Source organism: Chryseobacillus diguaensis (genome assembly GCF_049220665.1).
Taxonomy (GTDB): Bacteria; Bacillota; Bacilli; order Bacillales; family Bacillaceae; genus Metabacillus_B.
In genome coordinates this window covers 287412-343652 of the sequence record NZ_JBMKNV010000002.1, presented here as the reverse complement: position 1 = coordinate 343652, position 56241 = coordinate 287412, and the positions used below count along the sequence as shown (strand labels likewise).

General features: G+C 40.3%; 59 protein-coding genes, 1 pseudogene, 1 riboswitch and 1 other annotated feature (2 of these 62 running past the window's edge). Of the genes and pseudogenes, 19 read left to right on the top strand and 41 right to left on the bottom strand.

The window, feature by feature from the left end; genetic code table 11:
• Window positions 1-495, bottom strand: the 5' portion of a protein-coding gene (yjbM, locus tag ACOT8F_RS04485) for a GTP diphosphokinase (RefSeq protein WP_421650490.1). The gene continues 132 nt to the left of window position 1, outside the view; 495 of the gene's 627 nt are visible here — the first part of the coding sequence; the start codon lies at window positions 493-495; its stop codon lies beyond the left edge, outside the window.
• A 43-nt stretch (window positions 496-538) separates the two neighbouring features.
• A complete protein-coding gene (locus tag ACOT8F_RS04480; RefSeq protein ID WP_421650355.1) occupies window positions 539-910 on the bottom strand; it encodes a UPF0738 family protein in 372 nt (123 codons plus the stop codon).
• 127 nt (window positions 911-1037) lie between these two features.
• Here ACOT8F_RS04480 and ACOT8F_RS04475 point away from each other — a divergent pair, with 127 nt between their 5' ends.
• From ACOT8F_RS04475 to ACOT8F_RS04455, 5 genes are all read left to right on the top strand, one after another.
• Window positions 1038-1613: a CYTH domain-containing protein gene (locus ACOT8F_RS04475; RefSeq protein ID WP_421650354.1), complete on the top strand. Its 576-nt coding sequence runs from the start codon at window positions 1038-1040 to the stop codon at window positions 1611-1613.
• A 72-nt stretch (window positions 1614-1685) separates the two neighbouring features.
• On the top strand, window positions 1686-2321 hold the full coding sequence (locus ACOT8F_RS04470) for a lytic transglycosylase domain-containing protein (RefSeq protein WP_421650353.1): 636 nt from the start codon (window positions 1686-1688) through the stop codon (window positions 2319-2321).
• A gap of 293 nt (window positions 2322-2614) precedes the next feature.
• Entirely contained in the window at window positions 2615-3025 is a 411-nt protein-coding gene (locus ACOT8F_RS04465; protein WP_421650352.1) for a globin domain-containing protein, read from the top strand.
• Window positions 3025-3906: a ClpXP adapter SpxH family protein gene (locus tag ACOT8F_RS04460; RefSeq protein WP_421650489.1), complete on the top strand. Its 882-nt coding sequence runs from the start codon at window positions 3025-3027 to the stop codon at window positions 3904-3906. The genes ACOT8F_RS04465 and ACOT8F_RS04460 overlap by 1 nt, the downstream gene beginning before the upstream one ends.
• Window positions 3907-4218: 312 nt before the next feature.
• A complete protein-coding gene (locus ACOT8F_RS04455) occupies window positions 4219-4392 on the top strand; it encodes a hypothetical protein (protein ID WP_421650351.1) in 174 nt (57 codons plus the stop codon).
• Between the two features lie 40 nt (window positions 4393-4432).
• Here the strand turns inward: ACOT8F_RS04455 and pepF are convergent, their stop codons facing one another.
• The 4 genes from pepF to mecA form a co-directional block, all read right to left on the bottom strand.
• Window positions 4433-6259 (bottom strand): oligoendopeptidase F, encoded by a 1827-nt coding sequence (gene pepF / locus ACOT8F_RS04450; protein ID WP_421650350.1) that lies wholly within the window; start codon window positions 6257-6259, stop codon window positions 4433-4435.
• Between the two features lie 111 nt (window positions 6260-6370).
• Complete coding sequence (locus tag ACOT8F_RS04445; RefSeq protein WP_421650349.1) at window positions 6371-7582, bottom strand: competence protein CoiA family protein; 1212 nt, start codon at window positions 7580-7582, stop codon at window positions 6371-6373.
• A 631-nt stretch (window positions 7583-8213) separates the two neighbouring features.
• Entirely contained in the window at window positions 8214-9725 is a 1512-nt protein-coding gene (cls, locus tag ACOT8F_RS04440) for a cardiolipin synthase (protein ID WP_421650348.1), read from the bottom strand.
• Between the two features lie 110 nt (window positions 9726-9835).
• Window positions 9836-10486 (bottom strand): adaptor protein MecA, encoded by a 651-nt coding sequence (gene mecA / locus ACOT8F_RS04435; RefSeq protein ID WP_421650347.1) that lies wholly within the window; start codon window positions 10484-10486, stop codon window positions 9836-9838.
• Between the two features lie 344 nt (window positions 10487-10830).
• Here mecA and ACOT8F_RS04430 point away from each other — a divergent pair, with 344 nt between their 5' ends.
• Window positions 10831-11499, top strand: a complete 669-nt coding sequence (locus ACOT8F_RS04430; protein WP_421650346.1) for a TerC family protein — start codon at window positions 10831-10833, stop codon at window positions 11497-11499.
• Window positions 11500-11530: 31 nt separating this feature from the next.
• Here ACOT8F_RS04430 and spxA read toward each other — a convergent pair whose 3' ends face one another.
• Window positions 11531-11926 carry a transcriptional regulator SpxA gene (gene spxA, locus ACOT8F_RS04425; RefSeq protein ID WP_421650345.1) on the bottom strand — a complete coding sequence of 132 codons (396 nt, stop codon included), beginning with the start codon at window positions 11924-11926 and terminating at the stop codon, window positions 11531-11533.
• Window positions 11927-12188: 262 nt separating this feature from the next.
• Window positions 12189-12767: a GNAT family N-acetyltransferase gene (locus ACOT8F_RS04420; RefSeq protein WP_421650344.1), complete on the bottom strand. Its 579-nt coding sequence runs from the start codon at window positions 12765-12767 to the stop codon at window positions 12189-12191.
• A gap of 113 nt (window positions 12768-12880) precedes the next feature.
• Between ACOT8F_RS04420 and ACOT8F_RS04415 the strand changes: the two genes are divergently transcribed.
• The gene (locus tag ACOT8F_RS04415) at window positions 12881-13057 is read left to right on the top strand and encodes a hypothetical protein (protein WP_421650343.1); all 177 of its coding nucleotides are present in this window, start codon (window positions 12881-12883) and stop codon (window positions 13055-13057) included.
• 9 nt (window positions 13058-13066) lie between these two features.
• Here ACOT8F_RS04415 and ACOT8F_RS04410 read toward each other — a convergent pair whose 3' ends face one another.
• The 7 genes from ACOT8F_RS04410 to ACOT8F_RS04380 form a co-directional block, all read right to left on the bottom strand.
• Window positions 13067-13375, bottom strand: a complete 309-nt coding sequence (locus tag ACOT8F_RS04410) for a cupin domain-containing protein (protein ID WP_421650342.1) — start codon at window positions 13373-13375, stop codon at window positions 13067-13069.
• A 144-nt stretch (window positions 13376-13519) separates the two neighbouring features.
• Complete coding sequence (locus ACOT8F_RS04405; protein ID WP_421650488.1) at window positions 13520-14701, bottom strand: putative glycoside hydrolase; 1182 nt, start codon at window positions 14699-14701, stop codon at window positions 13520-13522.
• A 543-nt stretch (window positions 14702-15244) separates the two neighbouring features.
• The gene (locus ACOT8F_RS04400) at window positions 15245-16192 is read right to left on the bottom strand and encodes an ABC transporter ATP-binding protein (protein WP_421650341.1); all 948 of its coding nucleotides are present in this window, start codon (window positions 16190-16192) and stop codon (window positions 15245-15247) included.
• Complete coding sequence (locus ACOT8F_RS04395) at window positions 16185-17237, bottom strand: ABC transporter ATP-binding protein (protein ID WP_421650340.1); 1053 nt, start codon at window positions 17235-17237, stop codon at window positions 16185-16187. Before ACOT8F_RS04395 ends, ACOT8F_RS04400 begins: the two co-directional genes overlap by 8 nt.
• A 17-nt stretch (window positions 17238-17254) precedes the next feature.
• Window positions 17255-18286: an oligopeptide ABC transporter permease gene (gene opp3C / locus ACOT8F_RS04390; protein WP_421650339.1), complete on the bottom strand. Its 1032-nt coding sequence runs from the start codon at window positions 18284-18286 to the stop codon at window positions 17255-17257.
• Window positions 18283-19212 carry an oligopeptide ABC transporter permease gene (gene opp3b / locus ACOT8F_RS04385; protein WP_421650338.1) on the bottom strand — a complete coding sequence of 310 codons (930 nt, stop codon included), beginning with the start codon at window positions 19210-19212 and terminating at the stop codon, window positions 18283-18285. The genes opp3C and opp3b overlap by 4 nt, the downstream gene beginning before the upstream one ends.
• A gap of 129 nt (window positions 19213-19341) precedes the next feature.
• Window positions 19342-21045 carry a peptide ABC transporter substrate-binding protein gene (locus ACOT8F_RS04380; RefSeq protein ID WP_421650337.1) on the bottom strand — a complete coding sequence of 568 codons (1704 nt, stop codon included), beginning with the start codon at window positions 21043-21045 and terminating at the stop codon, window positions 19342-19344.
• Between the two features lie 545 nt (window positions 21046-21590).
• Here ACOT8F_RS04380 and ACOT8F_RS04375 point away from each other — a divergent pair.
• Together ACOT8F_RS04375 and trpS are read left to right on the top strand one after the other, a co-directional pair.
• Window positions 21591-21944 carry a DUF3899 domain-containing protein gene (locus ACOT8F_RS04375; protein WP_421650336.1) on the top strand — a complete coding sequence of 118 codons (354 nt, stop codon included), beginning with the start codon at window positions 21591-21593 and terminating at the stop codon, window positions 21942-21944.
• Between the two features lie 58 nt (window positions 21945-22002).
• Window positions 22003-22225 (top strand) — a binding site (T-box leader).
• Window positions 22226-22276: 51 nt separating this feature from the next.
• Complete coding sequence (trpS, locus tag ACOT8F_RS04370) at window positions 22277-23266, top strand: tryptophan--tRNA ligase (protein ID WP_421650335.1); 990 nt, start codon at window positions 22277-22279, stop codon at window positions 23264-23266.
• A 123-nt stretch (window positions 23267-23389) separates the two neighbouring features.
• Here the strand turns inward: trpS and ACOT8F_RS04365 are convergent, their stop codons facing one another.
• The 4 genes from ACOT8F_RS04365 to ACOT8F_RS04350 form a co-directional block, all read right to left on the bottom strand.
• Window positions 23390-24139: a YjbA family protein gene (locus ACOT8F_RS04365; protein WP_421650334.1), complete on the bottom strand. Its 750-nt coding sequence runs from the start codon at window positions 24137-24139 to the stop codon at window positions 23390-23392.
• Window positions 24140-24275: 136 nt separating this feature from the next.
• Complete coding sequence (locus ACOT8F_RS04360; protein WP_421650333.1) at window positions 24276-25061, bottom strand: DUF2268 domain-containing putative Zn-dependent protease; 786 nt, start codon at window positions 25059-25061, stop codon at window positions 24276-24278.
• A 110-nt stretch (window positions 25062-25171) separates the two neighbouring features.
• The gene (gene fabF, locus ACOT8F_RS04355; RefSeq protein WP_421650332.1) at window positions 25172-26413 is read right to left on the bottom strand and encodes a beta-ketoacyl-ACP synthase II; all 1242 of its coding nucleotides are present in this window, start codon (window positions 26411-26413) and stop codon (window positions 25172-25174) included.
• A gap of 33 nt (window positions 26414-26446) precedes the next feature.
• Window positions 26447-27379, bottom strand: a complete 933-nt coding sequence (locus ACOT8F_RS04350) for a beta-ketoacyl-ACP synthase III (RefSeq protein WP_421650331.1) — start codon at window positions 27377-27379, stop codon at window positions 26447-26449.
• Between the two features lie 210 nt (window positions 27380-27589).
• Between ACOT8F_RS04350 and ACOT8F_RS04345 the strand changes: the two genes are divergently transcribed.
• Entirely contained in the window at window positions 27590-27922 is a 333-nt protein-coding gene (locus ACOT8F_RS04345; protein ID WP_421650330.1) for a hypothetical protein, read from the top strand.
• A gap of 115 nt (window positions 27923-28037) precedes the next feature.
• On the top strand, window positions 28038-28532 hold the full coding sequence (locus ACOT8F_RS04340; protein WP_421650329.1) for an STAS domain-containing protein: 495 nt from the start codon (window positions 28038-28040) through the stop codon (window positions 28530-28532).
• 105 nt (window positions 28533-28637) lie between these two features.
• Here the strand turns inward: ACOT8F_RS04340 and ACOT8F_RS04335 are convergent, their stop codons facing one another.
• The 3 genes from ACOT8F_RS04335 to ACOT8F_RS04325 form a co-directional block, all read right to left on the bottom strand.
• Complete coding sequence (locus tag ACOT8F_RS04335; RefSeq protein WP_421650328.1) at window positions 28638-28829, bottom strand: ComZ family protein; 192 nt, start codon at window positions 28827-28829, stop codon at window positions 28638-28640.
• Window positions 28830-29011: 182 nt separating this feature from the next.
• A complete protein-coding gene (locus ACOT8F_RS04330) occupies window positions 29012-29863 on the bottom strand; it encodes an NAD-dependent epimerase/dehydratase family protein (RefSeq protein ID WP_421650327.1) in 852 nt (283 codons plus the stop codon).
• Between the two features lie 89 nt (window positions 29864-29952).
• Entirely contained in the window at window positions 29953-30687 is a 735-nt protein-coding gene (locus ACOT8F_RS04325; RefSeq protein WP_421650326.1) for a hypothetical protein, read from the bottom strand.
• A gap of 184 nt (window positions 30688-30871) precedes the next feature.
• On the opposite strand from ACOT8F_RS04325, the gene ACOT8F_RS04320 reads away from it, so the two are divergent.
• Window positions 30872-31057, top strand: a complete 186-nt coding sequence (locus tag ACOT8F_RS04320) for a YjzD family protein (RefSeq protein WP_421650325.1) — start codon at window positions 30872-30874, stop codon at window positions 31055-31057.
• A 139-nt stretch (window positions 31058-31196) separates the two neighbouring features.
• On the opposite strand, the gene ACOT8F_RS04315 is transcribed toward ACOT8F_RS04320, so the two are convergent.
• From ACOT8F_RS04315 to yjfP, 10 genes are all read right to left on the bottom strand, one after another.
• Window positions 31197-31376: a YjzC family protein gene (locus ACOT8F_RS04315; RefSeq protein WP_421650487.1), complete on the bottom strand. Its 180-nt coding sequence runs from the start codon at window positions 31374-31376 to the stop codon at window positions 31197-31199.
• A gap of 77 nt (window positions 31377-31453) precedes the next feature.
• A complete protein-coding gene (gene argF, locus ACOT8F_RS04310) occupies window positions 31454-32407 on the bottom strand; it encodes an ornithine carbamoyltransferase (protein WP_421650324.1) in 954 nt (317 codons plus the stop codon).
• Window positions 32382-35480, bottom strand: a complete 3099-nt coding sequence (gene carB / locus ACOT8F_RS04305; RefSeq protein ID WP_421650323.1) for a carbamoyl-phosphate synthase (glutamine-hydrolyzing) large subunit — start codon at window positions 35478-35480, stop codon at window positions 32382-32384. Before carB ends, argF begins: the two co-directional genes overlap by 26 nt.
• Complete coding sequence (locus ACOT8F_RS04300; protein WP_421650486.1) at window positions 35473-36525, bottom strand: carbamoyl phosphate synthase small subunit; 1053 nt, start codon at window positions 36523-36525, stop codon at window positions 35473-35475. Before ACOT8F_RS04300 ends, carB begins: the two co-directional genes overlap by 8 nt.
• Window positions 36526-36575: 50 nt before the next feature.
• Window positions 36576-37730, bottom strand: a complete 1155-nt coding sequence (gene argD / locus ACOT8F_RS04295; RefSeq protein ID WP_421650322.1) for an acetylornithine transaminase — start codon at window positions 37728-37730, stop codon at window positions 36576-36578.
• The gene (gene argB, locus ACOT8F_RS04290; protein WP_421650485.1) at window positions 37727-38506 is read right to left on the bottom strand and encodes an acetylglutamate kinase; all 780 of its coding nucleotides are present in this window, start codon (window positions 38504-38506) and stop codon (window positions 37727-37729) included. Before argB ends, argD begins: the two co-directional genes overlap by 4 nt.
• Before the next feature lie 12 nt (window positions 38507-38518).
• Window positions 38519-39751, bottom strand: a complete 1233-nt coding sequence (gene argJ / locus ACOT8F_RS04285; protein ID WP_421650321.1) for a bifunctional ornithine acetyltransferase/N-acetylglutamate synthase — start codon at window positions 39749-39751, stop codon at window positions 38519-38521.
• An 18-nt stretch (window positions 39752-39769) separates the two neighbouring features.
• On the bottom strand, window positions 39770-40807 hold the full coding sequence (gene argC / locus ACOT8F_RS04280) for an N-acetyl-gamma-glutamyl-phosphate reductase (RefSeq protein WP_421650320.1): 1038 nt from the start codon (window positions 40805-40807) through the stop codon (window positions 39770-39772).
• Between the two features lie 305 nt (window positions 40808-41112).
• Window positions 41113-41421 carry a metal-sulfur cluster assembly factor gene (locus ACOT8F_RS04275; protein WP_421650319.1) on the bottom strand — a complete coding sequence of 103 codons (309 nt, stop codon included), beginning with the start codon at window positions 41419-41421 and terminating at the stop codon, window positions 41113-41115.
• A gap of 60 nt (window positions 41422-41481) precedes the next feature.
• Complete coding sequence (gene yjfP, locus ACOT8F_RS04270; RefSeq protein ID WP_421650318.1) at window positions 41482-42249, bottom strand: esterase; 768 nt, start codon at window positions 42247-42249, stop codon at window positions 41482-41484.
• Between the two features lie 176 nt (window positions 42250-42425).
• Here yjfP and ACOT8F_RS04265 point away from each other — a divergent pair, with 176 nt between their 5' ends.
• The 3 genes from ACOT8F_RS04265 to ACOT8F_RS04255 all read left to right on the top strand — a co-directional run bounded on the left by ACOT8F_RS04265 (window position 42426) and on the right by ACOT8F_RS04255 (window position 43722).
• Window positions 42426-43238: a Cof-type HAD-IIB family hydrolase gene (locus ACOT8F_RS04265; protein WP_421650316.1), complete on the top strand. Its 813-nt coding sequence runs from the start codon at window positions 42426-42428 to the stop codon at window positions 43236-43238.
• Window positions 43239-43375: 137 nt separating this feature from the next.
• On the top strand, window positions 43376-43534 hold the full coding sequence (locus tag ACOT8F_RS04260) for a hypothetical protein (protein ID WP_421650315.1): 159 nt from the start codon (window positions 43376-43378) through the stop codon (window positions 43532-43534).
• Between the two features lie 2 nt (window positions 43535-43536).
• On the top strand, window positions 43537-43722 hold the full coding sequence (locus tag ACOT8F_RS04255) for a DUF3813 domain-containing protein (protein ID WP_421650314.1): 186 nt from the start codon (window positions 43537-43539) through the stop codon (window positions 43720-43722).
• A 40-nt stretch (window positions 43723-43762) separates the two neighbouring features.
• On the opposite strand, the gene ACOT8F_RS04250 is transcribed toward ACOT8F_RS04255, so the two are convergent.
• A complete protein-coding gene (locus ACOT8F_RS04250; protein ID WP_421650313.1) occupies window positions 43763-44146 on the bottom strand; it encodes a BsuPI-related putative proteinase inhibitor in 384 nt (127 codons plus the stop codon).
• Window positions 44147-44235: 89 nt separating this feature from the next.
• The gene (locus ACOT8F_RS04245) at window positions 44236-45078 is read right to left on the bottom strand and encodes a YitT family protein (RefSeq protein WP_421650312.1); all 843 of its coding nucleotides are present in this window, start codon (window positions 45076-45078) and stop codon (window positions 44236-44238) included.
• A gap of 315 nt (window positions 45079-45393) precedes the next feature.
• Between ACOT8F_RS04245 and ACOT8F_RS04240 the strand changes: the two genes are divergently transcribed.
• Together ACOT8F_RS04240 and ACOT8F_RS04235 are read left to right on the top strand one after the other, a co-directional pair.
• Window positions 45394-46251 (top strand): DegV family protein, encoded by an 858-nt coding sequence (locus ACOT8F_RS04240; RefSeq protein WP_421650311.1) that lies wholly within the window; start codon window positions 45394-45396, stop codon window positions 46249-46251.
• A 241-nt stretch (window positions 46252-46492) separates the two neighbouring features.
• Complete coding sequence (locus tag ACOT8F_RS04235) at window positions 46493-46624, top strand: DUF3941 domain-containing protein (RefSeq protein ID WP_421650310.1); 132 nt, start codon at window positions 46493-46495, stop codon at window positions 46622-46624.
• Here the strand turns inward: ACOT8F_RS04235 and ACOT8F_RS04230 are convergent.
• The 4 genes from ACOT8F_RS04230 to ACOT8F_RS04215 all read right to left on the bottom strand — a co-directional run bounded on the left by ACOT8F_RS04230 (window position 46619) and on the right by ACOT8F_RS04215 (window position 51767).
• Window positions 46619-47635, bottom strand: coding sequence for a hypothetical protein (locus ACOT8F_RS04230; protein WP_421650309.1), 1017 nt, complete (start codon window positions 47633-47635; stop codon window positions 46619-46621). The genes ACOT8F_RS04235 and ACOT8F_RS04230 overlap by 6 nt on opposite strands.
• A 136-nt stretch (window positions 47636-47771) precedes the next feature.
• Window positions 47772-49424 (bottom strand): methyl-accepting chemotaxis protein, encoded by a 1653-nt coding sequence (locus tag ACOT8F_RS04225; protein ID WP_421650308.1) that lies wholly within the window; start codon window positions 49422-49424, stop codon window positions 47772-47774.
• Window positions 49421-50398, bottom strand: coding sequence for a BMP family lipoprotein (locus ACOT8F_RS04220; protein ID WP_421650307.1), 978 nt, complete (start codon window positions 50396-50398; stop codon window positions 49421-49423). The genes ACOT8F_RS04225 and ACOT8F_RS04220 overlap by 4 nt, the downstream gene beginning before the upstream one ends.
• A 508-nt stretch (window positions 50399-50906) precedes the next feature.
• Window positions 50907-51767 (bottom strand): CvfB family protein, encoded by an 861-nt coding sequence (locus tag ACOT8F_RS04215; RefSeq protein WP_421650306.1) that lies wholly within the window; start codon window positions 51765-51767, stop codon window positions 50907-50909.
• Window positions 51768-51866: 99 nt separating this feature from the next.
• On the opposite strand from ACOT8F_RS04215, the gene ACOT8F_RS04210 reads away from it, so the two are divergent.
• Window positions 51867-52358, top strand: a complete 492-nt coding sequence (locus ACOT8F_RS04210) for a YajQ family cyclic di-GMP-binding protein (RefSeq protein ID WP_421650305.1) — start codon at window positions 51867-51869, stop codon at window positions 52356-52358.
• Window positions 52359-52655: 297 nt separating this feature from the next.
• On the opposite strand, the pseudogene ACOT8F_RS04205 reads toward ACOT8F_RS04210, so the two are convergent.
• From ACOT8F_RS04205 to ACOT8F_RS04195, 3 genes and pseudogenes are all read right to left on the bottom strand, one after another.
• A pseudogene (locus ACOT8F_RS04205) lies at window positions 52656-53588 on the bottom strand (DUF2252 family protein); the annotation flags it as partial.
• A gap of 16 nt (window positions 53589-53604) precedes the next feature.
• Window positions 53605-54045 (bottom strand): DUF2252 family protein, encoded by a 441-nt coding sequence (locus tag ACOT8F_RS04200; protein WP_421650304.1) that lies wholly within the window; start codon window positions 54043-54045, stop codon window positions 53605-53607.
• A gap of 160 nt (window positions 54046-54205) precedes the next feature.
• On the bottom strand, window positions 54206-54604 hold the full coding sequence (locus ACOT8F_RS04195; protein WP_421650303.1) for a hypothetical protein: 399 nt from the start codon (window positions 54602-54604) through the stop codon (window positions 54206-54208).
• Window positions 54605-54765: 161 nt separating this feature from the next.
• A riboswitch (SAM riboswitch) is annotated at window positions 54766-54983 on the top strand.
• A gap of 150 nt (window positions 54984-55133) precedes the next feature.
• Between ACOT8F_RS04195 and ACOT8F_RS04190 the strand changes: the two genes are divergently transcribed.
• A protein-coding gene (locus tag ACOT8F_RS04190) for a bifunctional homocysteine S-methyltransferase/methylenetetrahydrofolate reductase (protein WP_421650302.1) crosses the window boundary here: on the top strand, window positions 55134-56241 show its 5' portion. The gene runs 743 nt beyond the window's last position; 1108 of the gene's 1851 nt are visible here — the first part of the coding sequence; it begins with the start codon at window positions 55134-55136; the stop codon falls past the right edge of the window.

The following is a 56241-nucleotide window of genomic DNA, read 5'->3' as shown; positions in this document are numbered from 1 at the left end:
AATGCCGCCGTACTTATAATTTAATGAGTGCTCAATCGTTGCCCAAAAGTTCATAGCGAGCGTCCGGATTTGAATTTCTACAAGGATTTTCTTTTCGCCCTTTGCAGTCTGTACGGGGTATTTTGCTACAACATGATAGGAGCGGTATCCGCTTTCTTTTTTGTGAGAAATGTAATCGCGCTCTTCCACGACCTCAAAATCCTTCCGTTTACGAAGCATCTCGACTACTGACGGAATTTCATCCGTAAACTGGCACATCATTCTAAGGCCTGCAATATCTTGCATCTCTTCTTCAAGTTTATCAAACGGTATATTTTTTCTTTTTGCTTTGTCCAAGATGCTTGGAATCGGTTTGACTCTTCCTGTTACAAATTCAATCGGCGAATGAACGTTTTCTCGTTCATATTCTGTCCGAATCCCTTTAAGTTTCACCTTCAACTCTTCAACTGCCTGATGATAAGGTCCAAGAAGCAGCTTCCAATCTTTATAGTTCATCATAATCCCCCTGCCAAAGACATGAAAGAAACACCCAAGCTATCTACAGTGCAAAAGACTCTGAAACTTGCCTTTCCATATCTTCCCCATAGTTTGCGTTATCCTTTATATTTACAAGCAATGCATTCAGCTCCTCGTAGAAGTGAGGCAAAGTAATTTCTGTACCGTTAATGACAGCAGCTGCATCCACTTCCTGTTTGCGAGCCTCATGGAGCGTATCCCAGACACTGTGAGGCATGCTTAAATAGATAAAATCTTCGGTGTTTTCAAGTATGTATACTAAGGATAATTGGTCGGAATCCGCCAATATTTGTCCTTTAGGAGTCAGCTCGCTTGCATTTCCTTCATAGGCTTGAGTATGAAAGATGACTTTGCCATCTTTTATTTTCGCTTCAGTTACAAGTATTTTCTTCATATGTATCTCCTCTCAGCAAAGTTATCCAATTTCATTTTACCACAATGGCCGTTCACATCATAAACATTGATATGAATGAACAGTCAGGGGATAATGAAGGTAGTTTTTTTCCACGGAGGAATGACAAATGGCACAGCAAATCGAGATTGAATTTAAAAATATGCTTAAAGAAAATGAATTTCTTACATTAAAAAATCATTTTCAATTTGAAGAGAACGACTTTAAGGAACAGATCAATCATTACTTTGATACTCCTGATTTTGCAATAAAAGAAAAACATGCAGCTTTACGCATTCGGGAAAAAGGAGAAACACGGATTCTCACTTTAAAAGAACCAGCAGAAATTGGGCTTCTTGAAACAGAACAGCTTCTTACGATTCAGGAAGCAAATCAGTTAAAAGAGAACGGTTTAATACCAGAAGGTCCTGTAAAAGAACAATTAATAGGACGTTCTATCTCACTTGAAAAACTGGAATACTTCGGCTCGCTCACCACGATCCGAGCAGAAAAAAATTTTCAAAATGGCTTAATTGTTCTGGATCATAGCCGATATTTAGAAGTAGAGGACTACGAATTAGAATATGAAGTTACAGATGAGGCAACAGGAAAAATTATTTTTGAAAAGCTGCTCGAACGTTTTCATATACCAATAAGGGAAACAAAAAATAAAGTCAGACGTTTTTATGAAAGGCTCTATTCCTAAATAGCACCAGCCTTTCGGTAAGCAGTCTTATGAAAAGAAATACCCATCACGCAGCGTATAAAGGAGAGTACCATGGATATCAGACAATACCAGACGTTGCTTCAACTTCAGGCGATTCAAAATCTGCAGGCTCCTTCTTCCGGACAAACTGAAGCCAAATCGTCAGCTGATCCATTCTTCAGCCAAATTCTCGAGTCATTTGCAAGCCTGCTATCACAGGACGATGAAGCAAGCTCATCTGATCAGCTAATGCCGCCGGATTCTGCTCCAATGCCTTTGCAGCCGCCTGTCTTAACGAAGAACCCAGTACTTCAATCATTGTCTAAAACACCTTCAAATATCGCTGATATCATCAAACAGGCCTCAGAAAAGCATGGAGTAGATGAGAAACTGATTAGAGCGGTTGTAAAACAGGAATCAAATTTTAATCCAAATGCAACAAGCGGTGCTGGTGCCATTGGACTTATGCAGCTGATGCCTGCAACAGCAAGAGGCCTTGGGGTTGAAAATGCCATGGACCCGGCTCAGAATATTGAAGGCGGCACAAAGTATTTGAAGCAAATGCTGACAAAATACAATGGCGACATTTCATTGGCACTTGCAGCATACAATGCTGGACCCGGAAATGTTGACAAGCATGGCGGTATTCCTCCGTTTAAGGAAACAAAAGATTATGTGCAGAAAGTTTCATCTTATTATTACGCATAATAATAGCCAGTCCATCAATTGGGCTGGCTTTTCATTTGTTATGGCCGTTTCACAAAGATGATCATTTCATTGCTAATCATATGGGTTTATACCATTCATAAAGATTAGCTTCGTGCCATCTTTTCTTACAATACGCAGATGGTTTCTTGCTCTAAAGTCAATGAAATGTATGAAAAAGCAACAAAAATTCAAGAAATGAGCCTTTGTTAAACAAGGTTCGCAGTGCGATTTGTTTGAGATTATGTGAAACGGTTGTTAAAATGGGTCTAAACGAACATAAAGGAGTTATCAACATGGCAGAATCATTTTCAACTCCGTATGAAGCAATTGGTGAAGAGCTTCTTTCTCAGCTTGTTGATGCTTTTTATAATAGAGTTTACAATCATGCTCTGTTGGCTGACATTTTTCCGGATGATCTTTCGGAAACAGCCAGAAAGCAGAAACAATTTCTAACACAATACTTGGGTGGCCCCTCATTATACACTGAAGAACATGGACATCCTATGCTTCGAGCAAGGCATTTGCCATTTCCTGTGACTTCAGAGAGAGCAGAAGCCTGGCTGTCCTGTATGAGAGAGGCAATGGATGAAGTAGCGCTTCACGGGGATATCAGAGATTTTTTATATGAACGCCTTGAACTGACAGCACAGCACATGATTAATACTCCAGATGAAGATTCTGGGCAAAAAAGGGACAAGAGTTGATGCTTAAACAATGCGGAAATGACAAAGCCGGCCACTTCTTCTCCCATTGCCATGGCGATGCTAAAAAGCCGCTGGAAATTTATCTGTTTGTCGATCCTTTATGCGCTGAGTGCTGGGCGCTTGAACCGATTTTGAAAAAATTGCTGATGAGATATGGCCGCTTTTTTACACTTCGTCATATTATCAGCGGAAAACTTGCAACACTCAATATGAAGTACCGAAAAAAGCCTGATGATTTGGCTAAAATTTGGAACCACACAACGAGCCGAACCGGAATGTCCTGCAATGGGAATATGGAAGTGTACAACCCAATCTCCTCTCCCTATATCGCTTCTTTAGCGATCAAAAGCGCAGAGCTTCAGGGCAGACGAGCGGGAATCCGGTTTCTGAGAAAGCTTCAGGAAGTTCTGTTTATTGAGAAACAAAATGTTTCCGAAGAGGCTGTACTGCTTGAAATAGCAAAGGATGTAGGACTTGATGCGAATGAATTTCTGAAGGATCTTCACTCTTCGAGTGCAGCCAAGGCGCTTCAATGTGATTTAAAAATCACTTCTGAAATGGAAGTCAGCGAAATCCCGACGATCGCCTTTTTTAATGAACGAGTCGAAGATGAAGGATTAAAGGTTACTGGCTATTATCCATACGATATGTACGAGCAGGTGCTCTTTGAAATGCTGGGTGAAACACCTCCTGCATCTGAGCTTCCGCCGCTTGATATCTTCTTATATTATTTTAAATTTGTAGCGAAACAAGAGATTGCACTTGTATACGATATGACGCCTAAAGAAGTTGAAAAGACAATGAAAGAGTTTGTCCTTGCTCAAAAAGTCGTAAAAGTTCCGGTGAAATACGGAACATTCTGGAAATATACTGGACACTAAAAAACCGGTCATAGTTTATGGCCGGTTTTTTTAATAAATTATGTTTGCGCTTACATAAGTACTTCGAAAAAATCCATGCCGGGATAAGCATGGATTTTCTTATGTCTTAACGACAACAAAGGGGATGGGAGAAATTTTTCACGGTCAAACAAAGGGGTAAATGTTTGTAATGTGATCAATTTCACATCATGATTATATCAAATTATGTCGACTTTTGACAAGTGGTTAGTTCTTTTTTCACAAATCTGTCACATATCATATTCTCTTCCTGCTTTTCATATAAGAAGAATAGCACCGGACAGGAGGATGGTTATGAAACAAGCTGCTTACCTGCTTGCTGTTTTATTTATAATCGCTGCCTTTTTCCTTAATATCCTGGGGCTAATGCATCTGATGCCTCTTTATTTGACGGCTCCTCTATTGTTTGTTTCGATTTTCATTTTGGTTTTTCGCATGAATCATAAAAAAACGTTCAGAGGATTTTAAAAACTGGAAAAGCGCAGAACGCTTCTCCTGTTTTCTTCTTTTACTGTTCAACTGAGTTTAACAGTTCTTCCAGTTCTCCAAGCTTTTCCTCAAAAACCTTGCACGCCTCTTCAATTGGCTGAGAAGATGTCATATCGACTCCAGCTTTTTTCAAAACTTCAATCGGATAGTCAGAGCTTCCGCTTTTCAGGAACTCAATATAGCGTTCTACTGCCGGCTGTCCCTCTTCAAGGATCTGTTTGCTCAGTGATGCTGCTGCAGAGAAGCCTGTTGCATATTGGTAAACATAATAGTTGTAGTAGAAATGAGGAATCCTTGACCACTCAAGTCCAATTTCCTCATCAACTGTAATATGCTCGCCGAAATATTTTTTATTTAATTCATAATAAAGCTTTGTCAGCAATTCAGGAGTAAGAGGCTCCCCTTCCTGTGCTTTTGTATGAATTTGATGTTCAAATTCCGCAAACATCGTTTGTCTGAATACCGTGCCTCTGAAGCCTTCAAGGTAATGATTCAGAAGGTACAGGCGTTTTTTCTTATCCTCAATCGTTTTTAGCATATATTCATTCAGCAAAGCTTCGTTTGTAGTGGAAGCGACCTCTGCAACGAAAATGGAATAATCTCCATAAGGGTAAGGCTGGTTTTTCCGAGTATAGTAACTATGCACGGAGTGCCCGAATTCATGAGCAAGCGTGAACATGTCATTCACATTATTCTGCCAGTTCATCAGGATATAAGGATTTGTTCCATAAGCACCTGAAGAATACGCCCCGCTTCTTTTTCCTTTGTTCTCATGCACATCCACCCAGCGATTTTCAAAACCCTCTTTTAGAATGCTTAAATATTCTTTACCAAGAGGCTCGAGCCCTTTTAATATATGCTCTTTCGCTTCTTCATAGGTAATATCCATTTTGGATTCCTTCACTAGAGGCGTATACAAATCATACATATGGACTTCATCAAGCTTCAATACTTTTTTTCGAAGCTCTACATAGCGCTGAAGAAGGTGAAGATGGTCATTTACAGTTGAAACGAGCTGATCATATACTTCTTCTGGTATATTGTTATTGCTAAGCGCAGCTTCGCGGGATGATTTGTATTTCCGGACAGTCGCATAGAAATTATCCTTCTTAACAGTTCCGCTGATCGTGCTTGCGAATGTATTTTTAAATTTCCCGTAAGTTTCATAAACCGCCTTAAATGCGTCACGGCGGACACGGCGGTCTTCACTTTCCAAAAAACGGATATAGCGTCCATGCGTTACTTCAGTTTCATTGCCTTCCTCATCTTTTATGGACGGGAATTCAAGATCCGCATTGTTCAGCATGCCAAAGGTATTGCTTGAAGCACCAAGAGCTTCAGAGGCCTGAGCTAAGATGGCTTCTTGATCTGCTGTTAAAACGTGAGGACGTTCACGGTTAATTTCATCAAGAGCATGCTCGTAAAGCTTAAGATCCTGATTTCCTTCAATAAAGCCTTTCAATTCGCTTTCCTCAATGGAAAGAATTTCGGGAACCATATAGGAGGAAACACTAGAAGCCTGTGTATAAAGGTTTGATGCGCGATCATTCAAACCTTGATAGAACGAATTGCCGGTATCTTGATCGTAGCGCATGTGGGCATATGTATAAAGCTTCCCTAATCGTTCCATTAGCGAATCCTGGAATGATAAAGCCTCAAATAGAGTTTCTGCAGATTCATCAAGCTTTCCTTGATAATCTGCGATTTTCGGAAGTTCATTTTTTATTTCATCAAATTCTTTGTTCCAAGCTTCATCACTTTCAAATATGTCTTCCAGTTTCCAAGTATCTTCAGCTGCCACTTCATTTCTAGCCGGCAATTTTTTTACTGCTGATTGTTCGGACATATTCAGCTCCCCTTTTTCCTTTTTATTACATATCATTTCACTCTTAGTATAAATCAATTCAGACAATGGTTGAAAGCCCTGATTTTATCTTGAAGAAGACTGAATGATAAGTCAATTGATATGCAGGGTCTTTCCCTTCATTTTTTCAAACTGGACCCTGTCTTCTCTCAAAAGATTTTCGGTATTGTTCCTCCAGTGAATCGCCTGAGTTTTTATATAAGTTCCATGATCTGTTTTCGTAACCATTCCCAGGAAAGTAAGGCAGCTTAAATACTCTTCTATTGTCTTATGAAATGACTCCACAGTCTGCCATTGAGCTATCTCCTTCAATGAAAGCCGACCCTTTATAATGAGTTCCTGGATATGATGGCAAATCGCATTTAAGTGAAATGGCTTATGAATCGGAATGTTATCAAGCCATAGGAGTACTCTCGTTTGCCAAATAAATACCGGTGAATCCATTAGAAATCCTTTCGATAAAGGGATGAATGCAGCAGAAGGAAGAGATGACAGTGAAAGATGCTTTCTCTCATACAGAAGATTGCGGAGATTTTTAGATTCAGCGGACAAATGTGGATATGGAGAGAATCGGTGCTGCTTTACTTTTTGAACCCATCCATCAGGGACGGAGAGCTTCTGTTTAACCGGTGATAATAGATCCAAAAAGGATGTCTTTGAAAGAGGAAAAAACTGCTGATTCGCAAATACGGATGTTTTAGTAAAGGGTATGAGGCCTGTTAATCGAAGAAAAGACTGGCTTTCTGGATCATAGCTTAAAAGAAAAGGATCCTGGCTCTCCTTATCATGACAAGTGCACATCCAGTGAAACGGCGAAAAACGATAAGCAGATGCTGATCTTCTCGATAACTGGTTTGACCCTAGAATCCATATTGGATATATTTCAGCATTGAGGTAAGATAGAGTTCGCTTGAAGAAGATGCTCCGATTTAAAAGGGAACATTGATATTCAATTGCCAGACGCCGAGATTCATCTTCTGCTAAAATATCTGGCCGCTGTTTTATTTCTTCCAGATACGGCTCTAGGAGAACATTTCTCAAGTCTTGGCCTGACAGCCATTCATAAAGCTGTCTTTTTCCATTCAAATGCCTCTCTGTTTCTGGCTCACCTTGCCAAGCACAATGAGAATCTCTTTTATGCGCAAAATGATAAACCTTAATTGATCCAAGCTTAAGTTCCAATGGACCTTTACAAACAGGGCAAAAAAACATCTCTGTCTTACGAAGCTGTAACAAATGTTCAAAGGCCAGGCGATTGCCCGATAAAACAAATGGCTGGCCATTTTTAAGAAGGGCAGTTAGCATTTTTGGTCTCCTTTTTAGGGTTTTGGGATGAATTTTTTGTAGATGCAGATTTTTAAATGGATGAATTTTTGAAATTGATGGGATGGTTTCTGTGGATGGAATTTGTTTTACATATTTGTTTTGGTGCTGGTGCAGGAAGATGATGGATGTGGATGAGAGAATTTTGATATTGAGAAGATTTTGAATTGAATAGAGAGTTTTTTGTCTTTGAAAAGATTTTCTTCCAGGGAGAGTAGAATTTTTGTCGAAGCAAATAATAGCATTGGTTTATGATCATGTTTCATGGATATATGATCGGCTTTTCGGTGTTTATGCGCAGGTTTATCCTTCATATACATTACTCACCCCATTGACATTTTCTAGCCCTCTTATCACCCCCCTTGTTCTTATTCATTTCGATATTCATCTCAAAAATCCCTCCATCTTTCAACAAAAAAGGCTGCTTTCGCAAAAGATTGTTGCTTTTCTGTCAAGCCCTTATACCGCATTCAGCCTAGCTTCGGGGCATCTTTTCTTAAAGAATCTTGCCTTATCGATGATTTGTTGAACACAATATAGGGTCATGAGCAACAAAGTTTAAGAAAAGAGCCACGAAAAAAGACATCCTCATTTTTTAGAGGATGTCATCTGTTTAAAGAAGCGGCGAAAGCAGCCTTGCAAAGGATTCAAATACCTTTTTATAAAATGGCCGCTCCTGAAATAATTCAGTTAATATTTCCACTGAATCTTCCATGTCGTTTTTATATTCCTCAACAAGTGTGTGGGTACTTGCTGTTTTATATAAAAAGGCATTTACTTCGAAATTCAAATGAAAGCTTCTCATATCCATATTAGATGTACCGATGGATGCGAGCTCGCCATCAACGATAATGATTTTACTGTGCATAAACCCCTTTTTATATTCGTAGATTCTTACTCCTGCCTCTAAAAGCTCTGGAAAATAGGAGTGTGATGCATAATAGACAAGTCGTTTGTCAGGACGTTGCGGGACCAGCAGCCGCACGTCGATGCCGCTAAGTGCCGCAACTCTTATAGCTGATAAAATATCTTGGTCAGGCACAAAATAAGGAGACGCAATCCAAATTGATTTTTCAGCGGATATGATCATTGAGAAGAACAAATTTTTAATAACTTCCCATTTGTTGTCTGGTCCGCCGGCGATTAGCTGAACACCGCCTGTTTGTCCGATTTTCTTTTCTACAGGGTGCAGAAAACGCTCTGTTGAAAGTTTATCGCCTGTCATATAATACCAATCCTGAAGGAAAATCATTTCAAGAGTTCTTACCGCTTCCCCGCTAATATACATATGAGTGTCACGCCAAAAACCAAAATGCTTATCACGCCCAAGATATTCGTCACCTATGTTGAGCCCGCCCATAAATCCTGCTTCCCCATCAATTACGACAATTTTCCTATGATTACGGAAGTTAATTTTGTTGCTTAAAAAAGGTAATTTTACAGGTAGAAAAGGAATCATCTTTATTCCCGCGCGAGTCATTTTTCCAATATACTGGCCAGATAGCTTCCAGCTGCCGACAGAGTCATACAGGAAACGAATGTCGACCCCTTCTCTTGCTTTTTCAATAAGCACTTCCTGAAGCTCAAGGCCAATTTCATCATGCCGGACTATGTAATATTCCAGATGGATATAATTTTTGGCTTTTTTAATTTCTTCTATGATAGAAGTGAAGGTTTCATCCCCATTGGTAAGGATTTTGGTCTGAGAAGAAAATGAGATGGGACTATGGCCGAGCTTTTGGGCAAGCTTGAACAGCAGCTGCTGATGGTCCCCCATTCTTTGAAGTTCTTTATCAGAAGTATACAGGCCGCTTTGGACCTCTTTGAAAACTTTTTTATCAATAAGTGCCTTCTTTTCAAACAAACGTTTTTTCCGCACATTTCTGCCAAAGAACAAATAGAAAAAGAATCCAACAAGCGGAAATGCCCCAAGTACAACGAGCCATGTAAGGGTCTGGGTTGGGTGTCTGTTTTCAAGAAAAATAACGACTCCTATAAATACTATGGATAAAGTAGTAATAATACTGACGGTTGTCAGAATCCAATCGCCCCAAAAGTTGTTAGTTACAAGAACAATAAGTGCAATAAAAAAAGTAAATATGATTACTTGGATAAAATTCTTCATTTGTTTCACCTATTATTTAGACTTAATACCCTATAATAACATAAACTGCATTCAGTTGCTGTTTTCCAAAAAAATGCCGATTTCATATTGATGAAATCGGCATCAAAGCGTTATCCAAAATGTTTCCGTATTGTATAGAGTGCATACTCATTCATGATTTCTTTGCCGTATTCTTCAAGCCGGTGTATACTCATTTTGGAATTCTGCCCGTATTCAAGCAGGATACTTAAGGTATTTTCAATTTCTTCATCTGTTTGCTCGTCAAATTCAACATACAGATAATAGGTGTTGTCCAATGCGTAAAGCCGGTTCTCAAAGCTTCCAGTATTTGTTTTAGCAAGGGAAATCAGGTCTTCAAAGTCATTAAATTTAATAACAAATTGAAGCTGAATCTCTTCTTTTTCTTCCTTGCCGCTTTCACTGGTTTTTGGGTCATCCTGGTCTATAAGAGAGTCTATATCTTCGTCGTCAGCCCCGTTTTCTCCAGGAATTGGCAATTCAAGTTTTTGTCCGTCTTTAGAAAGCTGCGCTCGGGTTACGATAATTTCAAGTCCTTTATCCAATGCTTGAACTTGAATCCAAAGGGGTCCTTCAATCATAAAGTCTTCCTCTTCATGGACTTCATCCATCATTTCCCAAAACAATTCTTCGCTTCTCTCCCGGTTATACCAGATCTCATCCCGGTCGAATCCGCGTTCCTCTATATCACCATACGATACGTAAAATTTTACAGTATGTTCGTTAATGCGTTCTATTTCCATGGATTACACTTCCCTTCTTAATAATTGTTGAAGGGACAACTAAACCCCCGTATAAGTGCGCTTTCCTACACTTTACCCAATATCAGCAGTCTTTAATCGCAAGCCTTCGTAAGAGTGGATTCCTCTATTCTATACCTTTCGAAGGACCTTGTACTCCTATTTTATGATAAAAAGCGTTCAAAGGAAATAAAAATACCTGGGAATTTCAGAAAACAGTTATCAACCTAATTATCGGTCATATTTTAAATCGCCTTTCATATATTTTGTACAAGCAGCTTGCCACAAATACTTAAATAGCTGCCCATATGCTTTTTAGGAATAGTCCAATCGAAAGAGGGTACTGCATGGAGCAGGAGTTTTTGCTGTCGCTTGTCATGATAATTGGGATTGATTTAATACTCGGCGGAGATAATGCCATTGTTATTGCAATGGCCAGCCGTAATCTGCCTGAAGAAAAAAGGACTAAGGCTATTGTCTGGGGAACTGTTATTGCCATTGCTCTTCGCACGACGTTAACTACGGGAGCTGTTTTCCTGCTTCGAATCCCCTTTGTTCAGCTCGCAGGGGGCATTTTCCTTCTCCATATTGCCTTTCAGCTAATCGTTGGAAAAGAGGAAAAAAACGAAAAAATCGAAAGCCATCATTCATTTTGGAAGGCTGTGCGAACAATTGTCGCTGCAGACATCTTGATGGGGCTTGATAATGTGATTGCTGTAGCGGGTGTGGCTAATGGCCATGCTGTCCTGGTAGTCCTTGGACTCCTCATTTCAATCCCTATTATCATTTGGGGAAGCAAGTTCATTTTAAGACTAATCGACCGGTTCCCGCCGCTAATTTATTTAGGAGGGGGAATGCTCGCCTTCACTGCCGGCAAAATGATATCTAATGAAGAACAGCTTCAGCATTATTATTACACCCACCCGTCAATATTCGAGGCAATGCCCTATTTTGCAGCCATTGTCATGGTAATGGGCGGGCTTTTTTACAGAATGATGCCCCGTGTAAAAAATTAAAGCCTTCCTAAAAAGGAAGGCTTTAATCTTATTAGTTAACCATCCGCTGAGCTTCACGCAGCTGATAAGTACGAACTTTCCTTGGAAGAAAACGGCGAATTTCATCTTCGTTGTATCCAACTTGCAGACGTTTTTCATCGAGCATGATTGGACGGCGAAGCAATCCTGGATAATCATGAATCAATTGATATAGATCCTGCAAGGGCATCGTTTCAACATTTACGTTCAATTTTTGGAAGATCTTTGAGCGTGTTGAAATGATTTCATCAGTGCCATCTTCAGTCATTCTCAAGATTTCTTTAATCTCATCAATGCTTAAAGACTCAGCCATAATGTTTCTTTCTGTATAAGGAATCTCATGTTCTTCAAGCCATGCTTTTGCTTTCCGGCATGAAGTACAGCTAGGTGATGTATATAATGTAACCATAAATCTTCACTCCTCCATCTATAGAATGAGTAAATCATTTGCATATCCTAGATAAAAATTACTTTAATAAAGTAATATCTATCGAGTATTATACTATAAAAAAGTAAGTTCGCATATATGTTTTTATCAAAAGTTTGTCAAAACAAGTACAAACTGTTGACTTAAACTGAGTTTTTTCTAACCTTTTTTTAAAAAAGGCTTGTACAAAACTATAAGCTTCAAAACCTGCAGCCAGTCTTATTAAGTACCAGCCTATTCTCAGTTAGTCGAGATCATCGAAAATGGTTTTGTCTCTATTCGTTTTCTCATATTCCAGCACCTCATGAACCTGTTCATAAGATTCACCGTACCACTCTATATCCCGGTAAGTATGTATCAGCTCATAGGTTTTTTTCATTGCTTCATAAATACTTTCTTCTGAACTGTCTTCTGGCGACCAATATAAAATTTCCATTTTGTTTACTTCTTTTGTAGCTAAAGAACGGCGTTTATATCCAATCGAAGTTGCATGGTGGAATCCTTGACGCTGATAAAACTTCAGCCTTTTCGCTGTATCTTCATCATTTTCATCAACAGGTTCCACTTCAAGAATAATCGGCTTCTTCTTTTCTTTGAGGCTTGAAAGGAGTTTACCGCCCAGCCCCTGGCCTCTTGAAGCTTTTGAAACAAATAAGTAATCGACAAAAATGAAGTCTTCAAGTTCAGCATACATTAAGACATGGTGTTCACCTTCATCTTTGAAATAAATATCACTTCTTTCTTTTAAAAGAGCTTCAATGTGTTCCCGGGATTTCATTTCCTCTGTAGGAAAGTAACGGCTAAGCTTCTCATACCAATTCATATTCGTCTCCTGTATTTGTTTTTTCACTTTCTTGTCTAGTTTATATTTACCCTCTTTCTATATGGATAAACATTCAGTACAATGGAATTACAAAAGAGCAGGGAGCTGATATCATGCAGCAGTATGTGATTGATTTTATTCTCGTGTCTGGATTAGTTATTGGTTTTACAGCCATGATGGGTGTATTTGCAAACGGAATCAGCCAGACCCTATTCAAAGGAAAAAAACAGACACAGAGCTTTGATCACTCCCAGAAAGTCCAGGCTGGCTGGAACAAAGTGAAAAGATAGTTCTTTTATTTATACGGGCCTGCCTGAGTATGGTTTCACTTTTTCAAGTTTTAGATCCATCATTATTTGTTTTTGCTCCTCAGGCCACCAGACACCGCAATCATCCGCAACAATACATGCTGCACACTTCTCCAAATCATAAACCTTCATGCCTGTAATAAGCAGAGAATAAAGATGCAGTGTAACTAGACGATCATTTCCAGCACTCCCCATTTTATGAACATATTTTTTCGGAGCAAAAAAAGTGCGTCCTTTTGGCTCTTTTTTTGTAAGGATATTTTTCAGCCCGGACGGGGGTACCCTGTATGTTGTTTTCAAGGCCTTTCTTTTAACGTCATTCTCTTTTCCTCCTCTAGCTGCGTGTTTCAGTTATAAGTATGTAAAGAACAATTAGAGAAGAATGACGAAAGCTCTGAATCTAAAAACGGCAGAATCGTGTTTGATTCTGCCGAAAGGGATCGCCTATTTTTTTAAAGGTGTGTAATCAACACCTGGAGTATAGCTGTTGCTTGCATCCCATAATAAGAATTCATTTATTCCCTGTTCATTTAAGGCCTTAATCTGAGCTTCAACCTCTGATTTCCCGTACTGGATATAGTTCCCTGTACCAAGATAGGATGCTGTAAAATCCTGAATCCAAGGTCTGGAAATCGGTCTAGTTTTTAAAGCAGCAAGCTTCTTCTTCTCTAGCTTTGCATAAGCTGATACAAGCTTGTAAGGTTCTTTATCCGGTTTTTGAATACCAAAATAAGGCGTCCAGTGGCTGGGGTAAATCATGGCCGACATAATATCCACCTGATCTGCGATCTTTGTAAAGTTCTGTCCAATACCAGGTGCTTCCGGAAGTGTTGCAGCATAGCCGAAAATATCAGCTGACACTTTTACTCCGTAAGGCTTTAGATTCGTATGGGCATATTTCACAAAATCGGTCACAGCTGTTACCCTTTTTTGAACGTTATCCTGTTTTACATTTTTATAGTCACCCAAATTGTACTTTAATTTTTTGTCCATATGTTCAAAGCCTTCCGGGAATCGAACATAATCAAATTGAATTTCCTTAAAGCCCAATTTTGCGGCTTGAATGGCAATATCAGTGTTGTATTTCCATACCTCTTTTTCAAACGGGCTGACGAAGGAATCACCTTTTCCGTTTTTCCAAGGCTTATTGCCATCAAGGAAAGACCACTCAGGTTTTTTCTGCGCCAAAACGGAATCCTTAAAAACAACGATCCTTGCAATAGGATAAATTTGATGCTTCTCAAGTACTTTCAGCATCGCTTTTGGATCTTTTATGTAGTTTTTGCTGATGTCATAAAACGGGGATTTTTTATCCGGATGAAACGTTAAATTTCCCCTGTCATCCTTCACATCAATGACCATTGTATTTAATTCGGTATCATCCAGAAGCTTTATAAGCTTTGGAAAGCGTGCCCCGCCTGCTGAGTTCCCTGTCACATATATACCGCGGACTGCATCGGGATATGGAATATTTAAACTCGTATCGTTAAACCTCGGCATATTCTCAGGAAGCTTTTTATTAAAAAAGCTGACATCATTTGTGATCACATCTCCGCTTGCAGAAGCTGCTTGAGATATAGCTGGTGATACCAAAGCCAATCCTGCAAGCCCACCTATAAGCAGCATCTTTCCTGCACTCTTCCTAACCTTCACGCTACAGTTCCCCCGTCCCTGAATGTAAAAATGATCCCTTACACAACTGTTTGAGACATGTTCTTTTCTTTTCACTGAAAATTCGATCCAAAACGACTTGCCACAACTTTCATTATAAAATTTTTTCATTATTTATGATAGATGACATTGTAGCGAATCTTCCTGTTTGATATATGAGTTTTTATACCCATTATTCTCCGCTTTTTGTTGGTTATTAAGGGAATTTAATAGAATATATTAGTTTTAATAGAAGCTAGCTGGACTTTACTTAACTGATAGGGATAATATTATTTAAAATATGATGTGAACATTAGCTTTATGGAGACTTGTTTGTACGCGCTGTGCGGCAGAGTCAAAGCTGGGCAGTTTTTGTATCGCTGCGTCATCCTCATGGCTAATAAGAGACTCCGCAGCTTCCCATGCTTTTTCTGAGGCTAAAAAAGGATAGGATACTTATAGAGACCATGCAAAAAAGCACCGGCCGTTTTTCAGCGGCCGGTGCTTTTTACATTGTGATTATGAAGTAGTAACAGCATCTTTTTGATATCTCGCAAATTCTTCTTTTGAGCACATGACGAAGTGCCCTGGTTTTACTTCTCTGAATTCCATCGTTTCGCCTTGCTCCAGTTTATGCTTGGAAGGGTCATAAACTTTTCTGACACGGGTTTTTTCGTAATCCGGATCTGGGAGAGGAATCGCTGACAGCAATGATTTTGTATATGGATGGATTGGATTTTTATAAAGCTCATCTGCATCCGCAAGTTCGACTAGGCGTCCGAAATACATAACACCAATTCGATCACTGATGTATTTAACCATTGAAAGGTCATGGGCGATAAACAAGAATGTTAAATCCTTTTCCTTTTGAAGCTTTTTCAGCAGGTTAACAACCTGTGCCTGGATGGAAACGTCCAGTGCAGAAATCGGTTCATCTGCAATAATAAAATCTGGTTCTACTGCAAGGGCACGGGCAATTCCGATACGCTGACGCTGCCCGCCTGAGAATTCATGCGGATAGCGGTTCGCATGCTCTTTATTTAACCCAACTGTTTCAAGAAGATCATAAACACGGTCCTTACGTTCCTTAGGCGTTTTAGCAAGTCCATGAATGTCAATTCCCTCGGAAATAATTTGGGAAATTTTCATTCTTGGATTTAAGGAAGCATAAGGATCCTGGAAAATCATTTGCATTTTACGGTTTAATGATTTTAACTGAGCTCTTGATTTTTTGCCGTGAACATCTTCCCCATTAAAGATGACCTGGCCATCTGTAGCATCATACAAACGGATAATCGTACGGCCTGTTGTAGATTTTCCGCACCCGGACTCTCCTACCAGACCAAGGGTTTCACCTTTGTAAATGTCAAATGACACGTTATCAATCGCCCTTACTTCATTGGGTTTCCCCATGTTAAAATATTGCTTTAAATTTTTTACTTCTAAAATCTTTTCTTTTTTAGACATTCAAGTTGCCCTCCTTCATTGCAGGAAATTGGCGCATTCTCTTCTTTACTGCTTCAGGAGGATCAACTCTTGGCGCATCTTTATGATAGAGCCATGAAGCAACGTAATGAGTATCTGAAATTTGGAAGAAAGGCGGCTGCTCTTCCAAATCAATTTTCAATACATAAGGATTACGCGGTGCGAATGCATCTCCTTTTGGCGGGTTCAATAGATCAGGCGGTGTACCCGGAATAGAGAATAATTCGTCTTCTGTCGTATCCAAGTCAGGCATTGAGCTAATTAAGCCCCATGTGTATGGATGCTTAGGATTATAGAAAATTTCATCTGCTGTTCCGATTTCAACAATCTTACCGCCGTACATAACGGCTACGCGGTCTGCAACGTTTGCTACCACACCTAAATCATGTGTAATAAAGATAATGGACGTATCAATCTTCTTTTGAAGATCTTTCATTAATTCCAAGATTTGAGCTTGAATGGTAACATCCAGGGCTGTGGTTGGTTCATCAGCTATCAATACTTTAGGGTTGCAGGCAAGGGCGATTGCAATAACTACCCTTTGTCTCATTCCGCCTGAAAACTGATGAGGATATTGATTGAAACGAGCTTCTGCCATCGGAATACCTACGAGCTTGAGAAGATCAATCGCACGATTTTTAGCTTCGCCTTTACTCAGCTTCTGATGTCTGATGATTGGCTCAGTAATTTGTTTTCCAATCGGCATCGTCGGGTTTAAGGAGGTCATCGGATCCTGGAAAATCATCGAAATATCTTTTCCGCGGATTTTTTGCATCTGCTGATCTTTTAATTTCGTAAGATCCTTACCGTCAAAAAGAATCTCTCCGCTTTTAATTTCGGAATTGCTCTCTGGAAGCAGGCGCATTATAGATTTTGTTGTAACTGATTTTCCTGAACCTGATTCCCCTACTATTGCCAACGTTTCCCCTTTGAATAAGTCAAACGAAACCCCTCTAATAGCTTTTACTTCACCTGAAAAGGTATGAAAGGATATATTAAGATCTTTAACTTCTAATATTTTCTCCATTAATTGTCACCTGCCTATTAATCACGCATTTTCGGATCAAGCGCATCGCGCAGACCGTCTGCGATCAAGTTAAATACTACCATTAGCAATGAAATCATAATCGCTGGAATAATCAATTGCCAAGGATATGCTTTCATGGCATTGAATCCATTATGAACTAATGTTCCAAGTGATGCCTGTGATTCGTCAAGCCCCAAGCCGATAAAGCTCAAGAATGATTCGAAAAAGATCGCATTTGGAATTGAAAACATCGTGTTAATGATAATGACGCCAAACATGTTCGGAATCATATGCTTGAAAATGATCGTGCCATTCGTTGCTCCAAGCGTTCTTGCTGCAAGGACGAATTCCTGATTTTTCATTTTTAGTACAGCTGCCCTGACAACACGCGCCATACTTGTCCAGCCGGTAACGGTCAGTGCAATAATGATTGGCCAAATACCAGGTTGAAGAATTAAAATCATCAAGACCACGACAATCAAGTTCGGAATCCCAATAAGAATTTCAATAATCCGCTGCATGACAGAGTCGGTTTTGCCGCCAAAATAGCCTGATAAAGCTCCATATGCCACACCAATAAGCATATCAATAAGTGCTGCTACAAAGGCGATGAAAAGAGAAAGCTTCGTACCTTCCCATGTGCGGGCAAATAAGTCTCTTCCAAGGCCGTCTGTCCCAAACCAGTGATATTCATTTAATGCTTTTTTCATTTCGTAAGGTTTAATAGTAGCGCCAAATTTATTTTCATAAGTTCCAGTAAACGGAAGCCAGCTTACATTCTCAAGTCCCTGAATTCTAGGAGGAAAGTTATTATGCTTTGCATTTTGATCATCGTATTTATACGGAGTAAGCAGCGGTCCAACAAACGCCATAATCACCAGGATCGCAAGTATCACTAAGCTTACTACTGCAGCTTTGTTTTTTCTGAGGCGATACCAGGAATCCTGCCAAAAATTCAGGCTTGGTTTTTCGATTCTTTCACTTTGGGCAGAATCAACGTGAACTGGTTCAAACATTCCATTTGGAAAGTTTTTTTCAGTGTTTATCATCCTTTATTCCCTCCTGCAACACGGATACGCGGATCAATTATTCCATAAAGAATATCTACAACCAGTGTAATGACAACAAACAATATGGCAAACAAAATGGTTGTACCCATAACCGTTGGGTAGTCATTGACCCCGATCGATTTGACAAATTGTTCTCCTATCCCAGGAACGGCAAAAATGTTTTCAATAACGAGAGAACCTGTCATTAAACTTACTGCCAATGGTCCCAGCACAGTGATTACAGGAATAAGCGCATTCCGCAGTGCATGTTTGACAGAAATCTGAAAGCGGCTGGCACCCTTTGCTTTTGCTAGAGTAATATAATCCGAGCCAAGAACATCAATCATTTCTGTTCTCATAAAACGTGCCGCAATGGAAATCGGGAACATAGCTAAAGCAATCGTCGGTAAAATACTGGTGTCAAATCCATCCCAGCCCATAACAGGCAGCCATCCAAGCTTAACGCTGATAAACAATTGCAAAAGACCAGCAAATACGAATGAAGGAATAGATTTACCTATTACTGCAATGAATGTAGCTGTGTAATCCACCCATGTATTTTGGCGAAGTGCAGCCACAACACCTAGCAGGATTCCCACAATTGCACCAAAAAGCATCGCTTGGAAGCCCAGCATCGCTGATGGTCCGATACGGGATGATAGAAGCTCACTTACCGGAACATTCGAGAATTGGAATGAAACACCAAAATCACCTTGCACCAAGTGAGAAACATAAGAAGCGAATTGAACTGGAACAGGCTGATCTAGCCCATATTGCTCTTTCATCATCTCGATTTGTTCATGAGAAAGCTTTTCTGAGTTAAACGGAGTACCTGGAAGGATTTTCATAAGAAAAAACGATATTGTTATGATGATTAAAAGAGTTATAGCCATGAAGATAATTCGTTGCAGAATATATTTTGCCACGGTGTAAACACCTCCTGATAAATACCATAAATTTGCTTTTTTCGACAAATGTTAAACAGGTAAAAAGAGAGTATATAAAATACTCTCTTCTTATTAACTTCCAAGAGCTTCCTTATTGAATTTCAAAAATTATTTTTTACCTTCAATAGTAGTCCACTGGAAGCTGTACTCTCCGCCAAGGTCATGATGAACTAGACCTTTAACGTAAGTTTTTTGAAGCACGTTCAATGCACGCTGGTACATTGGAGCAAGTGCTGCATCTCCATCAAGAGCTAATTTTTCAGCTGCTTGAAGAGTTTTGAAACGGTTAGCGGTATCTGGATCTTTATCCGCAGATTGGATGAGTTTGTCATACTCTGGGTTAGAGTAGCTCATATGGTTTTGTCCGCCGTCTGTAATCCAAAGGTCAAGCCATGTCATTGGATCATCATAGTCAGGACCCCATCCGCTTAGAAGCAAGTCATAATCCTGCTTGTCTTCACGGTCAAGACGAATCTTAAATGGTACACCTACGACCTTCAATTTCAACCCTGGAAGAGTCTTTTGAAGCTGATCTTTGATGAATGCATCTGTAACTTTTGCAGAAGCCGTATCCTGTCCAACGTAAGTGAATGTTAAACTGGATTTGCCGATTTCTTTCAAGCCTTGTGCCCAAAGCTTAGCTGCTTCTGCTTTGTTCGTTTCAAGGTATTTCGCACCATTTTGGAAGTCTTTTCCATCAGGCGTCATACCGCCTTTCCATTCTTTCGGAACGATGAAGTCTGCTGGAATAGAACCATTTTGCAATACATCATCAACTAGAGATTTTTTGTCAACCGCCATTGCGATCGCTTTACGGATATTTTTGTTTTTAAGTGCAGGATTTTTCTCGTTCATTTTGATCCACCATACAGATGGCTCTAAGTAACGGGAAAGTTCTGGAGAACCTTCATATTGAGAAATAACCTGAGGTGTTGCAAGTTTACCAGTTACGTCAGCTTCGCCTGCATCAAATGCGTTTGCTGCAGCCTGGCCGTCTTTTTGTACAGTAAAGTCTACTTTATCAAGCTTTACATCTTTAGCACCCCAGTAAGAAGGGTTTTTCTCAAGGTTCCACTCTGTATCTGCTGGGCCTTCCCAGTTCGTTAATTTGTAAGGGCCGTTGTAAAGGATGTTTTTGTCATCTTTCGCAAAGTTCTTGCCTTCTTTTTCAACATACTTTTGGTTTTGAGGGAAGAAGGATGGGAATGACATCAATTTTTCGAAGTAAGGAATTGGTTTGTCAAATGTGATTTTTAGAGTATAGTCATCAACAGCAACGATACCCAATTGATCTGGTTTTACTTTTTTCGTGTAAACTTCGTTAGCATTTTTTACTTTGCCGATCATCATATATGGACCATATGGTGAAGCTACCGCAGGGTCCAATTGGCGCTGCCAAGAATAAACGAAATCGTGTGCTGTAATAGGATCTCCATTAGACCACTTAGCATCTTTTTTCAATTTTACAGTGAATTCTTTGTTATCTTTATTTTCTGATTTTCCGTCTGCTACTCCTGGAATCGCATTTTGATCTTTATCCAGACGGTAAAGACCTTCATTTGTATTGTTCAAGATTGTAAATGAAGCTTGGTCTTGTCCCAGTACGCTATCCATTGTCGGTGTTTCAGAAGTAGTAAGCATTTTTAGTTCCTGTGGTTCTGATGGCTTAGCAGTTTCTTCAGAAGTTGATCCTTTACTGTCTCCACCTGCAGGTTTACCTTCAGTTTGGCTTTTTCCTCCGTAGCAAGCTGAAAGGAATAAGCTCAGAACAAGAATTAAACCTAAAAACAAAGAAAATTTAGACTTTTTCACCTAGTTGACCTCCCCGTTATTTTTCTGAGAATTCTTACAAGGACTATTATACAATTTTTTGAATAATTGTACATGCATTTTTTTAAGAAAGTTTACAAAAGTGCAATAAAACTGAGAATTAAGCCTCTTAAAATAGTCCTTTTTACCTATTTTTTCGTCAGGTTTTTTTCTCCTCTTCTTCGTCTATAGCCGACTCTTATCCTATTTCCAGCTGTTTGTAAATCTATATTAAACTCTTCGTAAAGTTCTTAACATATGTAATATGCACAGGTTATAAATGTTGAAAAAGTAGGAAAATTCACACAGATTCCGTTTTTGCTATATAGTGTTTTTATATTGAATTATTATCTATTTACTAGTAAAATCCTATACTAAAGCTCTTTGTTCTATATAATCAGAGGAATAATGAAAGAGCCATTACTTTCTTCAGAATATATACATAGAAGAACTTGCAAGAAATCTTCCAGCTGATCTTTAGCAGCCTCCTAGGAAAATCTTCTGCATGTTTGAAAATTCCTTAATCATTAAAGCGAGGTCTATTTAGAGTGAAAAAATCCATCCGTTTGTTTCTGATCGCCTTCCTGCTCACATTTATCGTTTCACTTGTCCGCTACCATAGTATTACGTTTCTCTATTTTATCAATATCTCATTTGTGATCAGCTTTGCCCTTTTGTTCTGCGGTTTATTTGTCTATGTCACCCAAGGCGGTTTTTTTGATGCGATTACATACGGGTTCCGCCGCGTTTTTCAGTCCCAGGGCAAGGAGCTTGCCAAGGAAGAAGTGAATGAGATGCAATCCTTGTCGGAGCTGATTTCACTGGATTATCATCCTCTCCTTATTTCTGGCGGTGCATTAGCTGTCATCATGCTTATCTGCCTTGGCATTTATTACATCTAATTTCATTACTTCCACGCTTGCTAATATAAACAATATTTCATATAATAAAAAAAACTTATAATGAGCGATGAAGAAGAAGAGTACACGATGCCCATCATTTTTAGAGAGTCCGCGGCTGCTGGGAAGCGGATAATGATGATCGTGGAATGGACTTCCTAGCTTCTTTTCTGAACTTCCCTTATTAGGGGCCAGTAGGAAAAGGCGTCCGTTTGCGTTACAAAACATTAGCGGCTTTCTTATGAAAGCAATTAGGGTGGTACCACGGTTCATTCGTCCCTGCATTTTTGCAGTGATGAATGGGCCTTTTACTATTTTACTGGGAGTGAATTCATGTGAAAACGATATTTTCTGGCATTCAGCCAAGCGGATCTGTTACACTTGGCAATTATCTTGGGGCAATGAAGCAATTTGTTGAGCTCCAAAACGACTATCATTGTTATTTCTGCGTTGTTGACCAGCATGCCATTACGGTGCCACAGGACCGCTTGGCACTTCGTCAAAATATCCGCAGCCTTGCAGCGCTGTATCTGGCTATTGGAATTGACCCCGAAAAGGCGATTCTTTTCGTTCAATCTGAGGTTCCAGCCCATGCTCAAGCCGGCTGGATGATGCAGAGTGTATCCTACATCGGCGAGCTGGAGAGAATGACACAATTCAAGGATAAGTCCTCAGGCCGTGAAGCCGTTTCTGCAAGCTTATTAACCTATCCTCCGCTTATGGCAGCAGATATCCTTTTATACGGAACGGATTTAGTGCCTGTAGGGGATGACCAAAAACAGCATATTGAGCTGACAAGAGATCTTGCCGAGCGGTTTAATAAAAAATATAATGATATTTTCACGATTCCGGAAATCCGTTTGCCAAAAACAGGCGCAAGAATTATGTCATTAGCAGAGCCGGCTAAAAAAATGAGCAAATCGGATCCAAACACAAAATCCTTTATTTCAATGCTCGATGATCCGAAGCTGATTGAGAAAAAAATCAAAAGTGCTGTGACAGATTCAGAGGGTACGATTCGGTATGATAAAGAAAATCGTCCAGGGATCTCTAACCTTCTGTCCATTTATTCCATTTTTTCCGGGGAAACCATTGAAGAGATCGAGCAAAAATACGACGGTAAAGGCTATGGCGATTTTAAAACCGGCCTTGCAAAAGTAATCATCAATGAGCTTGCTCCTATTCAGGAGCGTTATTATGAATTGATGGAGTCTGAAGAGCTTGACCGGATTCTTGATGATGGGGCAGAACGTGCGAACCGGGCTGCGAAAAAGATGCTTAAGAAAATGGAAAATGCGATGGGACTTGGCCGTAAACGTAAATAATTCATAAAATGCAGCAGCTCGCCTTTAATGGTGAGCTTTTTTTTTCTTCTATAAGAAAGGGCAGATGCGCGATACTAGCGCTCTGCCCTTTTACTGCTTGTCCAGCCAATTAAGTCTTCTGCATTAATTCACTTTTGATTCCTGTTCCATGTCCCAAAGCCTTTCGAAGAAGGGTTGTCCTTTTACAAGGTGCTCGCACAGTGTCAAATGTTTAGGTGACCATCCGAAGAGAGTGTCTTCATATAATTGCTGCCATATTTCCTCAAAGCCCAGACTTTGAATTTCATTGTATTTCGCTGGATTCCATTCTGTGTACCAATAGCGAATAGCAGCTGTGTTCTTCGCTGATTGAAGCTGATCAAGCGCCATAAAAAGCAGCTGCTTTAGCTGTCTTTCTTTGCGGGTCAGCCCTCTCATGTACAGCGGAGACAGGGAAAGGATATGATGTTCCCTCTCTTCATGGAATGGATGCTTGAATGTATATTCATCCGCTTCAATATCCTTTACCATGTCATAAACAAGCTGTTCCTGTCTTGGAATGATCCGGCTTTTCCGCACTGGAATACTGTAGCCAATAGTATCTATTGCAATAATGCCCTGGCCGTCCGTTATCACAAAGCAATAATCCAGTTGAATTCTTTCATGATTTTTCCTTATATAGGCTTTCTGATGAACGTCCTTCAGTAGACTTTGCGGCAATTCAGCTAAATCATTCTCGATGTAATCAAACAGAAGATGATCCACTTTAATCAAAGGCACTTGATCAAGCAGTTCTACACTGTCATCCTTTCTCCATTCATGGAAATGGCAGACATTGTATCCATTCTCTTCACCTTCGAACCAATTTACCCAAACATCATGAAGAAACAACATTTTTTACCCCTCACTTTGCAGCCTTTTGTCATTCAGTATAGGCAGAGGAGAGAAAAAATATTCCATTAGAAACACAATATGGCTAAGTGAATGCAAGGAATTTACTTAGCCTTTCAACGTTGTACTCGTTAATATGCTATACATCAGGAAAAACCGTTTGGATGATTTTTACTGCCGGAATTGAAAGTATATCCTTTGTAGTGGATTGTGAGGAAGACATGTATTTTTTTACAATATAATAACCTGCTGCATAGCCCGCCATAGCCGGATAAAATCCTTTTCCATATAATATTTTTTCATATTTTGGATCGTTTTGTGCGATTTTGCGGTTAGGTTCAATATGTTTTTTCCAAAGATGCTTGATCTGATCCTCTTTATAGAGCTTCGCCCATTTTGCAACAGGCTTTTCTCCTAGAGATTCTCTTACTGCATTTTCTGCCATTCCTTCAAGAATGACTACATCCTCCAGAGTATACTCAGGTTCGGGCTTCGGGTTTTTCTGAATCCTGCAAATGTGATGGTATTCATGCATGAGCAAAGCTTTTATGTCTGTCGGGCCCACTTCAGGCGTCAGAAACAAAAATAGTTTGTCACTATAGGCAAGACCGGATTTTCCCCCATGTTCTTTTTGTAGCCTCAAGCTTGAACTGTCGCTTGGAAAAATAAAGATAGGAACATCAGGTCCGCCCCAGATTTTTTTTAGTTTTTCACTTTCGGTATTAATAAACTCCCATGTTTTCTGCTTTTGTAAAAGCTTCACCATTTCCTGGCAGCCGCTCGTGCTTCTGTATATGCCATGGTCAATCAGCTTGCTGAAAATCAGGTTTTCATTTCTTCCCGGAAAATATGGTTTCAGCTTTTTCCCGATTTTCCTGTGCTGACAGCCTTCCTCTAGCCATTTATCGGTCGCTATTACACCCATCTTCTCACACCCTTTATAACAGGATATGAACCTATCCCTTTCCAAGTGTCTTTAGGGTGGTGAAAATATGAAGAAAAACAAAAAGGCTGCCAAAAGGCAGCCTGATTGAATTATTTTTCGTATTTTTTAAAGATAATCGTAGCGTTATGTCCGCCGAATCCTAGTGAGTTGCTTAGAGCCGCTTTTACATCCAGCTTTCTGGATTCATTCGGTACATAATCAAGATCACATTCAGGATCTTGATTCTGAAGGTTAATAGTCGGCGGCACAACGCTGTCTTTAATAGCCATAACGCTGAAGATCGCCTCTACTCCGCCAGCTGCACCAAGCAAATGTCCTGTCATGGACTTTGTTGAACTGATGGCAAGCTTTGAAGCATGATCGCCAAACACTGTTTTGATCGCGATCGTTTCAAATTTATCATTATATGGAGTACTTGTTCCATGTGCATTAATGTAATCAATATCTTCAGGCTTTAGACCAGCAGTTTCAAGGGCCTGTCTCATAGCTCTGACGCCTCCTTCTCCTTCTGGAGCTGGAGCTGTAATATGATAGGCGTCTCCTGTTGCCCCATAACCAACAATTTCTGCGTAAATTTCAGCACCCCTTGCAAGGGCATGCTCCAGATCCTCTAATACGATAATTCCAGCACCTTCTCCGATAACAAAACCATCACGGTCTTTATCGAATGGACGGCTTGCTGAATCCGGATCCGGGTTTGTGGAAAGTGCTTTATTGGCACAAAAACCAGCAAACGACATACGTGTAATCGGGGCCTCAGCTCCGCCTGATACCATTACGTCTGCGTCACCGCGCTCAATAACCCTGAAAGCATCTCCAATGGAGTTCGTTCCAGTAGCACATGCTGTAACGGTACAAGAATTAAATCCTTTTGCACCGAGAGCGATTGAAACCTGTCCTGCTGCCATATCCGGAATCATCATTGGAACGAAAAACGGACTTACTCTGCGAGGGCCTTTTTCAAGCAGCGTTTGAAATTGGTTTTCAAATGTTTCCATTCCGCCAATTCCTGAGCCAATCCATACACCAACTCTTGCAGCATTTTCTTCAGTGATTTCAAGTTTGGCATCTTCTACTGCCATTAAGGAAGCCGCAACAGCAAAATGTGTAAAGCGGTCCATTTTTCTTGCTTCTTTTTTATCAATGTATTTCTCAACATCGAAATCCTGTACTTCTGCCGCAACCTTGGCCGAATAATCATCCGCGTTTACGCGTGTTACCGGACGGACACCAGAAACCCCGTTCAGTGCACTTTCCCAGCTGCTCTTGGCATCCAGGCCTATTGGCGTAACTGCTCCAATTCCTGTTACAACTACTCTTCTTTTTTCCATGGAAAACACCTCGTATCTAATTTATATACAGGCTTATCTGCCCCATCTCATTGCAATGGCACCCCAGGTTAAACCGCCGCCGAAGCCAACCATTACAATTACATCTCCATCTTTTATTTTACCAGCTTCCAGTTCTTCTACAAGTGAAAGCGGAATGGAAGCTGCTGATGTATTACCATATTTATGAACTGTTTTGGACATTTTTTCAACAGGAAGCTCAAGGCGTTCGCGTGCTGCCTCCATTATCCGGATGTTTGCCTGATGCGGAATCAGGAAATCAACGTCTTCTTTTTTCAAACCTGCTTTGCGAAGGACATTTAAGCTTGATTCACCCATTTGGCGGACAGCAAACTTGAATACTTCTCTGCCATTCATGATAATATATTCATCCTGATACAAATGCTTGGCACCCGTTCCGTCTGCTCCTAGTTCGAATGAAAGAATGCCCTTTCCTTCGCTTACCGGTCCAACAACTGCAGCACCTGCAGCATCACCGAACAAAACAGCTGTATTTCTGTCTTCCCAATCAGTTATTCTAGAAAGCTTTTCCACTCCGACTACTAAAATATGCTTATAGGAATTTGTTTCAATAAATTGCTTCGCTGTAATCAGGCCGTACATGAAGCCTGCACATGCTGCACTGATATCCATTGCCGCCGCTTTTTTTGCTCCAAGCTGTTCTTGAATCATACAAGCAACGGAAGGAAACGGCCTGTCAGGTGTTACAGTTGCCACAAGGATCATGTCCAAATCTGCCGGCTCAATTTTCGCATCTGCAATTGCCTTTTCCGCTGCTGCGAGAGCCATATGAGAAGTGTTCACATCATCGGCCGCAATCCGTCTTTCCTCTATACCAGTCCGAGTGCGGATCCACTCATCGGAAGTATCCATTCGTTTTTCGAGGTCAAAGTTGGTAATTACCTTTTCAGGGACATACCTGCCTATACCTATAATACCTGCGTTCATATACGCAACCCCTCTTAATCAGTTTTTATAATATCTGCTTTCTCTAAAAGCTTGGAATACAGAATTTGTCATCAATTATTATGACTTGGTACTAATTTTAGCTCATTTTATGATTTTTATCAATAAAGTTGATGACAAGTGTCCATACCTGCACAGCATTTTTTTCATAGATTGGTAACAGATGTACATTTTTTTTAAGGCGGTGAACACATGAGTGATCTAAATGAGGAACTTGGGGAAGAAATTCCGATTAAAGAAGAAAGTGATCAAGCAGCCCCCTCGGAAGCAATGCCCAAACGCCCGCTTAATACAGGGAATAAGTTTGATCAGCTGATGTTCGGCAAAGGAAATTCTTCTTTAAAAAGACAGGAAAACAGATCTTCATCTGACGATATCACGGTAAATTCAGAGAATAAAGAAGAAGTGAATTATTTACACATTATGGGTCAGCTTGATGAAATCATGATATCTCTTAAAGAACTGAAACCTGTCCTAAAAGAGTTTTCCCCCATCGTGGATATCATTAAGAAAAAACTAAAGTAATCCTTTTTGCAGTCTTATTGGCTTTATTGAAGATATATAACCATTTAAATGATAAAATGAGAAATGCTTATAAAAAAATCCTAATCGGACTAAAATATCGAACGAGAGGTTATGTATGGACAATAAGTTAAATGATACAGATCAGCTGCATGAGGAAATCATACAGTTAAAAAAGCAAGTTCAAGAATATGAAAGCTTAATTAAAGATATTTCTGCACCGATTATCCCCTCTATTGTTCCGGAAACCATTTTGATTCCTATTACAGGAAGACTGTACGCTGAACGGTTTGAAATGATTATAGCCAAAATTCTTGAAGCCTCTTATCAAGAGGAAGTAAGCAATGTGATCATTGATTTCACAGCTATTTCTAAAAAAGAAATAGGTGATATTGAGGTTTTCGGCAAGTACATCAGGAACTTGACTTCAGCCCTTGATATGATGGGTATTCAAACGTTATACGCCGGTTTTACACCTGCTGTAACACAAGTTCTTGTTCAATCCGGGTTAAATATTATTCAGGAGCTGCAAACGTTCTCTACCTTCAGAACAGCCCTCCAGTATTTAATGAGAGAAAAAGGACTGGAGTTTAAAAGGGGGCTATCCCTTTAAACCATGACTAAACGATTTTTTTCAAGCAGAAATACTTGCAATGGCCTCTGATTGTTACATTTATCGTTAACAAATGAGGCTATTCCTATATTTCTAATTCTGCAATTATTTTTCTTTCAGAGCATCTTCCCTGCCCATGTCATATGCATCGCCCATTACTTTTAAAAACAATTCCATCATTGGCTGAATTCGTTCCATTGTAAGCTCGATTCCCGTTTTTTCCAGCTGAGCCTGCGCTTCTGGAAAGTATTTCATCGCTGCTTGCATAAATTCCATTGCTTTTGGATGTTGTTCCATTTTCATTCCTCCTGACTTTTCTTTAGGCTGTTTTCGCAAAGATTGTTGCTATTCGAATTGTCTTAGAACACGTATAAAGTTTAGCATCGTGGCATCTTTTCTTAAAATTCGCAAGTGTATCCTTGCTCTATAATCACTTAAATGGATGAAAAAACAACAAAGTTTAAGAAAAGAGCCTTTCTTTATTTTCCTTCGTAAAGCATTTTGTATTGCTCATTATGAACTCTCTGCAGCTGGATTCCTTTTTCTACCGGGGTCGTTTCCTGTAAAGGGATTACCAGATCTTGAGGCAGGTCAATACTTTGAGACAGACTAGACTCAATGTCCAAAATTTCTGCTGCTTTTGCCCACTCATTCTCTTTTCCTGAACTCACATACAAATGTGCTCCTTTATCAAAGGAAAAAAGATCCGTCTTTACTATAGCATTTACAGCATCCTTTATAAACAGGATTTCCCTCGTATCTTCCTCTATCGCAGCCGTTTCATTCAGCAAAACGGACTGGAACGCATAGTGTTTCGGCTGCCATGGCCCATACAATAAAGGAAGACGGAAAGACACAAAATGAGAGTCCTTTTCTTCAAAGGCTGAGGAAACCATTTGTTCCAGTTTCAAGTATTGTTTCCCTCGGTCAGTATCCGGAACAGGGATGGTATCTTTAGCTATTTTTTTTTGCTTTTTTCCAAATACCTCTAATGATGAAATAAGAATAAAGGCAAGTTCTTTTGATTTCACCCAATCCAATAACCTTGACAATTTCTTTTCATTCACTTGATCAGCTTTTTCCTTATCTTCTGGAACGTAGTATACAAGTGTTGGTGATTCATCGTAAAGGGGAAAGTCCTTTTCATATAAGGCTGTTTGCAGAAGGGCGTTTCTTCCGATCAGCATCATTTTTTCTTCAAATTCTTCTTTTTCCTGCTCTGTCCGAGGAGGCTCATATATACCATAGACAGGAATTCCTTCCTGCAAATATTTTTCACATAAAGCGTAGCCTAAAAATGTATGAATGCCAAAAATACAAATACTTTTCATATAACGTCCTCCTAATGAAAGCGATACTTGAAAAATATGCTTTTTAAAATACAAATAGTCCCCTTATTCCTAAGAGGACAATAATGACATTACAGCATTTTTTCATTTTGGTTATAAAACCTGATCACCTTATCATGAAGTCTGTAAAAATGATCCCCAACATGAAGACTAAGTTCAATTGGACATCCCCGTGAGTTTCTCCATTCTTCATATTTTCTGCTGTGCTGCTGATATGGATAAGAGCTCCCATTCATTCTTTGCCAAATCCTGACCGGAAGATCTGAAACGGTATCTTCAACCCTCACAAAAGGTAAATTCAGCACTTCTCCATCTTCCACTTCGTACGCTTTTGCAATTTCTTTAATCAGACGCTTATAAAAAAACTTGTTGTTTTTTTCATCTTCTATATATGCCTGAAGGTCCAGGCAAGGATTGAACATGGCTACAGACCTGATTTTATCCGGAATGCTTTCCATAAGCTCCAGACCTGTTAAAGAGCCCATTCCTTCTGTCAAAAGATGAACTTTCCCATTGAGGATTTCTTTTTTCAAAACGGTATGAATCAGCAGTTTAGATAATGCGGATGCTTTCGGGGAGCCCCAATGAATCCCTGTTAAATTTGACTGAAAGAGTGTGTATCCCTCGTTTCGAAGTCTGGATAACAGCTGTTTTCGCCCTTGATGCTGCATCCAAAAGCTCGTTTGTTCTTCAACAAAATGAAGCCGGTCCCCAAGAATGAGAACACCAATGCCATTGGGTTTGTATGGAATGTGCACCACACTCCACTCTTCTTCCAATTGAAAAAAACGATCGTAGATTTCCAAGCGCTTGCCCACCACCTTTCTCTTTTAGGGATTTCTATATATTATGTAGATGTCCTCTTTGACGAATGGTTTTTCCGCCTATTTGGACATCAAATTGACATGGATTTGTATAACTGCATCTTTTATTATCATGCTTTCATGTGATAAGATAGGTGTAGAATTGTATGTAAGCGGGGTGAAACTAATGCGTTTCATTTGGACATTTATTTGGGCTTTTCTATTAATGAATATGGCAGGCTATGTTGGCACAGCCATGCTTGGCACAGCTTATAACTTCGGAACAGCTTCGCTGCTTGCAGTTATTGCAACGGTTCTCTTTTACATAATTGCTGCGGTAGTGCCTGATAAGACTGGTGAAGAAAGCCATTAAACTCTTACAGAAAAAGGTATCCCGGATACTTTTTTTGTTTTTCCATTCCTTAAACAAGCTGGTTAAAACGTTAGAATCGTAAGGAAAACCCATTTGCCAAAAAAGAAAGAAACCATCTTATTAGATGGTTTCTTTCTTTTTATGGCTTCCGCTGATAAGTCCATTGACGGTTATGATTTGCCGTTTCCGGGAAATCATCGCCTGCTCTCAGCTTAATCATTTTAGGATTTTTCACATTATCTCCTGTTTCGCCAATCTCAATATATACACCATTATTCGGTGCTTTTTGGCCCGGTCTGAATCGATGCTGCTGACCCATTGCTTTCCCTCCTGTTCCAAAAACTTTCATGATAGTATGCCTCGTAAAGGCAAAATTCATGAATACTTAAGAACCACTTATGAAATGAGGAGCATTTTCAGCAATGCTTTCTGGGCATGCATTCGGTTGGCAGCCTGCTGAAATACTGCAGACTGGCTTCCATCTATAATTTCCGCGGTTACTTCTTCTTCTCTATGAGCTGGAAGACAATGCAAAAAGATACAATCCTTTTTAGCTAAGGCAAAAAGAGCTTTGTTCACTTGATAAGGCTTAAAATTTTCAATTCTGTTTTCTGCTTCTTTCTCCTTACCCATGCTGGTCCATACATCTGTATAAATGACATCGGCGTTTTCCGCTGCTTTTTCAGGACTGTTGACTAGTTCAATCACAGATCCTGACTGAACGGCCTCTTTTTGTGCTGCTGCAGTGATCTTTTCATCAGGCATATAGCCTTCTGGTCCTGCAAAAGAGAAATGGATGCCCATTTTGCTGCAGGCAATCATCAGAGATTGAGCCACATTATTTCCGTCCCCGATGTAGGCAACTTTCAGTCCTTTAAATGTATTTTTCCATTCATAGATGGTCATAAGATCAGCAAGAGCCTGGCATGGGTGAAATTGATCTGTTAATCCGTTTATAACCGGGATGGATGAATGCTCCGCCAATTCTTCCAGCACCTTTTGATCAAAAGTGCGAATCATAATAGCATCCAGATAAGATGACAGCACCTTTGCGGTATCCGAAATGCTCTCTCCCCTTCCAAGCTGAAGGTCTCTGGTACTTAAGAAAAGGGCGCTCCCTCCAAGCTGAATCATCCCAGCTTCAAACGATACTCTTGTGCGAGTAGAGGATTTCTCAAAAATCATTCCAAGAATTTTCCCTTTTAAAATAGGCTGCAAAGGATTTTTTTTCAACTCAATTGCTGTCTTTATTAGGGTTTGGATGTCATCTGCACTATAGTCAAGCAGGGTCAAAAAATCTTTCCTCGCAAAGCTGTTATTCAGCTTATGAATAGATGCTGCTGTATTCATTGGTCTTTTCCCCTCCCTGGATCTCCTGAATGGCATAAACATTGTAATCTTTTTCTTTAAATGCTTTGCAAAAGGCTTTTAGAATAGGCTTTTCCGTAATGACTTTAACTCCAAAAGCAGCAGCTTTTTTTCTTTTCATTTTTGCTTCTTCCGTATTGAAAGGACTGTATAGAATCCCGATTTCTTTTAAATGTTCCTCAAATCTCTCATCAAAAACATTCAGCACCGCAAGTTCCGGCATCTGTATATCATCCAAATCAGCATCTATAAATATCGGTTTCTCCAGCAAGTTTGTGTCATCAAACATTTTCCTGAAGGCTTCTTCTGCGCTTTGCCCAATATACATCCCTTCACCAGTTGATTTCATTTCAGGTGAAAGCAGCATATCCATATCAGGAATAGCATGCACAGAAAAAACCGGCAGTTTTACCGCAACATAATTGTGCTGTTTGAAAGAAAGCATCATCTTATGAAGGGCGGCACCGCATAAAATCTTTGTAGCAAGGTCAATTATCTGAACACCAGTCACTTTGCTGATAACGGGAACTGTTCTGCTTGCCCGCGGATTTACTTCCAGTACGTATACTTCCTGATCCTTCAACAAAAATTGGATATTCATTACCCCTTTATATCCAATTTCCAAAGCAATTTTTTCAGCAAAAGATTTCATTTTTATTTCTGCTTCCCTTGAAATATTCTGAGCAGGAATAATCGCATGACTGTCACCTGAATGAACACCCGCTCTTTCAACATGCTCCATTACTGCTGGAATGAAGACTTCACGGCCATCTGATATCAGGTCAATTTCTGCTTCTTCTCCTGTAAAATAACGATCAAGCAATACAGGATAAACACTTTCATCTATTCTTTCCAAAAGTGCTGAGAGCTCCTGTTCTGTATGAACGACGACCATCCCTTTTCCGCCGATAACATAGGATGGTCTCAGTAGAAGGGGAAAGCCGATCTCCAAGGCATCTCTTCGTGCTTCGTCCTTGTTTGCTGCAGTTCCTCCCTCCATCCTCGGGATTCTTAAAGAATCGAGCAGGTTATAAAAGGCTTGGCGGTCTTCCAGCAAATCCAGTGTTCTGCTGTCTGTGCCAAGAAGCGTAATTCCTTCATTTTCAAGCTCTTCAGCCAGATTGATGGCTGTTTGTCCGCCATATTGAACAACGACCGAATCCACCTTTTCATGTTCCACAACATTCATTACGTACTCAAGTGTCAGTGGTTCAAAGTAAAGTCTGTCTGCTGTTTCAAAATCTGTACTGACGGTTTCCGGATTATTGTTAATCATAATCGCTTCATACCCTATTGACTGAAGCGTTTTAATCCCTTGAACAGCACTGTAATCAAATTCTACTCCCTGGCCAATCCGGATTGGTCCGGAACCGATCACAAGAACCTTTTTCTTCTCAGAACTGCCAGGCAAAAGATCGTGATCTCCATAATAAGAAGAGTAAAAATAATTCGTCCGTGCATCAAATTCAGCTGCACAGGTATCTACATGTTTGAAAACAGGATGTATTCCAGCTTTTTTTCTTTCTTCCCAGATTTCTTTTTCGCTTTTGTTTGTCAGGTATCCTAACGTTCTGTCAGAAAAACCTTTTTCTTTATATTTCTGAAGAAGTTCTTTTGAATAAATCCCAGCAGGGTTTTGTCTGATTTCTTTTTCCATGTTGATTAAATTGGCAAATACATGTAAAAAATAAAGGTCAATTCCTGTTTGATCATGTAAATTCGAGACCGAATCCCCTCTTCTTAACAGTTCCGTCACGGCAAAAAACCTGCGGTCGTCTGCTCCCTTCACTAATTGCAGTAATGCTTGATCGGAAGAAGCTTCAAGTTCCGGCAGGAAAATCCCAATGTTTTCAAGCTCAAGAGATTCAGCAGCTTTTTGAAGGGCTGCCTCCATGTTTCTGGCAATAGCCATTACTTCGCCTGTAGCTTTCATCTTCGTACCAAGCTTCCGGTCGATTCCTTTCAGCTTATCAAACGGCCAGCGCGGGAATTTCACGATCACATAATCAAGTGCAGGTTCAAAGCTTGCAAATGTATTTTCGGTTAACGGATTTTTCAATTCATTCAGCGTATAGCCAAGACCTAGCTTTGCTGCAATTTTTGCAATAGGATAGCCAGTAGCTTTTGACGCAAGTGCTGAAGAACGGCTGACACGCGGATTTACTTCAATCACATAATACTGATTGCTTTTTGGATCGAGAGCAAACTGAATATTACAGCCTCCGATAATGCCAAGGGCCGACACAATTTTTAAAGCGGCACTTCTAAGCATCTGGTACTCTCTGTCAATGAGCGTTTGGGATGGCGCGACAACAATCGAGTCTCCTGTATGTATTCCAACGGGATCAATATTCTCCATGTTGCAAACCGTAATACACGTATTTGCCGCATCACGCATCACTTCATATTCAAGCTCCTTAAAGCCTGCAATGCTTTGTTCAATCAGGCATTGGCGGATTGGGCTCGACTGAAGTCCATTAACGACTAGGTCGTGATATTCCTCTTCTGTCGCCGCAATACCTCCTCCTTTTCCTCCAAGTGTATAAGCAGGGCGGATAATGAGAGGATAGCCGATTGTTTCAGCAAATGCTTTTGCCTCTTCTAAACTTGTGATAATTTCACTTTCCGGGACAGGCTCATTCAATTCTTTCATTAAAGAGCGGAACTTTTCCCTGTCTTCGCCTTGTTCAATTGATTCAATTGATGTTCCCAATAATGTTATTTGATATTTCTCGAGAATTCCTTTTTCATTTAATTCAAATGCAAGGTTTAATCCAGTCTGGCCGCCGACCGTTGCAAGCAGGCCATCAGGCTTTTCTTTTTGAATGATTTTTTCAAGGCTTTTGACCGTTAATGGTTCAAAGTAAACCGCATCGGCTGTCCTTTCGTCAGTCATAATCGTTGCCGGGTTATTATTCACCAGAATTACCCGGCAGCCCTCTTCCTTTAAAGCTAGGCATGCTTGAGTTCCGGAATAATCAAATTCTGCAGCCTGGCCGATGATGATGGGCCCTGATCCGATGACCAGAACACATTTGAAATTCTTTTTAGGCATACAGCTTTTTCACGCCCTTCTCTTCTGCCATTTCCAGAAATTCATCCAGAATCCACTCGCTGTCTGATGGGCCCGGGTTCGCTTCAGGATGAAATTGCGCAGATAAAATTGGCAGCTTTTGATGAACAAGACCTTCAACCGTTTCATCATTTACATTTTTAAATCGGACGGCAAAATCCTTCTGTTCAAAGGCATCAACCACATAGCTGTGATTTTGGGAAGTCATAAAAACCATATGGGAATTGAGGTCGTATACCGGATGATTTGCCCCTCTATGTCCGAATCTGAGTTTTTTCGTATTTCCCCCGTAAGCAAGTGCAAGAAGCTGGTGCCCGAGACAAATACCAAGCGTAGGATAGGCATCTGCTATTTTTTTTATAAGCTCCAGGCAGTTTTTATGTCCTTTCGGATCACCAGGCCCGTTAGAGAACACCACCCCGTCGTATTTCTTCGAAAAGACCTTTTCCATTTCTTTATAAGGAATAACAGTTACTGAACAATCTCTTTTAACAAGGGATGTGACGATCGATTTTTTATATCCAAAATCAATCAGAGCGATGCTTCTCTTTCCGTTTCCGTATGCAGTGATTCCTCTTTCAGCAGAATGCTGGCGAATGGTAATCGGCAGATCAGAAAGTTTTTCTTCAGCACTTGTGCTAATCAACGCTTTCATTGTTCCATTTTCCCGGATGTTTTTCACGACGGATCTTGTATCCACATGTTCAAGCATCGGAACATTCCACTTCGCCAAATATTCTCTGACACTTGAAACAGCCTTGTAATGGGAGAAGGATTCACAGCATTCATACAGCACTACTCCTTTTACAGTAGGCTCTTTGCTTTCAAAATCATATTGATTAATTCCGTAGTTTCCAATAAGGGGATAGGTAAAAACAATGATTTGATCTGTATAGGAAGGATCCGTTAGAACCTCCTGATAGCCTGTCATTCCTGTATAAAAAACAATTTCGCCTTCTTCTGAAGTATGTTCGCTTATTTTTCCTTCAAATGACGTTCCATCTTCTAAAATTAAGTACCCTTCCATCTCTTTCACCCTCTTCTGATGCATCAATTTATTCAGTTCTTGTACTTGCTTCAAACACTTACTTCTGCTGAATTCAGCACTTGCTTCAATCCTTCTGCAGCTTCCTCTATTTCCTCTTTCGATACAGTCAATGGAGGAAGCAGACGAATTACCCTCTCACCAGCAGGCAAAACTAAAATTCCAGCTTCTCTGAGAGCTGTAATCATGGAACCAACAGGTTCGCGGCATTCAATGCCGATCATAAGTCCCTTTCCGCGTATCCCTTCAACCTTGTTTGATGATTGCAGCTCTTTTTCTAATATGTTCATCAAATAAGATCCCTTTTCAACAACTTGTTCTAAAAATTCATTTTCAAGGACCGTTTCGATAGTCGCTTTAACAGCAGCCATCGCAAGCATGCTTCCTCCAAAAGTGGTTCCATGAGAACCTGGTCCAAACGAAGAAGCCAGTTCTTTTTTTCCCAGCATCGCTCCAACAGGGAAACCGCTCCCAAGTCCCTTAGCAGCAGTAATGATATCCGGCTGAATGGATTCCTTTTGATGGGCAAAGAAATAGCCTGTTCTCCCAATTCCTGTTTGCACTTCATCAATGATTAAAAGCGCCCCAACTCTTTTGCACGCTTTTTCAGCTTCTTTTAAAAACTCAGGGTCTGCAGGCCTGACTCCTCCCTCTCCTTGAACAACTTCAAGCATGATTGCAGCAACCGAATGATCATCAAGCTTTCTCATACTTTCAGTGTCGTTGTATTCGTAATAATCAAAAGAAGGAAGCATTGTACCGTAGCCTTCTCTAACCTTTTCTTGTCCTGTTGCTGCCATTGTAGCGAAGGTTCTGCCGTGAAAGGATTGTTTAAACGTAATGATTTTTTCCTTATTTGTATGCTTTCTGGCAAGCTTAATCGCCGCTTCATTCGCCTCAGCACCGCTGTTGCAGAAGAAAACCGCATCAGCGCAGCTGTTATCGCACAGCAGCTTTGCCGCTTCTTCTTGAAGATCATTTTGAAAAAGATTGGACACATGCCACACTTTATCCAGCTGATTTTCAAGAGCCCTCTTCACATTCTCATGACGATGGCCAAGATTAGTTACCGCAATGCCTGAAATAAAATCCAGATACGATTTGCCTGAAGCATCCTTCACCCGAGCGCCGTCACCTTCAACAATGGATACATCCCATCTGCTATAAGTCGGGAATAAATAACTCACTTTTCGGCAGCCTCCTTTTGTTTGCATACCTTCGTACCGATAAATTTGCCTTCCTTGAAAAATGTCTGTTTACCGCTGACGATCATGACCTGCTTTAAATGCTCAGAAAGAGAACCGGATGCAGCTTTGGCTTTTGGAATCATCCCTCCGGTAATCACTCCTTTTTCTATTAATCCATTAATCTCTTCCGGATTAATTTCATCAACGAGTTTCTTTTCCTGAAGAATGCCTTTTACGTCCGTCACATAAAGCAGTTTGTCTGCCTGAAGCGCTCTCGCAATGGCTGAAGCTGCAAGATCCGCATTCACATTCAAAGCCTGATAATCCTCTGTCCGTGCAAGCGGTGCAACTACCGGGATAAATCCCTTATCCAGCAGCATCTGAAGAATTTCTGTTTGAACGCTTGTTACTCTTCCTACAAAACCCAGATGTTCCCGACTAAGGAATTCTGCTGTCAGCAACCCGCCATCTTGTCCTGTAATTCCGACAGCATTAAGCTGCGCTTCAGAAAGCTTGCGGACCAGCTTTTTGTTCAGTTTGCCGGCGAGAGTCATCTCTACAACCTCAAGAATTTCCGGGGTAGTTTTCCTTTGCCCTTCAAAAAACTCACTTTCAATATTCAGTTCCGAAAGCAGTGAATTGATATCAGGCCCTCCGCCATGAACAATTACAATATTCCAGTTCTCATCAGCCATTTGTTTCACAGAACGGAAAAATTCTGAAGAAAGCTGGTTCAGAATGCTTCCGCCACACTTTAATACCAAAGTTTTCTTCATCATTTGCTCTCCTTACGTACGATAACTCGCGTTTATTTTGACGTAATCGTAAGTCAAATCGCATCCCCATGCTGTTCCTTCGTTTTCACCTACATGAAGATCAACTGTGATTAGAATCTGCTCATTTTTTAAATATTCCTTTGCTTCTTTCTCACTGAATGGTTTCGGTTCTCCCTCTTCCAGCATGCAAATGCCTCCAAGAAAGATATCAATTTTCGCCGGTTCCATATAAGCATCACTATGCCCCATTGCTCCGATAATTCTTCCCCAGTTGGCATCTTCTCCGTATACCGCAGATTTCACAAGGCTTGAGCCGACTATTTTTTTTGCAACCCTTCTTGCTTCTTCCTTCGTTCTTGCTCCTTTTACAGTTGTTTCAATGAGCTTTGTTGCCCCTTCACCGTCTCTTGCAATACTTTTAGCGAGTTCTTCACAAACCATCTGAAGCGTATCCTGAAAGACAGGCCAATCCTTATGAGTCTTTGTTAACGATTCATTGCCGGCACAGCCGTTAGCCATAACCAGCACCATGTCATTTGTTGATGTTTCTCCGTCAACCGTGATCTGGTTAAAAGTATTGTCCGTTATTTCTCTGAGTGATTCCTGAAGCAGAGCTGAATCGATATTGGCATCCGTCGTAATAAAGGCGAGCATGGTAGCCATGTTAGGATGGATCATTCCTGACCCCTTTGCTGCGCCGCCGATTGTAATTGTCTTATCGTCTGCCTGAAATTGATAGCAGCTGCTTTTTTCTACCGTATCAGTTGTCAGAATCGCATTTTGAAAAGCTTCTCCGCCGGCTCCTTCTACTGATGGATTCAGCATTCCAATCCCTGATTCAATCAGATCCATCTTTAAATGCTCGCCAATAACCCCTGTTGAGGCGATGGCTACGTGATTTTCTTTCAGATTCCATTTATTTGCACAAGAGCTTCGCATTTTATAGGCATCCAAAAGCCCCTTTTTACCGGTACAGGCATTTGCAATCCCGCTATTTACAAGAAGCGCCTGAATCTTACCTTCCTTTGCAATGCTTTCTTTCGTTACAAGGAGAGGTGCTGCCTGAAAGTGGCTTTGGGTATAAACTGCCGCACAATTTGCAGGTACCTTGCTGAATAGGACACCCATATCCCGTTTTTCATAACGCAGGCCGCAATGCACGCCATCTGCTGAAAATCCAGCCGGTGTTGCAGCCGTTCCCCCGGCAATCTTTTTGATTACCGCTTGAGTCATTGTTTCCTGCACGCTGATCCCTCCTGGTATTTAAGGATATATAGGCAATGCGTTAAGTCCCGTTGCTTCCTCATATCCATTCATTAAATTAAAATTGTGAACTGCCTGGCCTGCAGCTCCCTTTACGAGATTGTCTATAACCGACACAATGATTACCCTTCCAGTCCTCTCATCCGCTTTCAGGCCAATATCACAGTAGTTGGAGCCTGTGACTTCTTTTGTAGAAGGATAATTCCCTTTTTCTCTTATTCTCACAAAAGGAGAATCCTGATAGAACGCACGGTAATGCTCAAGAAGATCGGAAGTGCTCCAATTTTTGGTTAAAGATGCGTATGAGGTAGCCATGATTCCCCTTGTCATAGGAACAAGGTGAGGATTAAAGCTAATCATAATTTCTTTTTTTGCCCATAAACTTAATGCCTGCTCAATTTCCGGAGTGTGCTGATGCTCCGCAACTTTGTATATACGGAAATTTTCATTCGTCTCGGAATACAGCGAAGCTTGAGAAGCCTTTTTCCCAGCCCCAGAAACCCCAGATTTTGCGTCAACGATAATGGAATGTGGTTCTATCACTCCTTCTGCTGCAAGCAATGGAGCAAGTCCGAGCAATGTCGCAGTTGGGTAACAGCCCGGATTTGCGACGATTCTCGCTTCTTTAATTTGTTCCTTGTTTATATCAGACAGCCCGTATACGGCTTGTTCAACCGCTTTTCCAGATGCCGGCTTTCTCCTATACCATTTCTCATAATCTTCTAAATTTTTTAATCGCAGATCGCCTGATAAATCAATGATTTGCAGATTTGGATAGTTTTCCATGCATTCAGGGGTCAAAGCGGCTGATACTCCAGGAGGTGCAGCAATAAATAATGCATCGAGACCTTCCAGGTCCTCCTGGTTTTTTAATGTTTCCTGATTAATTCCTGTCAAATGAGGGTAATGATCAGAGTACCTTTTTTCCTGATCCGAGGATGTATATAATATACATTCTTGTACATAAGGGTGATGATGCAGAAAACGATGAAGTTCCACGCCACCATAACCACTGGCACCTATAATTCCTACATTCATCCAATCCCTCCTACGAGTCTCATTGAATTATTTACCCATTATAACTTTGTATAAACTTTAAATCAATTGTATTTTTATAATTTAATCCAAAAAAAAAAAAAAAACTGTTTTCGCAAAGATTGTCGTATTTCATATGCATTTAGAACACGATTAAAGATAGACTTCGCGGCATCTTTTTAGAATTTTCTATTATAAAAAACCGTAAAGTTTACGAAAAGAACCTAAAAAAAAGACTGCTTTCACAGTCTTAACATGCTCGTTAAATTAGTACACCGGGCAATGGAAAGCCCGGCTTTAAAAAAATATCAGGTAACACCCAAGGCGATTTTAGCATAGCGGGACATCCGGTCTTTAGACCAAGGCGGATTCCAGACAATGTTTACTTCTGTTTCTTTGACTTCCGGAATTCCTTCAAGTGAAATTTTTACTTGATCAACAATGGTGCCGGCTAATGGGCAGCCCATTGAAGTCAGTGTCATCGTTACAAGGGTTTTTCCCTCTTCGTCCATTTGCACATCATATACTAAACCTAAATTGACGATATCAATGCCAAGTTCAGGGTCGACTACCTGCTCCAAAGCTCCCATAATGTTTTCTTTCAATGCTTCTTCCATGTTATCAGCTCCTTTTCATGTATTATAACGAAATACTTATTAATACTAAACAAGATTGACTCATAAATGTTTTTCAAACCACGCCACTAAAGACAGCAGCCCTTCCCTTGAAACCTTGTGGTCTGCACCAGGATCCCGAATGAAAGCCAAATCCTCTGGATTAGAGTCATAATCCCTTTTTATTTCTTCATAAAAACGGTAAGTCGGTTCAAATGGAACGACGTTATCTTTTTCGCCATGCCAAAATAGAAGAGGCCTGTTTGCCAGCTTTTCTCTATGTATACTTAAATCATATGGTTCAAGCCGGTTTAACTGATCATCTAATTCTTTATCAGAAATTGGAATTACCTGTCCTTCATTTCTTAAGTATTCAATCTGCATTTTTAGGAAATCAGCATAATAGGGACTTCCCATCAAGCTGACACCTGCTTTTATCCATGAATACTGTGTCAGTGCCCCAAGCGTTACAACACCGCCCATCGAGGTCCCGGCTGCACCAATCCGAGTCTCATCAATCAGTCCTTTTTGGCTGAAGGCATTTTTAATAGTTTCCAGTTCACTTATTTCATTAAGTACAATTACCCAAAATTGAGCGTTTAATGCGTTTTGAGACAGGTTTTCCGACCGTTCACCATGATATAGAGCTTCAGGAAGAACGACCCTTATGCCTTTTTCGGCAAGCAAATAGGCATAGTGAAGATTGTTTTCCTTGGCGCTGGTAAAACCATGCACAAAAAGGACAAAAGGAAGTGCATCATTTTTTTCCTTTTCCCGAACAATATGCAAGAGTGGGATGCCGTCAATCTTGAGATTTTCTACGATGACCAATTTCTAGCCCTCCTATGAAATTTGTCAATAACTTAAGTGTAACATGTAGACAAAAATCTGATGAAAAAGATACACTAATCATATAGCTTCTTTACTATAGGAACAAAATTCCCGCCTGATATTATACATAATGAATGTTTTTGCCCAGCATAATTAAACGGACAAGAGGAGATTGTATGGAAACTAAACCTTATTTAATCGCACTTGATTTAGATGGGACTTTGTTAAAAGACGACAAAACGATTTCAGCTTATTCATTGGAAATAATAAAAAAAGCGAAAGAAGCAGGACATATTGTCTGCATCTCAACAGGCAGGCCTTATCGCTCAAGCTCTCTTTATTACCGGCAGATGAATCTTGATACTCCTATTGTTAATTTTAACGGAGCTTTCGTTCATCACCCAAAAGATAAAAATTGGGGCACCTTCCATACAACATTGGATCTTGAAATCGTAAAAGAAATTATCGATAAAGCTGAAAAACATCACGTACATAATATTCTTGCTGAAGTAAAAGACCGGGTTTATTTCCACCAGCATGATGAACGTCTCTTAGATGTTTTCAGTATGGGGGATCCCGAAATGACTGTAGGCGATTTAAGAGAAAACCTTGGGGAAGACGTAACAAGTATATTAATCCATTCTGATGAAAAAAACGTCGATAAAATTAGAGCTTATCTTTCAGATGTTCACGCAGAAGTTGTGGAGCATCGCAGATGGGCAGCCCCGTGGCACGTTATCGAGATTATTAAAAAAGGAATTAACAAAGCAGTAGGATTGAAAAAAATTGCTGACCACTACAATATTCCTGCTGAACGCATTATAGCCTTCGGTGATGAAGACAATGATCTTGAAATGCTTGAATTCGCCGGCCAAGGAGTCGCAATGGGAAATGCAATTGACAAGCTTAAATCTGTTGCAAATAAACAAACGAAAACAAATGAAGAAGACGGGATTGCGGTTTATTTAAAAGAAGCCCTTTCCTTGTAGTATTTGCCTGGTGCCCCCTTTTAACCTTTCGTAATAATTTCCACCGATAAAACCGGCTCGCGGATGAGACACTATAAAAGATACCGTGATGGTATCAGCTGCAGTCTTTATCCGATGAAAAAAGGGGCGGATTCGCAATGGGCAAAAGCAATAAATCCAAAAGATTTATACAGCAAGGGAAAGATACTGTTTCAAAACACGACGAACGTTTTCCATATCAAATGACACTTGCAGAAGCTGAGGATCGCGGCCGAAAAGCTGAAATGATCGATGAAGATTCTCTTGGAGGATTTTGATTATGGCAAACAAACTTTTCCAAAAAGCTCGTGAAACCGTCAGAAGTGCAGAGCATCCAGCCGAGACTTCTCAAACTGAAGCCTCAAGCAAAGCACAGCAGGCCATTTCTTCTGCTTATGCACAATCTTCTGAAGCAGAAAGAAGACAGCTGCGCGAATTGCAAGATGAACTAAATGAATTAAAATAACCAAATAAAAAGCTGCGGATGTGAAATCCGCAGCTTTTTATTATTTTTCCGAGATGTCAAATTCCTTATCAGCTGTTAAATAGGTACCATCTTCCTTCCATTTTCCTAAAAAAGTAAAGGCAGCTTGGTATTTTCCAGTCTTAAGGCCATGACCCTCTTTAAAATAATCCCATGTTTCTTTATAGCTTTTGGATTCTCCAGGTTCAAGCACCAGCTGACTGAGGGACTGAATAAACATTTTTCCTTTGGAATAACGATATATTTCCTCTCCGCTGCTGTCTTTAACTTGAATTTCGTATTTTTGTCCGGAACGGAATTCCATACTCTTTTTTGAATCAGATAGATTTTGAACCGTCAGTGTAAAAACTACTTGATGGTTTTGCTGTACAGCATCTGCTGATAAGGCTACATTATCCATGTTCATAGACACCTCCTTCGCATTATTGGAATGGCTGCATCCAAACAAAAACACAAGACTCAATAACCAGAGAGCCTTTTTCATATAGCACCTCGTTAACTTTTTCGGAAAAAGCCGAAAATTGCTGTTGTTTCAACAATATTCGTAAAAGCTTGCGGATCAATGTCTTTTATAATTTTCTCAAGATCATAAAGCTCATACCGGGTAATAACCATAATCATCATGTCCCTGCTTTCATTCGAAAAAGCACCCTTAGCCGGAACAGTTGTAATTCCCCTAACCAGTCTAGCGTGGATCGCCCGTTTCATTTCCTCGCTCTTCTTCGTTACAATCATTGCTGTCAGCTTCTCATATCTTGTATGAATTGCATCAATTACCCGTGTGGAAACATAGAGCGTTACGAGTGTATAAAGTGCTTTTTCCCAGCCATATAACAATCCCGCAGTAAATATAATAAGGGCATTAAGCGAGAAAAAATATGTTCCAACAGGCTTGTCCTTCATACGGGAAAGCACCATCGCGACAATATCCATTCCTCCTGTTGAAGCCCCAAATTTAAGGGTAAGACCTACTCCAACTGCTGAAATTACCCCGCCGAATACAGCATTCAAAAGAATATCCTTTGAAAGCTCCTGAAGAGGAATAAATCCAAGGAACACCGTTGTCCCAGCTACACTGATAATACTGTAGATGGTAAAAGATTTACCGACCATCTTCCATCCCATAAAAAATACAGGAACATTCAGCAGGAGCAAGAGCGTACCTGTTGAAATATGTATGGGAGTATGTTCCCCCAGTACGTTTGAAACGAGCTGGGCAATCCCGGTAAATCCTGAAGCATATACATTAGCAGGAATTAAAAATAAATTAAGTGCTATTGCATTAAGTAATGCTCCGAAAATAACGATGGCAATTCTTTTCGATTCTTCTTTAACCATATAAGCATAACCTCCAATTTTTCTTTCTGAAGTGGTTACAATGATTGTAATTTAGGTAAATCGTGATAGACTATTGTTGGTCATTATTTTATCCGGTTCATGAATGAGTACTTTATCCATACCCTGTTTACCGCCTCAATAAAAGCATTTTACAGGCTTTAGCCAGTAATGAAGAAGCTTCTTTTTTATTCTTAGCTGTTTTCACAAAGATTATTGCAATCCATACCTTATATACTTGGAAACAGCAGCTATGCACTAAAAAAACATATAAATTAGCTGCAATAAAGAATTCATTTAATCAAAAGAGGTGTACATATGAACGTTCACATTTTAGCAGATAGTGCATGTGATTTGCCACTGCAATTTTTTAAAGATGAAAATGTCACACTTATTCCGCTAGGTGTCCATGTCAACGGACAGGAATACGAAGATTTGGTCGCTATAAATCCAAAAGAAGTGTACCAAGCGATTAAACAGGGACAAACCCCTAAAACGTCACAGGCTTCCCCGCTTAAATTGAAAGAAATTTTCACCGATATGGCGAAAAAGGGTACGGAAGGACTCTATGTTGCTTTTTCTTCAGAGCTATCAGGAACTTACCAGACTTCTGTGATGGTTGCAAACGAAGTGAAAGAAGAATTTCCGGATTTTCATCTATCAATCATTGACTCAAAAGCCGCTTCATTGGGCTACGGTTTAGCTGTTGTCCGTGCTGCTGAGCTTTCAGCAAAAGGACTTCCATTAGCTGAGCTTGAAGCAAAAGTGAAGACATTTTGCAAACACATTGAGCATTTATTTACTGTGCATGACCTCGATTATTTGGCAAAGGGCGGCAGAGTCAGCAAAGCATCAGCATTTGTAGGCGGTCTTTTGAATATTAAGCCCCTTCTTGATGTCGAGGACGGCAAACTGATTCCTCTTGAAAAAATCCGCGGCAAAAAGAAAGTTTTCCGCAGAATGATTGAATTGATGGGAGAAAGAGGAAAAGACTTAAGCCAGCAAACGGTTGCCATCAGCCATGGTGATGATGAACAGACAGCAGCGGAAGTGAAGGAAATGATTGAAGAAGCCTTCAGTCCAAAGAAAGTCATTATAAACCCGATTGGAGCTGCAGTCGGTTCTCATTCCGGACCTGGAACGATTGCTGTTTTTTTTCTTAACGAATCTTTATAAAAGGCTGTTTTCGCAAAGATTGTTGCTATTCGTATGTATTTTGAAAACGCATGAAGATTAGCTTCGTGGCATCTTTTCTTAAAATTCCTGTCTAACTGGCAGGTATATTTTTGAAAAAGAGATAAAAACAAAGTTTAAGAAAAGAGCCTTATAAAAGAGCATGAGTAAAGTTTAAAAAAAGAGCCATATAAAAAACGGGTTAGGGCAAGATATAGGTACCATTTTCGAAAGGGGCCTGCCTATGCCGCATACCAGCGATAATGACAAAAAAGCAAAAGACAACAATGCCAAACACCATGAGAAAAATATGGAGGCAGAAAAAAATCGCCAAAAAGGCGAAAATTCTTTTTCCAAAAAAACAGATCATTTATGATGATGGCGAAAACTCCTGTCCACCGTATTCTTCTGCGGAGGATGGGTGTTTTTGTTTATTCAGAACTTCCAACTTGAAAATTTGCTTTCGAATTGCACTCCATTCTTCTTGCGATAAACCAACTTCTCTAAGCTCTTCAACCAATTCTTGAACATCGGCGGACTCGATATTTTTATCATTTACAAGCTTTCTTTTATATTCTTTAATTTTATCTTCAATCTCGTGCCCTTTTTCATCCCATGAAAAATACATGTTTTCTTCTGAAAGATTTTCGGCGAGAATTGCCCGGATTTTTGTGGCAAGACCCCTTTTCGCTGTAATTGCAACATCTGTTGCATGAAGTAAGATTTGAAAATGCTGATCTTTATGGGTCCCCTTTATCATTTTCATTTCTTTGGACATTTCATGGTGAAAAATCTCTCCTTCAACCCAGATCAAAGCTATAAACTGCCACCAAAGGAGCTTTGGCGGATCAGAAACTTCCCCCTTAATACCATGCTCCCTTAAAATAGACATAATCTCTTTTATGGCACCATCATAATTGCCTTTATGAATCATCATTTTGATGCTGTCCAGATAGTACATATAGAGAAAATAGGGCGCTTTCACAATTGGCACAGTTATTATCAGTCCAATTACTAGAAAACCGAGAACAAGGGCATAAGGATATCCCATCAACAGCTGCTTCCACATAACCCGTTTTTGTCTGTTATAATTGCTGACTTTCGTCGTTGTCCAGCCGCAAATAAGCGGAATAAGAATAAAAATGAGAATAGATATGATTCTTACAATTCTCGGATCTTTCGGGGCAAACAAAATAATATTGCTTAAATATTGAGGAAAAATTATGGAAAAGCCTATTAACAGCCAGTAAAAAGACAGTACTCCGATAAAGCTCACTTTTGAATCATCTTTTGACGGCACTCTGCCTAAAAAACTCATTGTAGCAAAGCTAAAGAGCTTACTCAGCAATTCAGAAGACATCCCCATGATAAATTTCAATAGAAACATAGTATTTTCACCTCTATGTTGACATAAACGTACGTCTAAATATTCCCTAATACCAGTCCCTGAAAACAAATGGACTTAATTACCAAATTAACAAAAAAAGCCCATTCATCGAAAAAACGTGAATGGGCTTTGAGACTTAAGAAAGCTTGAATAAGCCAACGGTTTTATTTAGATCATCTGTTAAATGACGAAGTTCTGTTACTTTCTCTGACATTTTCTCAAATGCTATCAGCTGTTCATTTGTGGAAGCCGTTATTTCTTCGCTTCCTGCAGCTGTCTGTTCTACAACAGCACTGATACTTTCCGCATTTTGAAGCACTTTCCCGCCCAATTCTTTAGACGATTGTATTCCTGTAAGCAAGTTTGTTAATTCCTTCGAAATCTGGTCCATTTTGTTTTCAATATTCCGGAAGGATCCTGTAGTCATGTTCATGGATACCTGCTGGCTTTCAGCAATCCCCACACCTTTTTGAACAGCATCGGCCACTTCTGCAATACCTTTTTTAATCAAGCTGGCTGTATCAAAAATATGGCTTGTGGCTACATTTGATTGCTCCGCAAGCTTCCGTACCTCTGCAGCGACTACCGCAAATCCTTTACCTGCTTCTCCTGCACGGGCTGCTTCAATTGCGGCGTTCAATGCCAGCAAATTCGTCTGGTCTGCTATATCGGAGACCGTTTTTGCCATATCTTCAATTTTCATTGTCTGATTCACAAAGGTTTTTGTCGATTCTTCAATCAGCAGGCTTGTCTGTTTATTTTCGTCGATAAGCTTTCCCTGCTCTTTGATTGCTGCCTGTCCATCCTGAACAGCCATTTGCGCTTCATACCCGTGCCCAGCCAGACTTTCTGAACGTTCCACGTTTAAACTGAAATCACTGTCCATGGTTTCTATGAGGTTTACAGTGTCCTGAAGATCCATTGAGATCGACTGAGATCCTGCGGAAAGCTCTTCAGTAGAAACAGCAACCTGGTTGCTGCTCTCCGTTAAAGCGATATTTTCTTTTTCCAGATCTTTCGCAAACCCTTCAACCTCTTTACTGACAGAATCTATCGAGAAAAGAAGGCCTTTCAGCTGGTCCGTCATCTTGATGAAAGATTGACTAAGCGCCCCAAGCTCATCCTTGCTATGAATCACAGCAGGCTCAAAAACAAGATTCCCTTTAGCAATTTGTTCTGCATTACGGGACAATGCTTTAAGCGGTCCGGTAATTTTTTTCGTTAAGCGCAGCCCCATAAAGGCTGTAATGATCAGAAGCACGACAATTCCTATTACCGCGGCTAATATAACAAATCTGATTTGATCCTGGAGTTTATTCTCTAGAGTATGATAATAATCGTTCACCATTAACTGAAGATCATATACATCATTTTGAATCCCTTTAATCCGGACAGATTCTCTCTTTACTTCAGGTCCCTCTTTATCCTGGATCGCTTTTAAAGCAGAAGGTTTCCACTCTTTATATTTCTTAATTGCCTTCTCAAGCGGCTGTATTTTACTCTTATTTGACATCAGCTTTTCAACATTTGCAAGTTCAGCACTTAATTGCTGTATCCCTTTCAGCGCCTCATCCTGCTGTCCATCAGCAAGCGTTAAAGAATAATTGTTCATGCTCTGCTGTACAGAATTCATTTCTGCATCAAGCTTTTGAACATCCATTAAAACAGGTACGTAATCCTGGTTGGAGGATTGAATGGAAATCATATTAAAGATGATAAAGCAGATCATAGCAACTGCAAGAATCAGCAAGCCGTAAGAATTAAAGTATAAACGCTTTTTGATGGTCATTGGCTCGCCTCCACTTCACCGTTTTTCACTTTTTGAGTCCATTGATCAAGAATGTTTTGCTGTTCAGGTGTCAGTTCAATCGCTCGAATTGGCGCAAGACCTACCCCGTTTTTATCCATTCCAAGTTCAATATGGCCACTCGGCACTTGTTTTGTTTTCGCAAAATCCCTCACTACATCATAAATCGCCACATCTACATTCTTTAGCATAGAAGTAACGACCGCTTTTTCAGCATAGTAATACTGATCCGTATCGACTCCTATAGCGTGAATATGATTTGCCTGAGCAGCTTTCAAAGCACCGATCCCGGTAAACCCTGCAGCTGTATATAAAACATCCGCTTTTTCGCTGATCATTTTTTTTGCTACTTCTGCACCGAGCTTGTCATTTCCAAAGTCTCCTGCATACTGAATTTTAATTGCAATATCAGGTTTTACAGACTTTGCACCATGAACAAATCCATCGGCAAACTTATGAATCAGCGGCACGTCAGCACCGCCTAAAAAACCTATCGTATTGGTTCTCGTTGTGAGTGCCGCTACCACACCTGCCAGGAAAGATCCCTGGTTCTCTTTAAAAGTGATGGAAGTCACATTTTTTAAACTTGAGACCGCATCAACGAGAATGAATTTTTTATTTGGATACTTTTTGGCTGTCTTTTCAAGATCCTCCTGAGCCATGAAACCTAGCCCGATCACAAGGTCATTCCCGTCCTCAACAAGCTGCGTTAATCCTTTTTCGTAAGTACCGCTGTCTTTCAGCTCACGGTAATCAAATAAAATCCGCCCCTCATTCCTTGCCTTCTCGAGTCCCTTAAAACCAGAATCACTGAAAGACTGATCCCCAAGCCCGGCATCTGACAGCATGATGCCAATTTTCACTTTATTATCAATTGAACTTACAGGCTTTTGTCCAGAACAGCCTGCAAGAAGAAAAAGAAGCAATAAAAAAATAAACTCTTTGCGTGCGTGCATTATGTATTCTCTCCTCTGTTTTATGTTTCCATTTCTTTTATCGGACTTGCGGAGTTATATGTTTATAGGGAGGGTGAAATTTTTATTTGGGGGTGGTTGGTGGTGGTTTTGTGCGGTGATTTGCTGGGGGTCAGGCGGGGCCTCCTGTCCCCTATTCAATTAGCGCATCGGGGGACAGATGCAGCCTTTTCTTAACCTTGATTTATAGCAGCAAAGAGGAATCGGGGACACACCTTTAATGCTTTTACTTAGTTGGGGTCAGAGCCACTTAACCAGGTCCCTGTCCTCTGCTGCATTAATATAGTGGGGGACACATAGCATAGGAGGATACCCCAAGCCAAATAAAGCCTCGTTTAAAATGGGGACAGATCTTTATTGCATTAAAGGAGCTGGGGCACCCATTTCACAGTTCCTGTCCCCCAATACAGTAAACCATTAAACCAGCAAACCACTAAAACAAACTAAATCCATAAAAAAAGACCCCAGTAAAACTGGAGTCTTCTTCTAGCTATTCCTTATCTTCCTTAACAAAGTAAGTCCATCCATCCTCCTGATAGACTTTCTTTTCTTTCATCAGGGAGCCGAGAGCTCTTTTAAATGCTCCTTTGCTCATGCCGAATCGCTGTTTGATGTCTTCAGCGTCGCTCTTATCGCCGTAAGGCATAGCGCCTCCTCTTTCTTCCATGTAAGAATATATTTTTTCTCCGTCTGTGCCCAGTGCTTCATGTACTCTTGGGAGCAGGGAGACATTGAGTGATCCATCTTCTTTTACGTCAATGACACGGCCTGTGACGGTTTCACCAAGTCTCGGCTCCTGCTGCATTTGAGAGGAGTGGATAAAACCTCTGTAGCCTTCAATCGTTAAGATAAAACAGCCTGCCATGATGGAACGATAGACTTGACCTGTGACATTTTTATTAAAAATTTCTCTGTTTGCCGGAACAACTTTTTCCTTTATCACTTCTTCTGTTGCCAAACGGGCAAAGAATCGTCCGTTTTGTGTAATGCGCAGTGTGCAGTAGAGCTTGTCCCCTTTTTCAGGCCAGATTTCGTAAGAAGGAGGCAGAATATCATTTGCCACTAAAGCATCCTTTGAAAGACCGATGTCTACAAATACGCCCATTTCATCTACCACATCTACTACTTCCAGCCATTCGTACTCCCCTTCTTCAACAATGGGCTTCTTCATTGTTGCGGCAAGGCGGTCCTGAAAGTCAGGGAATAAAAATACTTCAATCTTGTCCCCTACTTCTACTTCTCCTGTTATTTCACTATCATGAAGCAAAACCCGTTTTTCTCCGTCTGTCAGATAAAATCCGTATTCGACTCGTTCATCTGCTGTTAATGTTTCAAATGTTCCTGGTCTCATCGATTCACCGTTCCTTCCACTTGTTCATACAAGTTGTTTAGCCTGTTATATTCTACTATAATCAAGCTATAAGTGAAATGTTTGGAGGATGGATTGTTTATGGCAAAAGAAAGCTCATTTGATATTGTATCCAAAATTGAACTTCCTGAAGTAACAAATGCGATTACAACGGCAATGAAAGAAATTAAAACCCGCTATGATTTTAAGGGCAGCAAAAGTGACATCAAGCTTGAAAATGAAGAGCTGGTACTTATTTCGGATGATGACTATAAAATGGAGCAGCTGAAGGATGTATTAGTCAGCAAGCTGATTAAGCGAAACGTCCCTACAAAAAATATTCAATATGGAAAAAGCGAAAATGCTTCTGGAGGAACGGTTCGCCAGCGCGGTAAGCTTGTTCAGGGAATTGATAAAGAAAATGCCAAAAAAGTAAACACGATTATTAAAAATACCGGACTAAAAGTGAAAACACAAGTTCAGGATGATCAAGTCCGCGTAACCGGCAAAAGCAAAGATGAATTGCAGCAAATCATTGCGGCAATCCGTCAGGCCGATCTATCCATTGATGTGCAGTTTATTAATTTCAGATAGTAAAGAAAAGCGGAAGCACCCGTTCAGCCCCGACAAGCGCTGGAGGAAAATACTGCAAAGTTGTTCTTTAACTTTGAAGTATTTTCTGAAGCGACCTAGAGGGGCTGGGTGCTGGAGCTGGACAATAAGAAAAGCGGAAGCACCCGTTCAGCCCCGACAAGCGCTGGAGGAAATACTGCAAAGCCGGTCTTTGGCTTTGAAGTATTTTCTGAAGCGACCTAGAGGGGCTGGGTGCTGGAGCTGGACAATAGAAAGGCGGAACATCAGAAATCTGATCGTTCCGCTTTTTTATGGCTGTTACAGGTCACCATTTCTGCGTAAATCCAAATACAATTGATAATCAGCTTTTACCTGATTAGCATAATTTTCACCCAATGTTAAAATGGTGGTTTTCAGCTTTGGCAATGCTGCTAGTGCATCAAGAAATCCCTGCTCATAATTATATGAAACATAGGCCGAATTAAAATCTTTGTCAGATCTTGCATGAGCTAAAGCAAGAGCTGTCGCAGAGTAATTGACAAAATCCTGCATATCAGAAAGGCTGCTGAAATCAGATGAACTGATTCCTTCCTTGTAAGGTGAAATCCGTTCAACCCGGAATGATTTTCCATTGAATGCGATTGTTCCAAGGTGATTATCTGTCTCGATGCCAAGCCCCTTTGCAGCCGTTGCAGAACGTTCAGCATGAGACGGGAACCACCCTTGATACTGGGAAGTGGACAAGCTTCCCTCGTTGAACATCGACGGAAGTCGCTGTTCCTTCATTTGCAGAATCACGTCATCGTCAGGGGAAGCTGTCTTCCCTTCAATCAGAATATAATATTTGTCTGTCCCAAGACTGCCAAGACCTGAGTGAAGTCTTTGAGCAACATCTTTCATTTGAAAGTAGCCAGCAGGCATTGATTGAGCCCAGCTGCCAAGACTTTGAACGTATGAGGACCAATTATTCATGATTTCGCTTTTCACTGCAGCAGCTGAGGCCAGATCAGAATTGGACAAATCAAAGATTCTCTTTCCGTTCGATAAAATGGTCCATTTGTCCAAAAGCTTGGCAAGACTGTCAGAAGACTTGGCGTGCCTTAATTCATCCTGGACGAACCCGCTCTTTAAATAACCTTCGTCCAGCTGAGTTGAATTTTCACCGTTGTTTCCGTTAACGCTTTCAATCGTTGCTTGGTATGTACTTAAAAAAGATGATACAAGGTCCTCTTTCTCCTGAGCCGACAAGCTGAGATTTTTTGCTTCATCATCCCATTAAAAAAATACTGGGTGAAAACCGGATTAAATCCCAATAAAATGGTCCTTTATAAGATTCATCATAATCATTCAGGTCAAAAATGACGTCTCCTTTATCATTATCAAAAAAGCCGATGTTTTCTGCGTGTGCATCTCCCTGAATGAATGTTTGGATGTTCGGAGCTGTTTTCCATGAGCTGGGAACCGGTATAACGCCGCTCGCTAAATCATGATAATAAAGTGGATTGGTTGCTCTATAAAAGGCAAAGGGCGACTCTTCCATAGCTGAATATTTCTCTTCTCGAAGCGATGGAACTGCAATATACGAATTATCATTTGAGATCTCAGTCTTCAAGTAGGATTCACGGGAGGAAGACTTATCAGCTGCTGAGGCAAAAGAAAAAGGAACAATGGCAAAGGTGAGCGCTAATAAAGATGTTTTCAATTTCAAGATGTTTCCTCCTCTATTCAATTGGTCAACCCTAACTATACCGTTCGTTTTTTTCCAAAACATGAACCTTATGTAAAGATTGAAATAAATATCGAGAAAAAGGCTTTTGGTGAAATAAAAAAGCCTGGAGAGAATGGTTCTCTTCAGGCGGCCAGCCGCTCTATTTATGATTCGTCTGCTCTTTCATAAACTGATAAATTTGATCATAGGGAAGTTTTCCTTTTACATCATATTCGGTCCCGTCAATGTCGATTTTCCGATCTGCAAAAGCCATGCTTGTCTTCCCATATTTGGCTGAAAAAGACCAGCCTCCAGAGTAATTTTCCCTTTGGTTAAAAGCCTTTTTTACTTGTACATTCTCGATATGATCTAAGAATTGCTGTATTTGTTTTGAATCTGTTATTTTAGTATCCCTGCCATTCCTTAAATCACGTAGGATCAGGCTGTCTGCGTGCTTCAGTTTTTCTTTCAGCGGAAATTCACCATAGCTTTGAGAATAAAAAAGAAAAAAACCAGCGGCTATAACCAGAATGGCAGCAATTATCTTTTTTATGATCACCAGCCCCTTTTAACCCAATATATTCCATTTAATATCATAGAATCCTTCTGATTCCAAAAAATTCAGTTTTTACCCCCTTGAATGTTTTCGAAATTTTAGGTAAATTAGAAACAATACGAAAAAAGCACTGTCTTTAAAGCAAGGTGGATAAATTGAATACTTTCTTATCAAGAGAAGCTGAGGGACTGGCCCTATGAAGCTTCAGCAACCGGTTTTTACGTTTGGAAAACGAGTTTATAAACCGGGCAAGAGACGGCAAAAAAAGCATTCTGCTTGTTTTTCGGTCTTTTTGTCCGGTTTCTGCATTCATTGCAGGTCTTTAGAATCCAGCGTGCCAAGGTGCTAATTCCAGCAGGCATTATTGCTTGATAGATAAGAAGAAGCGCGCACATCCAAGTCTTCTTCTTAATAAGAAGGCTTTTTTGTTTAGAAACCATTTTACGAGACTTGTAATTCAAAGACTTGACCTAAACCACTCTTTTGCAGGCGAAATCAGGAAGTTTACTTTTGAAATGGGGGATAAAGCAGCATGGGATTTCTTTCAGATCTCAATAAACAAATTTTAATAGGTGATGGTGCTATGGGAACCTTGTTGTATTCTTATGGCGTTGACCGATGTTTTGAGGAATTAAATCTTTCTAAACCTGAACAGATTACAGGCATACATCAGGCTTATATTGAAGCCGGTGCAAATGTTATTCAAACGAACACATATGGAGCAAACTATATTAAACTCTCACACTATGGACTAGAGGATGATATCCGCCAAATTAATAGTAAAGCAGTCCAGCATGCTAAAAAAGCGGCTGGAGAAAGTGTATATGTAATGGGCACGATTGGCGGAGTCCGTACCTTTAAAAAAAGCTCTCATTCTCTTGAAGAGCTTAAACGAAATTTCCGCGAGCAGCTTTACATTCTTCTAAACGAAGGAATTGACGGTCTATTATTAGAAACCTACTATGATTTTGAAGAATTAAAGGCCGTTACAGAAATTGCCCGAAAAGAAACGGCTCTTCCAATTATTACAAACGTTTCACTACATGAAACAGGAGTGCTGCAGGACGGTACACCGCTTGGAGAAGGACTTGAAATACTCGAAGAAATCGGGGCAGATGTTGTGGGGCTGAATTGCCGCCTCGGTCCTCATCATATGATCCGTTCGCTCGAAGAGGTTCCTCTTCCGAAAAAGGCCTTCCTTTCTGTTTATCCAAACGGAAGTCTTCCCGGTTTAGTCGACGGAAGACTGGTCTATGAATCTGATGAAAGCTACTTTGCAGAAAGTGCCATCAAGCTGAGAGACCAGGGTGCGCGTTTAATAGGAGGGTGCTGCGGAACAACACCAAGACACATAGCAGCAATGGCAAGAGCTGTATCAAACCTCTCACCTGTTTTGAAAAAAAAGATCCGCTACCGGACAGAAACAGTAAATGTTCAGGGCAGCGAAACAAGAATGGCTCCGCCGCTTGAAGAACTGGTGAAAACCCGGCGCTCTGTCATTGTAGAGCTTGATCCGCCTAAAACACTTGGTCTTTCCAAATTTCTTGAAGGGGCCAAAGCTCTGCAAAGTACAGGAATCGATGCCATCACCCTTGCTGACAACTCCCTCGCTTCGCCAAGGATCAGCAATGCGGCAGCAG

What these genes read in the sequence shown, in the direction of transcription:
- ACOT8F_RS04480 (WP_421650355.1), bottom strand. Translation starts at nt 910, where the DNA reads ATGAAGAAAATACTTGTAACTGAAGCGAAAATAAAAGATGGCAAAGTC.
- ACOT8F_RS04475 (WP_421650354.1), top strand. Translation starts at nt 1,038, where the DNA reads ATGGCACAGCAAATCGAGATTGAATTTAAAAATATGCTTAAAGAAAAT.
- ACOT8F_RS04470 (WP_421650353.1), top strand. Translation starts at nt 1,686, where the DNA reads ATGGATATCAGACAATACCAGACGTTGCTTCAACTTCAGGCGATTCAA.
- ACOT8F_RS04465 (WP_421650352.1), top strand. Translation starts at nt 2,615, where the DNA reads ATGGCAGAATCATTTTCAACTCCGTATGAAGCAATTGGTGAAGAGCTT.
- ACOT8F_RS04460 (WP_421650489.1), top strand. Translation starts at nt 3,025, where the DNA reads ATGCTTAAACAATGCGGAAATGACAAAGCCGGCCACTTCTTCTCCCAT.
- ACOT8F_RS04455 (WP_421650351.1), top strand. Translation starts at nt 4,219, where the DNA reads ATGAAACAAGCTGCTTACCTGCTTGCTGTTTTATTTATAATCGCTGCC.
- pepF (WP_421650350.1), bottom strand. Translation starts at nt 6,259, where the DNA reads ATGTCCGAACAATCAGCAGTAAAAAAATTGCCGGCTAGAAATGAAGTG.
- ACOT8F_RS04445 (WP_421650349.1), bottom strand. Translation starts at nt 7,582, where the DNA reads ATGCTAACTGCCCTTCTTAAAAATGGCCAGCCATTTGTTTTATCGGGC.
- cls (WP_421650348.1), bottom strand. Translation starts at nt 9,725, where the DNA reads ATGAAGAATTTTATCCAAGTAATCATATTTACTTTTTTTATTGCACTT.
- mecA (WP_421650347.1), bottom strand. Translation starts at nt 10,486, where the DNA reads ATGGAAATAGAACGCATTAACGAACATACTGTAAAATTTTACGTATCG.
- ACOT8F_RS04430 (WP_421650346.1), top strand. Translation starts at nt 10,831, where the DNA reads ATGGAGCAGGAGTTTTTGCTGTCGCTTGTCATGATAATTGGGATTGAT.
- spxA (WP_421650345.1), bottom strand. Translation starts at nt 11,926, where the DNA reads ATGGTTACATTATATACATCACCTAGCTGTACTTCATGCCGGAAAGCA.
- ACOT8F_RS04420 (WP_421650344.1), bottom strand. Translation starts at nt 12,767, where the DNA reads ATGAATTGGTATGAGAAGCTTAGCCGTTACTTTCCTACAGAGGAAATG.
- ACOT8F_RS04415 (WP_421650343.1), top strand. Translation starts at nt 12,881, where the DNA reads ATGCAGCAGTATGTGATTGATTTTATTCTCGTGTCTGGATTAGTTATT.
- ACOT8F_RS04405 (WP_421650488.1), bottom strand. Translation starts at nt 14,701, where the DNA reads ATGCTGCTTATAGGTGGGCTTGCAGGATTGGCTTTGGTATCACCAGCT.
- ACOT8F_RS04400 (WP_421650341.1), bottom strand. Translation starts at nt 16,192, where the DNA reads ATGTCTAAAAAAGAAAAGATTTTAGAAGTAAAAAATTTAAAGCAATAT.
- ACOT8F_RS04395 (WP_421650340.1), bottom strand. Translation starts at nt 17,237, where the DNA reads ATGGAGAAAATATTAGAAGTTAAAGATCTTAATATATCCTTTCATACC.
- opp3C (WP_421650339.1), bottom strand. Translation starts at nt 18,286, where the DNA reads ATGATAAACACTGAAAAAAACTTTCCAAATGGAATGTTTGAACCAGTT.
- ACOT8F_RS04365 (WP_421650334.1), bottom strand. Translation starts at nt 24,139, where the DNA reads ATGTTGTTTCTTCATGATGTTTGGGTAAATTGGTTCGAAGGTGAAGAG.
- ACOT8F_RS04360 (WP_421650333.1), bottom strand. Translation starts at nt 25,061, where the DNA reads ATGGGTGTAATAGCGACCGATAAATGGCTAGAGGAAGGCTGTCAGCAC.
- fabF (WP_421650332.1), bottom strand. Translation starts at nt 26,413, where the DNA reads ATGGAAAAAAGAAGAGTAGTTGTAACAGGAATTGGAGCAGTTACGCCA.
- ACOT8F_RS04350 (WP_421650331.1), bottom strand. Translation starts at nt 27,379, where the DNA reads ATGAACGCAGGTATTATAGGTATAGGCAGGTATGTCCCTGAAAAGGTA.
- ACOT8F_RS04345 (WP_421650330.1), top strand. Translation starts at nt 27,590, where the DNA reads ATGAGTGATCTAAATGAGGAACTTGGGGAAGAAATTCCGATTAAAGAA.
- ACOT8F_RS04340 (WP_421650329.1), top strand. Translation starts at nt 28,038, where the DNA reads ATGGACAATAAGTTAAATGATACAGATCAGCTGCATGAGGAAATCATA.
- ACOT8F_RS04335 (WP_421650328.1), bottom strand. Translation starts at nt 28,829, where the DNA reads ATGGAACAACATCCAAAAGCAATGGAATTTATGCAAGCAGCGATGAAA.
- ACOT8F_RS04330 (WP_421650327.1), bottom strand. Translation starts at nt 29,863, where the DNA reads ATGAAAAGTATTTGTATTTTTGGCATTCATACATTTTTAGGCTACGCT.
- ACOT8F_RS04320 (WP_421650325.1), top strand. Translation starts at nt 30,872, where the DNA reads ATGCGTTTCATTTGGACATTTATTTGGGCTTTTCTATTAATGAATATG.
- ACOT8F_RS04315 (WP_421650487.1), bottom strand. Translation starts at nt 31,376, where the DNA reads ATGGGTCAGCAGCATCGATTCAGACCGGGCCAAAAAGCACCGAATAAT.
- argF (WP_421650324.1), bottom strand. Translation starts at nt 32,407, where the DNA reads ATGAATACAGCAGCATCTATTCATAAGCTGAATAACAGCTTTGCGAGG.
- carB (WP_421650323.1), bottom strand. Translation starts at nt 35,480, where the DNA reads ATGCCTAAAAAGAATTTCAAATGTGTTCTGGTCATCGGATCAGGGCCC.
- ACOT8F_RS04300 (WP_421650486.1), bottom strand. Translation starts at nt 36,525, where the DNA reads ATGGAAGGGTACTTAATTTTAGAAGATGGAACGTCATTTGAAGGAAAA.
- argB (WP_421650485.1), bottom strand. Translation starts at nt 38,506, where the DNA reads ATGAAGAAAACTTTGGTATTAAAGTGTGGCGGAAGCATTCTGAACCAG.
- argC (WP_421650320.1), bottom strand. Translation starts at nt 40,807, where the DNA reads ATGAATGTAGGAATTATAGGTGCCAGTGGTTATGGTGGCGTGGAACTT.
- ACOT8F_RS04275 (WP_421650319.1), bottom strand. Translation starts at nt 41,421, where the DNA reads ATGGAAGAAGCATTGAAAGAAAACATTATGGGAGCTTTGGAGCAGGTA.
- ACOT8F_RS04265 (WP_421650316.1), top strand. Translation starts at nt 42,426, where the DNA reads ATGGAAACTAAACCTTATTTAATCGCACTTGATTTAGATGGGACTTTG.
- ACOT8F_RS04260 (WP_421650315.1), top strand. Translation starts at nt 43,376, where the DNA reads ATGGGCAAAAGCAATAAATCCAAAAGATTTATACAGCAAGGGAAAGAT.
- ACOT8F_RS04255 (WP_421650314.1), top strand. Translation starts at nt 43,537, where the DNA reads ATGGCAAACAAACTTTTCCAAAAAGCTCGTGAAACCGTCAGAAGTGCA.
- ACOT8F_RS04250 (WP_421650313.1), bottom strand. Translation starts at nt 44,146, where the DNA reads ATGAACATGGATAATGTAGCCTTATCAGCAGATGCTGTACAGCAAAAC.
- ACOT8F_RS04245 (WP_421650312.1), bottom strand. Translation starts at nt 45,078, where the DNA reads ATGGTTAAAGAAGAATCGAAAAGAATTGCCATCGTTATTTTCGGAGCA.
- ACOT8F_RS04240 (WP_421650311.1), top strand. Translation starts at nt 45,394, where the DNA reads ATGAACGTTCACATTTTAGCAGATAGTGCATGTGATTTGCCACTGCAA.
- ACOT8F_RS04235 (WP_421650310.1), top strand. Translation starts at nt 46,493, where the DNA reads ATGCCGCATACCAGCGATAATGACAAAAAAGCAAAAGACAACAATGCC.
- ACOT8F_RS04230 (WP_421650309.1), bottom strand. Translation starts at nt 47,635, where the DNA reads ATGTTTCTATTGAAATTTATCATGGGGATGTCTTCTGAATTGCTGAGT.
- ACOT8F_RS04225 (WP_421650308.1), bottom strand. Translation starts at nt 49,424, where the DNA reads ATGACCATCAAAAAGCGTTTATACTTTAATTCTTACGGCTTGCTGATT.
- ACOT8F_RS04220 (WP_421650307.1), bottom strand. Translation starts at nt 50,398, where the DNA reads ATGCACGCACGCAAAGAGTTTATTTTTTTATTGCTTCTTTTTCTTCTT.
- ACOT8F_RS04215 (WP_421650306.1), bottom strand. Translation starts at nt 51,767, where the DNA reads ATGAGACCAGGAACATTTGAAACATTAACAGCAGATGAACGAGTCGAA.
- ACOT8F_RS04210 (WP_421650305.1), top strand. Translation starts at nt 51,867, where the DNA reads ATGGCAAAAGAAAGCTCATTTGATATTGTATCCAAAATTGAACTTCCT.